Source organism: Nocardiopsis sp. NPDC055824 (assembly GCF_053616335.1).
This window is the reverse complement of sequence record NZ_JBSHDN010000010.1, coordinates 32981-74495: the sequence shown is the minus strand read 5'-3', so window position 1 is coordinate 74495 and position 41515 is coordinate 32981. Positions and strand designations below refer to the sequence as shown.

Here is a 41515-nt window from a genome sequence, read left to right as displayed (position 1 = left end):
CCCCGCGCCCCGTGCGCTAGGCCGGGTCGCCGTAGACGATGCCCCGGCCGTTGGTGCCGATGTAGACCCGGCCGTAGACGTTCGGGTCACCGGTCACCACGGCCCCCGTCCAGCCCCACTGGTGCCGGTCGTCGTTGATCCGGACCCAGGTCGCGCCCGCGTCGTCGGAGCGGAAGATCCCCCGCACGCCGTCGATCCGCGAGCTGGTGTAGACCGCCGGGTAGTCGGACCCCGGCGCGGGGGCGCCGAAGCCGACCGCGTCGCCCTCGTCCACCGCCTCGACGCGCTCGAAGGACGTGCCCGCGTCGGTGGTGCGCCACATCCCGTAGTCGTCGCCGGCCCCTCCGGCGACCCACACGTCCCCGGTGTGGCCGGGCACCGCTCCGAAGCGGATGTTGCCCTCGGCGGGCAGGCCGTCGAAACGCGCCGTGAAGGCGGCCCCTCCGTCCGTGCTGGTGTAGAAGGTTCCCCCGGCCACCGCGTAGAACACGTCCGGGTCCACCCTGTCCGCCTCGACCCGGGCCCCGGCCGGGACCCCGGTGGAGGCCGTCCACGACGAACCGCTCGTGGTGGACACGTGCACCCCCGTCCCGTCCGGGCTCCAGACGATCGACGAGCCGTCGGCCCCGACCGCGACCGTGCCGCCGCCGGTCACCCCGGCGGGCTCCTGTCCCGCCCACCAGCTGTCGCCGCCGTCGGTGGACAGGCCGATGGCGGCGTCGTCCGCTCCGCCGCCGACCCTCGCGATGGTCGCGGGGGCGAGTTCGGCGAAGTCGAGAGCGGTCCCTGCGCCCCAGTGGGGCTCGTGGAACATCCGGTCCGGGACGGTGTCCAGGTCCTCGTGGGTGAAGCCGCCGAGATCGAGCATCGCCGAGTGGAGGGGCGCCCCCTCGGGCGGGCTGATCAGGTCGTTGACGGCGGTCTCCTCGATGCCGTGGGCCTTCACCTCGATGTCGAAGACGGTGTCGTCGTCCCAGTTGGTGAGGTTGTCGCTGCCGTAGACGGTGGCGCCGGTGCCGTACATGAACCGGTCGGAGTCGAACGGGTCGATGGCCATGGCCTGGGTCATCCAGCCGAGCTTGGGCTGGGTCTCCGGGGGCGTCCCGGCGCCTCCCCAGTCGAGCCAGGGCGCGGTGGAGATGTCCATGTCGTAGCGGGTCTCGCGCTCGGGGTAGGAGCTGTACTCCCATGCCTGGGTCCAGGTCTGGCCCCGGTCGGTGCTGCGGTAGATCTGGATGTCCGGCCACCAGGAGATCTGGGTGGCGACCATCAGCGTGTCCGGGTCCTGCCGGTCGACGGTGAGTCCGCCGTAGCCGAAGTAGTTGTCCGCGGAGTCGGAGGGCACGGGGCTGATGCGCGTCCACCCGCCGCCGGCGGTGTCGAACCGCCACACGTCGCCGGAGTCGCCGTCGTAGGGGCCGGGCGTGCTGGTGGTGGCGAGGTAGAGCTGCCCGCCCTCGTGGTCCACGACCGCGTGCGCGGGCAGGAACCCGGTGGGCGCCCCGGGGACGGGTTCCCAGCTCTGTCCGCCGTCCCGGCTCCGGTAGAGGGGGTCGTCGAGGTCCCCGACGCCCGCGTAGACGTCCTGGGTGGGCTCGCCGGGCGTGCCGCTGGACGGGTCGAAGACGACCCAGGTGACCCCGGTGACGTCGCTCGCCATCCCGGTGCCGTCGGAGGGGTCCTGAACGTAGTCGCCGGGGTTGGGGAACTCCTCCACCTCGGCCCAGGTCACACCGAAGTCGGTGCTGCGCCACAGCCCGTGGCCGCCCCGGGCCCCGAAGTACACGATGCTGTTGTCGTTGGGGTCCACGGCGAGGCGTTCGCCCAGGCCGCGACCGGGCATGTTGCCGCCGAGCTTGAACGGCAGCTCGGTGGCCTCCCAGGTCTCGCCCCGGTCGTCGGAGCGCAGGATGGCCCCGTTGTTCGGGTCCCAGTCGTTGGTGTAGGTGCCCGCGGCCGCGTAGACGCGGTCGGGGTCGACGGGGTCGGTGGCGATGCTCACCACGCCCGTCCAGCCCCAGTCGTCCCAGCCCACCCAGTCGAGCAGGGGGTCCCAGCGCTCGGTGGCGGTGTCCCAGCGGTAGGCGCCGCCGATGTCGGTGCGGGCGTAGGCCAGGCCGGGTTCGGTCTCGCTGAAGACGATGCCGGGGACGAACCCCCCGCCGGCGATCTGCGCGTTGTCCCACGTGTACGCGTCCTGTGCGGGGGACGGCCCGGAGGGGGCGGCGTCGGCGGTGGTCACGGCGGCCGCGGCGGCCGTCGCGGCGAACACCGTCGCGGCGGCGGCGGCCAGGAACCGCCGCGAGCGGGTGGAGAGTTCGGGGGGTTCGGACGGTTCGGGGGGTCCGGACGGGTGCGGAGGCATGTGCGGGCTCCTCGGTGGGGGGAAACGTCCGCCGCCGGGAAATCCGGGGCCCGGGGGCAGGCGCGAATTCACCATGAGTCTGATGAGGCGACCAAGTAGCGGCAAGGGGTGTTGTGGCATTAATTTCGAAGCGCTTCGACTACGGCGCGGAACCGCCTCCCCGCGCCCGGCCCCGCCGGTCCTGGGGACACGTGGACGGAGTGCCCGCGGGCCCCGCGCCGGGACGGCGGGCGCCTCCGGCGCCGGCCCCTCCCCCTCAGGGGCGCGGCCCGGAGCGGCCCGGGGAGGCGCCCGCGGGGCCGTGGCCGACCCCCGTCCGGAAGACGACCCCGACGGCCCGTTCCGGTCCGACCCGGACCGTGCGCCGGGTCCCGTCGGGGAGGCCGACCACGACGGTGCGCGGCTCCACCGAGCGCAGCTCGGCGCGGGCCGCGCCGCCCTCCCAGTCGAGGCTGTCGACGATGATCCCGCCGCGCGCCCGCAGGCCCTCGACCCGTCCGCCCGGCCAGTCCGGGGCCAGTGCGGGAAGGAGGTCCAGGCGGCCCTCGCAGGAGCGGACGAGCATCGCGGCGACGACCGCCGGGAACCCGCCGCCGATGTCCACGTTGAACAGCGCTCCCCTGTTGTGGGTGGGGACCAGGGTGGGCCGCCAGTAGCGGGTGGCGAGCAGGCCGAGGGTTTCGTGCGCCTCCCCGGCCAGCCCCAGGTTGGCCGCCGCCAGCCCCAGCTGGACGAGGCCGAACGCCATCTCGTCGGCCTCCTGGCCGCGCCACCATCCGAGGCGGGCGCGGACCGCGCGGACCGCCGCCGCCCGCAGGCGGGGCGAGGCGAGAGCCGGGTCGGTCTCGTACCAGAGCGGATAGAGGTGGGAGGCGTGGCGGTGGGCGTGGTTCTCGGTCTGCTCGACCGCCCCGGGGACCGCGGGTCCGGCCCACTCGGCGAGTTCACCGCCGCGGGCGACCCGGTAGCCGGGCAGGCGGGCCCCGAGCTCCAGCCAGCGGCGGGCGCCGCGGTTCCTGCGGCCTCCGGGCGCGGACCCGTCGAGGACGCGGTGGGCGCGTACGAGGTTGCGGACCAGGTCGCGGGCGGCGGCGACGTCCATGGTGGCGTTGACGGCGGCCTGGCCGTCACCGTCGCCGGGGGTGTTCTCCGGGGAGTAGGAGGGGACGAGGCCGTCGGCGGTGACGAAGTCCTCGTAGAACTCCCCGGCCGCGGTGAGGAAGGGCAGGGCCCGGTCCCGCAGGAAGGCGCGGTCGCGGGTGTGGGAGTAGTGGTCCCAGTAGAGGCGGGACATCCACGCGGCTCCCGCCGTCCAGCAGGTGAGGCACCACTCGGGGCCGAAGTGGTTGTGCCGCCCGGAGGTGGAGGCGTGCGCGGGGAGCACCGCCCCCCGGCAGCCGTGGAGGCGGCGGGCGTTCTCGGCGAGGTCGTCGGCCATGCCGTCGAGGAGGTCGAACACGCCGGTCATCAGCTCGGGCGTGCCGGTGGCGTGGAGGGCGGCGACGGCGGAGGGGAGGTTGCCGTCGAAGGTGTACCCCGAACGCCACGGCGGGTCGTAGGTGCCGCTCCACACCCCCTGGAGGGTGGGCGGGAGGTCGCCGCAGCTGGAGATGACGGCGTACCGTCCGGCGTCGACCAGGCGGGCGATCAGGTCGGGGGTGGGGCCCGCCTCCAGGAGGTCCTCGCCGAGGGGCGCTCCGCCGGCCCCGCCGACGGCGGCGCCGTCGCGGTTCCCGGCGCGCCCGGGGGCGGGGCGTCCTCCGGAGCCGCCGAGGCGGAGCCGGAACCGGTCCATCAGCTCACCGTGCACGTCCCGGTTGCGGGCGAGGATCCCCTCGAAGTCCACGGCGGGGGGAGCGCCGGGAGCACCGGAGGCCGGAGTGCCGCGGGGGACGCCGGGCCCGGCGGTCCCCGGGACGGCCGGCACGGGCGGGACGCCGACGGCCCCGTGGTCGGACGGGGGCCCCGGGCGGGACGGGGGCCCCGGTGCCGGTGGCGGCCCGGGGGCGGGCACGTGCACGCGGGCGAGCAGCCTGACGCGGGTGGCGCCCCGGAGTTCCAGGCCGTCCTCCACGACGCGGACGCTCCCGCCCTCGGCGACGACGTCGCAGGTCACCGTGTACCCCGGCAGGGTTCCGGGCGGGCGTTCGGGGAAGCCGACGCGCAGCGCCATCAGCCCGGGGGCCGTCTCGGACTCCACCGCCAGACGGACCGGCGGGCTCTCCTCCAGGAGGGTGAGACGCAACAGCCCGTCCAGTCCGCCCCCGCCGGTCCCGCCCTCGGAAACGGCCGCGGCGGGCACGTACCCGGGGTCCGCCGCACCGCCCCCGGCGCGGTCGCCCGCCCCCGGGCCGTCACCGGGTCCCGCGCCCGTGAGCGCCCCGGCGGAGGTGATCTCCACGGCCACCGCGTGGTCGGGGCGGGAGGCGAGGACCCGGTGCACGACACCGCCCGGCAGGTCCTCGGTGACCAGGCCCGTGTCCAGGTCGCACCGGCGCTCCACCGGGCCCGACCGCGGCCTGAGCGGGACGAACGACAGCACGGCCGCCCCCACCAGCGGGTCGATCCACCGGGTCTGCGCGTACCCGGGGTCCTCCTCGGCCGCCGTCCGGACGATGAGCGCGGCGGCCTCCCGTGAGCGCCCGCGGAGCAGGAGCCGCCGGACCTCGGGCAGGACCCGGGAGGTCCGCGGGGCGGGCAGGGACTCCGTGACGGGCAGGAACAGCCGTTCGTGGCTGAGGGTGACGCGGGTGCGGCCGGCCGTGGAGTGCACGAGCGCGCCCAGGCGCCCGCTGCCGGTGACCAGCGCGTCCTCCCAGTCCGCGACCGGGTGGCGGGTGCGGACCTGACGTGTCGCGAACATGCGGGCTCCTCGCGTGGGGGTGTCGCCGGGGGACGCGGTATCGCCATACTTTGTTGGCCCACGCGCCGAACCGGCCCGCGCCCACCCTAGGAGGAGCCCCCATGCCCACCCCGCCGTCGCCTCCCCCGGACCGCCCCGACCCGGCGGGAAGCCCGCACGGGGCCCCGCCGCCGGCACCGCCCTCCACCCCGCCCGCAACGCCTCCCGCCGCGCAGCCCCCCGCCCCGGCGGCCGCGGTCCCTCCCTCCTCCCGGCCCGCGGCCGCGCCGCCCACGACCCCGCCCGTCACACCCCCCGTGGCGCCCCCGGCCCGGCCCGCGGCCTCTCCCGGCGCGCCCTCCGCCCCGGTCTTCCGTGCCGCCCCGTCGTCCCCGCTGTGGTTCGGCGGCGACTACAACCCGGAGCAGTGGCCCGAGAAGGTCCGGGAGGAGGACGTCGACCTGATGCTCCGCGCCGGGGTCAACCTGGTGACGGTGGGCGTCTTCTCCTGGGGCCTCCTCGAACCCCGCGAGGGCGAGTACCGGTTCGAGTGGCTGGACCGGACCATGGACAGGCTCGGCGAGGCCGGGATCGGCGTCGCGCTGGCCACGCCGACCGCGTCCCCCCCGCCGTGGTTCACCCTCGCGTACCCCGACGCGATGCCGGTGACCGCCGACGGCACCCGGCTCACGCACGGCAGCCGCGACACCTACGACGTGTGCGCCCCGGCCTACAGGGAGGCTTCGGCACGGATCGCGCGCGCCCTGGCGGAGAGGTACGCGGGCCATCCTGCGCTGCGGATGTGGCACGTCCACAACGAGTACGGGTCGTGGTCGCACTCGGACCACACCGCGCGGGCGTTCCGCGACTGGCTGCGCAGGCACCACCACGACCTGGGAAGGCTCAACGAGGCGTGGACGACGGCGTTCTGGAGCCAGCACTACTCGGAGTGGGAGCAGATCCTGCCGCCGCGCGCCACGCAGTACCTGCCGAACCCGGCGCACGTGCTGGACTTCCGGCGGTTCCTGTCCGACGAGATGCTCGACCACTTCCTCGACCAGCGCGACGTGCTGCGCGAGGTGCGCCCGGACGTGCCGGTGACCACGAACCTGGCGTTCGGGGACTGGGTGCCGGTGGACCCGTGGCGCTGGGCGGAGCACCTGGACCTGGTGGCGGTGGACGACTACCCCAGCCTGACGGGGCAGGGCGGCGCGGAGCAGACCGCGTTCGCGGCCGACCTGGCGCGCTCGTGGGCGGCCCGGGTCCCGGGAGGGGGCAGGCCGTGGCTGCTGATGGAGCAGGCGGCGGGTGTGACCTACACGGGCGAGCTGACCCGCCCGAAGAGCCCCGGCGAGACGGTGCGGCACAGCCTGGCGCACGTGGCGCGGGGGTCGCGGGGGGCGATGTTCTTCCAGTGGCGGGCCTCCCGGGGCGGCGCGGAGCAGTGGCACTCGGGGATGGTGCCGCACGCCGGCCCGGACTCGCGGATCTTCCGCGAGGTGTGCGAGCTGGGAAGCCTGTTGCCCCGTGTGGCTGAGGCGAGCGAGGCGGAGGTGGTCGCGGACGCCGCCGTCACCTGGGACCCGGAGTCCTGGTGGGCGCTGGGAAGCCCGTCGCTGCCCTCCCGGAGCGTGGACTACCTGGAGTCGGTGCGCCAGGTGCACCGGGTGCTGTGGCGGTCGGGCCGCACGGTGGACTTCGTGCGCCCCGACCGGGAGCTGCCCCGGGTCCCGCTGCTGGTGGTCCCCGCCCTGTACCTGCTGTCGGACGCGGCCGCGGAGCGGTTGGCGCGCTACACCGAGGGTGGCGGGACCCTCGTGGTGACCTACCTGAGCGGGCTCGCCGACCCCTCCGGGACGGTGCGGACCGGCGGGTACCCGGGGGCGCTGCGGGACCTGCTGGGGGTGCGGGTGGAGGAGATGTACCCGATGTTCGCCGGGGAGACGGTCGGCATGGACCTGGGGATGGTCCGCGAGGAGGTGACGACGTGGAGCGAGCACGTCCACCTGGCCGGGGCGGAGGCCGTGGCCAGGTACGCGGGCGGGCCCCTGGACGGGTTCCCGGCCGTGACGCGGCGGCGCTACGGGGCCGGTGAGGCCTGGTACGTGTCGGCCCGGCTCTCGGACCGCGGGTTGGGCCGGGTGGTCTCCGAGGCGGCGGGCACGGGCCCGTTCCCCGAGGACGGGTTGGACGTGGTGCGCCGGGTCGGCCCGGACGGGGCGTGGGTGTTCGTGACCAACCACGACGACCGGCCCCGGCGCATCGACCCGGCCCGGCTGGGGTTGGGGCCGGACGCCGTGGACCTGCTGTCGGGTGCGTCGGCGAAGGGGTTGAACCTGCCGGGGGGCGGGGTCGCCGTCCTGCGCGGGCATCCGGTCACCGGCTGACCGGTGCGGGGCGGGACCGCGCCCCGGCGCCGCCCCCGCCCCGCACCGGCCCACGGCGGGAACGGGTCCGGAACCCGGCCGGGCGGGGCGGGTCCCCGCCACCGGACCGCACAGGGCCCCCGACACCGGACCGCCGCACCGTTGACATTTAGTTGTCTGTCTAGACAAACTGATCGGAGGCCCCTACCCCCAGGAGACACGTCATGAGCGACTACCGGCCCGTGCCCGCGGACAGGTTCACCTTCGGCCTGTGGACGGTGGGCTGGCGCGGCGTCAACACGTTCGGCGACGCGGTGCGGCCCCCCCTCGACGGCGCCGACGCGGTACGCGCGCTCGCCGGCCTCGGCGCCCACGGGATCACGTTCCACGACGACGACCTCGTCCCGCCCGGGAGCTCGGACTCCGACCGCGAGGCGATCCTCAAGCGGTTCCGGGCCGCGCTGGAGGAGACCGGGCTCGCGGTGCCGATGGTGACCACGAACCTGTTCACGCACCCGGTCTTCCGGGACGGCGGGTTCACCTCCAACAGCCGGGACGTGCGCCGGTACGCGATCCGCAAGGTGATCCGCAACATCGACCTGGCGGTGTCCCTCGGCGCCGAGACCTACGTGTGCTGGGGCGGCATGGACGGCGCGGAGTCGGAGGCGGGCAAGAACGACCACGCGGCCCTGGACCGGCTGCGCGAGGCGTTCGACATCCTGTGCGGATACGTCATCGACCAGGGCTACGACCTGCGGTTCGCGATCGAGCCCAAGCCGAACGAGCCGCGCGGCGACGTGCTGCTGCCGACGGTCGGGCACGCGCTGGCGTTCATCAACGAGCTGGCGCACCCGGAGATGGTGGGCGTGAACCCGGAGGTCGGACACGAGCAGATGGCCGGGCTGAACTTCACGCACGGCGTGGCCCAGGCGCTGTGGGCCGGGAAGCTGTTCCACATCGACCTCAACGGGCAGCGCGGGGTGAAGTACGACCAGGACCTGAGGTTCGGCGCGGGGGACGTGAAGGAGGCGTTCTTCCTCGTGGACCTGCTGGAGAGCGCCGGGTACGAGGGCCCCCGGCACTTCGACTTCAAGCCGCCCCGGACCGAGGACATGAGCGGGGTGTGGGAGTCCGCCTCGGCGTGCATGCGCAACTACCTGATCCTCAAGGAGAAGGCCGCGGCGTTCCGCGCGGACCCGGAGGTCGTGGCCGCACTGGAGGCCTCGCGCGTGCCGGAGCTGTCGGTGCCGACGCTGGGCCGGGAGGAGAGCCTGGCCGACGTCCTGGCGGAGGAGATCGACCTGGCGGAGGTCGGGGAGCGCGGTTACCACTTCGAGCGCCTGGACCAGCTCGCCCTGGAGCACCTCCTCGGCGTCCGCTGACGCGGCCCCGGGCCGGGCACCGCGGAGCGCGGAGGGCTCCTGCCGCGGACGGGCCGACGGGTGTTCGCGGTGGAACCGGGCCGACCGGGGCAGCCGTCCGGCAGAGGGGCGGCGTGACCTCGGGCGAGTACGGGAAGCGACCGCGCCCTGACGCTCCGGGAGGGGACTTTGGTCACCGGCACAGGCGGTGACCTGCGGGTAGCCTGGTCGAGCAGAACACGACCGCCCCCTGCCAACAGCCCTGGCAGGGGGCGGAACTGTGTGCGGGACTACTGACCGCTGAGTGCGAGACGCAGTGCGTCCCATTCGCGGACCGGCACCGACAGGTGGCCGGACCCGCGGTTCTGCGTGTCGCGCAGGAGCACGCGCGAGGCGGCGGAAACGGTCCGGGCCTCCACGCAGTGGCCGCCGTTGCCGTTGCCGTAGCTGGACTTCTTCCAGGTCTCGCCCATCGCGTGAACGCGTGCCTCCACGCAGTTCCCGCCGTCGCCGTTGCTGTAACTGGACTTCTGCCAGCTCTGGCCCATCATGCGCTATCGCCTCGAATCTGTTCCATCAGAGACCGTGATGCGGGAACCGGCAGGGCGGCGCTCCTCAGCTCCGCGAAGGTCCGGTCGTAGCTGGCCACGATCTCCGGTTCCTTGAGGGACATGCCCGCTTTGTGGCCTTCGACGTAGGCGAAAGTGCCACGGTCAGGGGCAGAACTAAGCATAAACGCGCCCCCCAGACCGGCGTGGCCCTCTGTGCACATCGGGACGACCTGGAGGGTGATCCGGGGCCGGTGCGACGCCTTGATCAGATGGGTGATCTGGGCCGGCATCACGCCGGGGTCCGAGAAGCGGCGGAGCAGCAGCGTCTCGTCCAACAGCACCGTCACCCTGGGGGGATGGGGTCTCTTGAGGATCTCCTGCCGTTTCAGCCGCGCCGCGACGATCTGCTCGATGGCGTCCGGGGAGGCGTGCGGCGAGCCGATCTGGATGACGGCCCGGGCGTACTCCGCCACCTGGAACAGGCCGGGAACCAGCCCCAGCGCGTACTCCCGGATCTCCACCGCGACCTGCTCCGCCTCGGCGACATCGCGGAAGTAGGTGTTCATCCCGGACGGCGAGAAGGCCGTGTCCCAGGAATTGACGAGAACGTCGTGTGCGATAAGCGCCCTGTCGATGCGTACCACTTGCTCACGCCGTGTCCCTTTGATACCACGTTCCAACTCGCTGACCGTACTCTGGGCGATCACGGCAGCCCGAGCCAGTTCGTGTTGCGTCATACCTGCTTGCAGGCGGTATTTGCGCACCAGTAGACCGAACCGCTCGCGTGCGGAATCCACTTCTCCACACCTCATCGCTCATATCGCTGGATTATCGTTTGTCATCGCACGGCATACGAAAGGCAACGTCTTTCCTAATGAATGTAGACCAGGAAATGCCACAAGTGGAAGAGTCGTCGCCGGGAGGGGCCCGGACCGGCCACGATGCGGCGGCACGGGGTGCTCCCGGCCACCCGTCCACCGGTCGGGAGGTGCGCATCCGAGCCGGAAGGACCGGACACGCGGGGCCGCTTCGTCCACCGAGGAACAGGGTGGGGCGGCCCCCCGGCACGAGTTGGCCCGGAGGCCGGGGACGCAGACGGCCGCCGGGACCAGGGCCCACCTGATGACAGAGACCACGAGGTGAGACGTATGCAGCCTGCCGCCGCACCCCCGGCGCCTCCAGGCCCGGACCCCGAACCCGTTCCGTACCCGCACCGCCTCCGCTTCGAGGAGCGCCACCGGAGCGGCATCGCCCTCGGCCCCGAACCCGACTACCGGACCCTGGACTCCTGGGTGCGCGGAACCGTCCTCGGCCCCGCCTCGGACAGGGTCGCACGCGTCACGGCCGCCCTCGTCTCGAACGCCCACCGCCACTCCCTCAGCGGCGAACCGGGCGGAAGCGTACGCATCGTGATCGACCAGAACCCGTTCCTGCTCACCGTGCGCGTGACGGACGACGGCCCCCGGCCCGGCGCGGAAGTGCCGTATCCGCGCCTGGGAGAGCCCGGCCGGGCCCCGCTCGCCGGCCTGCGCCTGGTCGACGAGCTGACCGTGTACTGGGACTGGGAGTGGGAGTGGCGGGGCACCACGATGGGCCCGCTCACGATCCGCGCCGTGGTCGAGACCCCCTGAGCCGGGTGCGGCGGTCGAGCCCCCACGGCCCCGCCGCCGCATCCCCGCGCACCGACGCACCCGCAGACGCGGGAACCGCACCCGCACCGCCCACCGACCGAGGAGACCGCTCCGTGCCCGCCCCTTCGTCCCTGCCCGACCTCATGGACACCGCCGAGGACCTCCTCACGCCCGGCGAGGTCGCCCGCCTGTTCCGCGTGGACCCCAAGACCGTCGCCCGCTGGGAGAAGGACGGCCGCCTGTCCTCGGTCAAGACCCTGGGCGGACACCGCCGCTACCCCAGGTCGCAGATCACCCACGTCCTGCACGCGGGGACGGGCAGCGGCGAGGTCGTCCGCGCCCTGGAGCAGGTCCACGCCCTCGCACTGGAGGTCGGGGCGGTGGGCGACGCCGGACACATCGCGGCCCTCATCGAAACCCTGCGCACCGGCCACCGCTGACCGCGCCGGGCGGGAACACGTACCACCGGGCCCCGCTGCCGCATCGCCCGGGCCGTGGCCGGGGCCCACAGCCGGAAAAGGTCCCCATCCCCCACACTGTTAACAAAAGTGGCCAATACCGACACCAAGCATTGCCGGGGCAGGGACGGGAGAACCATTCCTTCTTTTCCGAACTCCCTGAACTGCGAGAATCCGAAGGGGCATGATTTTTTTCGCCTCTTCCACGAAAAGCAGCCTCCCCCTCGCCTTTCTCCTCTATCCTGTGACCGAACAGGCATCCCCATCCGCACAATGCCCCGACCGCGTTTGATCGGCACCCGGCGCCGGGGACGGCGAGCCCGACCCCTTTCACCCGAAAGGATTGTCGGCCCGCACCGTTCGGCGCCGTTCTGCCCCGGGCGGGAGCGCGGTGTTCAGGGCCGGGGCGCGGTGCTCTGCCTCGTGGTCAGCCTCGGCACCTGGAGGGTCACCCCCGGGTGCGCGGGCCCCTCGATCTTGTCCATGAGCAGGCCGACGGCACGGGCGCCGACCTCCTCGGCGGGGAGGTCCACCGAGGTCAGCGGCGGGACTCCGGGCGGCACCGGCCCGATGGCGACGACGGACAGCCCCGGGACGGTGCGCCCGTGCTCCGCGAACGCCTCGAGCAGCGGGCCCACCGAGGGTTCGTTGTGCACGATGAGGCCGGTGACCCCGGGGTGCTCCCCGACCAGCGTGCCGACGACCTCGCGGACGGTGTCGGGGGAGCAGGGGTGCGAGGTGGCGACGACCCCGCGCTCGGCCGCCGCCTCCTCGAACCCGGCGACGGTGCGCTCGGCGAACCCCGTGCGCCGCTCGTACACCGACGGGGGCTGGCCGACGAACGCCACCTCGGTGTGTCCCAGGTCCGCCAGATGGTGCACGCATGCCGCACCGGCGGCCGCGAAGTCCAGGTCCACGCAGGTCAGACCCTCGGTGTCCTCGGGGACCCCGATCAGGACGGACGGCAGGTCCAGGGAGCGCAGGACGGGCACGCGCGCGTCGTCGGCCTCCACGTCCATGACGATCACGCCGTCCACCATCGCGCTGCCGGCGACCCGGCGCAGCCCGTCGGGCCCCTCCCCCTGGGTGAGGAGGAGGACGTCGTGGTCGAAGGCGCGGGCCGCGGTGACCACGGAGACCGCGAAACGCATCGCGACGGGGACGTGGACGTCCTCGCGCAACGGGATGACCAGGGCGATCACGTTGCTCCGGCGGCTGGCGAGCGAACGGGCGCCGGCGTGGGGCTGGTAGCCGAGCGCGTCGATGCTCTCCCGCACCCGGCGCGTGGTGGCCTCGGAGATCGAACGCTTGCCGCTGAGGACGTAGGAGACCGTGCTGGGCGACACTCCGGCGTGCCGGGCCACATCGGAGATCCGCAAGTGCCGTCCCGTCCATTGTCGAACCGGTTCGAAGAGATGTTACGCACCGCGCCGAACCGGCGCAATGCCACGCCATCATGGCACGGAGCCGGTGTTTCCGGGGTGGACCGGGGCGAATCCGGCGCCCGGCGCGGAGGAGGCCGGCCGCGGAACGGCGTGCCGATCGGGGCCGCGGGTCGGGAGCCGGACGCGCATGCGGTGCCGGGGTGGAGGCCGGTGCGGTCCCCTGTGGCCGGAATCAGCCAGAACCGGGTACGGAGCACACACCCGTCGTTAGGGTCGGGATGTCCTGCCCCTCGGAGGCCCCATGTCCAGCACCCCCCTGCTCACCGTCCTCCTCTCCGCGCTGACCGTCCTCCTGTTCGCGGTCCTCGGCCTCGTGGTCCTGGTCCTCGCCTTCGCGGTGCCGTCCGGCCGCAAGGGGCTGGTGGCCGCGAGCGGCTCGCTCATCACCGTCGGAGCGCTCCTGGGCGGGCTCGTCCGGGCCGGCGGCCACTACGTCTTCACCGACCCCGGGTACGGCGCCGTCCCCCCGCTCCTGTTCACCCTGGTCTCCCTCGTGCCCGGCCTCGTGTCCGCGGCGGGGCTGCTCCTCCTGGTGGTCGCGGCGACCAGGCGCGTCCCGGACCCGCACGGTCCCCCCGGAACGCCGCATCCCCCTGTCCCTCCGACACACCGGGCGTCCTGAGGAGGCCGACGTGTACATCCTGAGCATCCTCGTCACCGGCGTTGTCGTCGCGGGACCGGTCGCGGCGGTCGGGGTCGTCGCCCTCGTGCGCGCCCGCAGGGCGCCCCGCTCCCCCGGCACGGTGCGGACCGCCGGCGCCCTGTTCCTCGCCGCCGCCCTCCTCCAGGCCGTCGGCGCCCTCCTCCCCCCGGTACTCATCGCCTCGGGGCTGCCTCCCGACCGGTACCTCCTGCTCAGCGGCATCGCGCCGATGGCCCTCGACGTCCTCGACGCCCTGCTGGTCTGCGGGGCCGTCGTCCTGCTGGTCGTCGCCCTGATGCGGGCGGGGCCCGGTCCGGCGCGGGGACCCGGGTACCCGGGGGCGCCGGCCCCGGGGCCGGGACGGCGACCGCGTCCGGGTCCCCGGGGGCGGCCGAGCCCCGGCCACGCGGCTCCGGGCCGTGCGGCCTCCGCCGGGTACGGCCCGCAGCCGGTGTACGGCGCTCCGGGCCCAGGCGTCCCGGGCCCCGACCGCGGTGTGCCGTACGGCGACCGCGGCACGGACACCGGCGGGAGCGGTGGCGACGGCGGCGGTTCGGGCTGGGGCGGCGGTGACGGCGGCGGACACAGCGGCGGCGGTGGCGGAGGAGGCGGCGGGGACGGAGGAGGAGGCGGCGGGGACGGAGGAGGAGGCGGCGGGGACGGAGGAGGAGGCGGCATGTGACCGCCCCGAGCGGGTGCGGGGCCGGGGCAACGGGTGACGTCCCCCGGCCGGGCTCCGCCCCGGCCGACCCCGGACACCCGCGCCGACGGACCGGCGCACCCCCTCCTCCGGCCGCCGGGTCCGCTGCCGGGGGCGGGCGTGACCGCTACCGGGCCGGATCCTCTCCGGCACGCCGCTCGTAGCGCGAGCGGGCCAGGCTGTGGGCGGTGACCAGCAGGTCCCGCACGGCCGGCTCCGTTCGCGGACCCGGTTCGACCACGGACAGCCACCCCAGTGCCCCGTAGACGGGGTGGGGGACCAGGGCGTCGGTCTCGCTCGGGTCGGCCCCGTCCGCGGCCGCGTCACGCGGCTGGCGTCCCGTCCGCTCGACGAAGGCGTCCTTGCCGGCGGAGATGTTCAGGCGGAAGGCGCCGGGGCGGTCCAGGCGCGACGACGTGTCCTCCGGGTAGTCCTTCGTCACGATCGTCGCGAACGGCTGGGTCGTCCGCGGGACCTCGCCGTCGGGAGCGTAGTAGAAGAACGTGTCGCCCCAGCTGAGCTCGGGCGAACCGTCCCCGGGCCCGGGCCGGAGGGTCAGAACCCCGTCGAGGCCGCCGACGAATCCCATGATCTCTTCTGTGGTCATGCCTTCTAGTATTTACTTCATGTGCTTGTGGAGACTTGGCCCCAAGGAAGCCCAGGCAGTCCGGTGAGAAGTCGCAAGTCGGCTGTTCTGCGAACCGTGGACGTCGCACGCCGTGCCGGGTACTCGGTCCAACAGGTGCGCAACCTCGAACGGGACGGTGTGCTGCCGCCGATGCCGCGCACCGGGTCCGGCTACCGGGTCTACGACGCGTCGCACGTGGGTTCCGCGCTCGCCTACCGGGCTCTCGCGCACGGCACGGGGCCCGTGGAGGCCAAAAGGATCATGCGGGCGGTGCACGCGGGCCCCGGCTCGGAACCGCTCGCACTGCTCGACGCGGCGCACGCGCGGCTCCACACCGAGCGCCGGGACCTCGCTCTGGCCAGGACGGCCGCCGGCCTGATCTCCGCCGAACCGATCGGTGACGTGCGCCCCTCGGACGCCATGGGCATCTCCGAGCTCGCCGCCGCACTCGGCGTGCGCCCCTCGACACTGCGGCACTGGGAGGCCGAAGGCCTCGTCGCGCCGCCCCGCTCCTCACCGCGCGGTCCGCGGCGGTACCTCCCCGACGACGTCCGTGACGCGCGGATCGTCCATCAGCTGCGCCTGTCCGGCTACCGTGTCGCCACGCTGCGGGCGATGATGCCCGAACTGCGGCACGCCCGCCGGTGGGAGGAGGTGGCGACCGCGCTGGACGCCCGGGACGCGAGCATCGACGCCCGGTCGAGGTCCCTCCTCGACGGCGCCGCCGCCCTCGCCGCGCTCGTCGTCCGGGTGGGGGAGCGGCCTCCCGGGGCGGACGGGGACCGGCGCGGGTGAAGCGGGCCCCGTGCGCCGCCGGCCACGGGGGTGGGGGTCCCCCGCCCCCTCCCCTCCCCCCGCCCCCCGTTCCTCAGTCCTCCAGCCGGATCGTGCCCGCGCCGCCGTCGATCGTGATGGTCCCTCCGTCACGGACCAGCTCGGTGACGCCGGGCACGCAGATCACGCAGGGGATGCCGTACTCCCGGGCCACGGTCGGTCCGTGCGCCACCGTCGAACCGGTCTCCACCACCACCCCGCCCGCGGTCATGAACAGCGGTGTCCATCCCGGGTCGGTGGTGGGCGCGACCAGGATCTCCCCCGGCCCCAGCGACGCCCCGACCGGGTCGTGGACCACCCGGGCCACACCCGTCGCGGTGCCGGCGGACGCGGCCACCCCGAACAGCACACCGTCTCCCGCGTCCCCCGTGGAGAGGGCGGGGAGGGTCGTCTCCACGTCCGTCCCGTCGGACAGCAGCACGGGGGGCACCCTGCGGCGCCGCCGCTCCCGCGTGTACACCGCCCGGCGCTCGGCGACGAGCTGTCGCCGGTCCGCCCCGTCCAGCGCCGCCCGGGCCTCCTCCAGATCGAGGAACATGATGTCGTCGGGAGCGTCCAGCCTCCCCTCGGCCACCAGGGCCTCCCCGACCAGGAGGAGCTGGCGCCGCATCTCCCCGATCGCGAACAGCCACGCGAACTTGGGGTACTCGCGGAGTCCGGACAGTGCGCGCGCCCGGTCGAAGAAGAACGCGGCCAACCGGGCCCGCACCGGTCTGGACTCCATCGCGCGGCACACCAGCTCGTCCCGCATGCGTTCGGCCTCCGCCGCCGCGCGGGCGAAGCGCCGGTCCGGCGCCTGGTCGGGGTCGTCCACCCGCAGGTAGTTGGCGATCACCCCGAACAGCGGCGCGGGGTCCTCCGCCCAGCGGGGCACGCCGACGTCGATCTCGGCCGCGCCCCGGTGGCCGTAGCGTTCCAGGAAGCCGCCGAGCCCGAACTCGGGCAGCTCCCCGGCGCGGTACAGCTCGGCCAGCCGCCCGGGGGGCGTCTCCCCGAGCAGGGCGCGGTGGGGGCCGGCCTCCTCCGCGAGGCGCCACAGCGCCAGGTCCATCTCCGTGGTGACGTTGTGCGGCATGCCCCCGAGGACGGTGGCGACCTCCCCCGGGGCCGCCACGCCCCGGAGCAGGAGCTCGGGTGCCTTGGCGGAGAGGATGCCGGTGTACAGGGCCCCCAGCATGGGGGTCATACCGCCCGTCATCACCGGGACCTGAACCCCCTCCGCGAAGGCCAGGCGCTCGCCGGCCGTGACGACGCCCCTGGAGGACTCGGCGATCTGCCGTCGGATCTCGGGCCCGGCCCGCAGGACCCGGCGCCTGGCGTCGTCGGGGAAGGCGAGGGCGGTCGCCGCCCCCGCGACGAAGTCGCGTGTGAGCGGCGCGACCCCGGCGACGATCCGGGCCACGGCGCGCGGGTCGACGCGCCCGCCGCGCCGGGGCGCGAACCGGGGGTCGGCGAGGAGCGCGCGCACGGACGCGGCGGTCCGGGGGCCGTAGACGTTCATCAGCCCCGGCAGGAGACCCCGGATCACCCGGTTGCGCAGGAACGGCGTGAGGTCGAGGTAGAACCTCCCGCCCACCTCGGCGACCGACCGCTCCCACGCGCCGCCCCTCGACGCCCCCACCGCGCGGAACCACGCGAGGCCGGCCACCCGGAGCCCGGAGAACCCCATGGGGGTGAAGGGCCGCAGCATGCCCTGCATGTTGCCGGACTCGAGGTAGGCGCGCGGCCCGTCGGAGGGCGGGGGGAGGGGGAACAGGGTGGTGATCGGGCGGGACTGGAGGATCCAGGCGGTCCCGTCGTGGTCGACGGCCCACTCGACGTCCTGCGGAGCGCCGAAGTGGGCCTGGAGCCGTGTGCCCGCGGCCCGGAGCCCGTCCACCTCCCCGGGGGAGAGGCAGCCGTCCGGGGGCCCGTCGGTGCTCCCGTCGGGGCGGACGACGTAGTGGTCGGGCTCGGCCCTGCCGTCCACGACGGCCGTGCCGAGCCCCGGCACGGCGTCGAGGACCGTCTCCCCGCGGGTGCCGGTGACCGGGTTGGCGGTGAACAGCACCCCGGCCGCCCGGGGGCGCACCATGCGCTGGACGATGACGGCCATGCGCACGGAGGCGTCGTCGATGCCGAGGTCGCGCCGGTAGGCGACGGCGCGGTCCGTCCACAGGGAGTCCCGGCACCGCCTGACGGCGTCGAGCACGTCCTCGACGCCCTCGACGTCGAGGTAGGTGTCCTGCTGTCCGGCGAAGGAGGCTTCCGGCAGGTCCTCGGCGGTGGCGCTCGACCGGACGGCCACGGGCCCGCCGCCGAGTGCCGTGTAAGCGGCGGCCACCTCGTCCTCGGGCACCGCCCCGGAGGCGTGCGCCGCGGCGGTCACGCAGAAGCCGGGTGGAACCCTCTCACCCGCCCTGATCACCTCGCCGAGCCCGGCGGCCTTGCCGCCGACCGGCCCGGCCGGGTCCGCGTCGATCCGATCCAGTGGAATCACCGGCACGGCCGTCACCTCCGTCTTCCCGTCCTCCTCCATCCTTCCCCGCGGGAGGGGGGTGCACCGGGTTTTCCACAGGACGGGTTCGGGTCGTCGCCCCCTCCCCCGTCGCCGGGCGGGCCGGGACGGGAGGGGAGGGCCCCGCCCCCGGCTCCCCGGGGAGGGGGCGGCTCCGCCGCGCACGGCGAGGGGAGGGCGGCGGCCCGGAAGGCACGGCACCGCGGAATCCATGGAAGCCGCGGGAGCCGCGGACGGACCGGGGCCGCCCGTACCGGAGGGGATACGGGCGGCCCGGCCTCACCGCACGTCCTCCAGCTCCTGGAGGAGGCGGCGCCTGGAACGGGCCCCGACCATCGTCATCACGGGCGCGCCGTCGCGGAAGACGAGCATCGTGGGCGTCCCCATCACCCGGTAGGCGCGCGTGGTCCCGGGGTTGGCGCCGACGTCCAGCCTGACCACCCTGATCCGGCCGGCCGTCTCGGCGGCGACCGCGTCCAGCACGGGCACCATCTGCCTGCACGGCGGGCAGTGGTCGGAGGTGAACTCCACCAGGACCGGCCGGTCCGCCCCCAGCACCTCGTCGTCGAAGGTCGCGTCCGTGACCTCGTCCAGCCCGGTCGTACCGTTCATCCGTGTCCCCTCGTCTGGCACAGCGGCTCGGGCGCGGCGGACCTGTCCGCCTCGGCCCGGGCCAGCTGTGCGCCCACCTGGGCGCGTACCGCCCCCAGCCGTCCGATCAGCGCGTCGAGCTCGGCCAGTTTGTCGCGGTAGACGTCGAGCGAGGCGGGGCAGGAATCCCCTGTCGGGTTGCCCTCCCGCAGGCACTCCACGAACGGCCGGGTCTCCTCCAGTCCGAAGCCGAAGTCCTGGAGCGTGCGGATCTGCTCGACCAGCCGCAGGTCCTCGTCGTCGTAGACGCGGTAGCCGTTGACCGCGCGGCGGGTGGGGAGCAGCCCCCGGGACTCGTAGTACCGCAGGGTCCTCGTGCTGACCCCCGCGCGTTCCGCGAACTCTCCGATGCGCATGGACGCCACGCTAGACCTTGACGTCCGCGTCAGGGCAAGGGAGTTCGGGGCCGGTCCGCCCTGCCGCGGCCGGGGCGGGGACGGGAGGAGGACCGGGGACAGGACCGGGGCGGGCGCCGGGACGGGAGGAGGGCCGGGGCGGGACCCCGGGTTCAGGCGGGGCGGTGGTACACCAGCGAGTACCGCCAGAACAGCAGCCTGCGCAGCCGGGCCCCGGGCAGGTGCCTGTCGACCGCCTCGGCGATCTGGCCCATGTCCATGTCGGGCTCGCGGACGGGCATCTCGGCCGTGGGCCCCACCTTGTGCAGGTCGGGCGTGCCGGTGAGGACGCGCGCCAGTCCCAGGCCGACGCCGATCGCCCACTGCGGGCCGAGCGCGGCCAGGCCCACGGCCGCGTCGGTCCCGCCGCGCTCCCGGTAGTGGCCGAGGACGGCCAGGGTCCCGCCGGGGGCGAGGGCGGACGCCATCCGTTCGAGGGACGGCCCGAACGGCATGTGGTGGATGCTGGAGACCGCGCTGACGAACCCGTACCCCGCCGGGTCCAGTTCGGCCTCCTCCAGGGAGGCCACCCTGTAGTCGACCGGCAGCCGGGGCGGTGTCAGCGTCCGTGCGAGGTCGATCATCCGGCTCGCCGGGTCGATGGCGTCCACGGCGAACCCCCGGGTCGCGAGGACCCGGGCGAACCTGCCGCCGCCGCAACCGACGTCGAGGGCCCGGGGCCGCGCGCGGAGCGCGTCGCGCGAGGGCCCCGGGGCGCCCCGGCGGCCGGCGGGCGGGCCGTGCCCGGGCACCTGGCGCAGGAGGTGATCGTGGTAGTGGCTGTTGTGGTCCCACGAGAAGTCGACGGGACCCAGGGGGAGAAACCGGCTCATGCGGCCGGAGACTACCCGGCCTGCCGCTTGGCCTCCAGTGCCTCCATGGCAGCGACGGCGGTGGCCACGGTCTGGTGGACCGGGACCTGGCGGTGCAGGCCGACCAGGCGGACGACCTTGGTGACGCGTTCGTTGAGGGCGGCCAGTGCCAGCGATCCGCCCATCTCGCGAACGGTCCGGTAGGCGTTGATGATGACGTTCAGGCCGCTCGAGTCCATGAAGTCCAGACCGGACAGGTCCAGGATCAGCCACGGACCGTGGTCCTTGACGGCGGACTGGACGTGTTCCTGGAGGTCGGCGGCGGTCGCGATGTCGAGTTCTCCCTCGATCGCGACGATGACGCTGCGGCTCTCTACCCGCGTGCTCAGCCCAAGCCTGTGCACGTTCACTCCTCCCGGCCCCACATTGAGATGGTGAGGGGTCCCTCGCTTAACCATACGCAGACAGGCGAGTCGCGCCCACCCGGCCCGGCGCCACTCCCACAGAACCGGACCACCGGGGGCAGGACGCTTGCGCGTCCGCGAGTCTGGTAGGTCGTTGGACACACACGGTATAAGCGAACCGCCCGTTCGGGAATGGCATAGGGCAAGAAATTTTCGCCTCGTGGGCACGAACCTCCCTCCGGCCAGGTGGTATCACCCGTTTACGCTGGGTCATTTCACGACATGGAGCCCCTGCGGCCGCACCCGCGTCGAGCACCGGCGCCGAGACCCCCGATCCGGTCACCGTGTGTTCACCCCTTCGGGGAAGCGTCACCCTGGGTGAAGGCCTCCAGCAGGGTGAGCGCCGCGAGGGTCGCCGTCGTCTCCCCCGAGCGCACCCCCTCCTCCGTCCCCGGGATGAGGGAACTCACCCCCGGGTCCCTCAGGAACGAGTCCATCAGCCTGTCCCGCACCTGGTCCCACATCCAGCTGACGCCCTGGTCCCGGCGGCGCTCCCCGAGGGCGCCGTCGGCCTCCAGCGTCCGGCGGTGCCGCAGGACCGCCTCCCACACCTCGTCCAACCCGTCCCCGGTGAGGCCGCTGCACGTCAGCACCGGCGGGCGCCACCCCGGGTGCACCGGCTGGAGCAGGCGCAGCGCGCGCGACAGCTCGCGGGCCGCCTTGCGGGCGTCGTCGGCGTGGGGTCCGTCGGCCTTGTTGACCGCGGCCACGTCGACCAGTTCGAGCACGCCCTTCTTGATGCCCTGGAGCTGGTCGCCCGTGCGGGCCAGGGTGAGGAAGAGGAAGCAGTCCACCATGGCGGCCACGGCCACCTCGGACTGGCCGACGCCCACCGTCTCGACGAGGACCACGTCGAACCCGGCCGCCTCCATCAGCAGCATGGTCTCCCGGGTCGCCCGGGCGACGCCGCCCAGCGTCCCCGCCGTGGGCGAGGGCCGGATGAACGCGTTCGGGTCGACCGCCAGGCGGGCCATCCGGGTCTTGTCCCCCAGGATGCTCCCGCCCGACCGCGTGGACGACGGGTCGACGGCGAGGACGGCCACGCGGTGCCCGGCGCCGGTCAGCCGGGTGCCCAGCGTGTCGACGAAGGTGGACTTGCCCACGCCCGGCACCCCGGTGATCCCCACGCGGTGGGCCTTCCCGGTGTGCGGGAGCAGCCGGACGAGGAGTTCCTGGGCGGACCGGGCGTGGTCCGGACGGCGTGACTCCACCAGGGTGATCGCCCGTGCCAGCGTCGGCCGGTGCCCGGACAGGACCCCCTCGGCGAGGGCGGCCACGTCGACCGGCCGCCTCCCGCCTCCGCGCGCCCCCGGTGCGGATCCCTCGTCGCCCACGCCTTCTCCCCTTCCGGCCCCTCGGCCCCCGTCGCCGTGCCGCCCGCGCTGCCGACGGCCCGCTACAGCTCCTCCCCGTGGCCCCCCAGCCGCTCCTCCAACTGGTCGAGCAGGTCGACGGCGGCCTCCGCGATGACCGTCCCCGGGGGGAAGATCGCCGCCGCGCCCGCCTCGCGCAGGGCCGAGAAGTCCTGCGGGGGGACGACCCCGCCGACCACGACCATGATGTCCTCCCGCTCCAGGGCGGCCAGCTCCTCGCGCAGGGCCGGCACCAGGGTCAGGTGCCCCGCCGCCAGCGAGGACACGCCGACCACGTGCACGTCGGCCTCCGCGGCCTGGGCGGCGACCTCGGCCGGGGTCTGGAACAGCGGACCGACGTCCACGTCGAAGCCCAGGTCGGCGAACGCGGTCGCGATGACCTTCTGGCCGCGGTCGTGGCCGTCCTGCCCCATCTTGGCGACCAGGATCCGGGGGCGGCGGCCCTCCGCCTCCGTGAACTCGTCCACCCTCCGGCTCACGCGCTCCATGAGCCCGGCCGCGTCCGCGCTGCCGGCGGCCTCGTTCCTGTACACACCCTGAATCGTACGGATCTGCCCCGAGTGGCGGTCGAAGACCTTCTCCATGGCGTCGGAGATCTCGCCGACGGTGGCCTTGGCGCGTGCCGCGTCCACGGCCGCGGCCAGGAGGTTGTTCGTCAGGGACTCGTCCGCCCTGGACTCGCGTCCCGCCGCCTCCGTGAGGGCGGCCAGGGCGCGGCGCACCCCGTCCTCGTCCCGCTCCTCGCGCAGGCGGCGCAGCTTGTCCAGCTGCTGGGCGCGCACGCTGGAGTTGTCGACCTTGAGGACGTCGATCTCGTCGGCCGTGTCGGGGCGGTACTTGTTGACGCCGATCACGGGCTGGCGGCCCGAGTCGATGCGCGCCTGGGTGCGTGCGGCGGCCTCCTCGATGCGCATCTTGGGCAGACCGGCGTCGATCGCGGCGGCCATGCCGCCCGCGCCCTCCACCTCGCGGATGTGCGCCCACGCCTTCGCCGCCAGCTCCTGGGTGAGGCGTTCGACGTAGTAGCTGCCGCCCCACGGGTCCACGACCCGCGTGGTGCCGGACTCCTGCTGGAGCAGCAGCTGGGTGTTGCGGGCGATCCGCGCGGAGAAGTCCGTGGGCAGGGCCAGGGCCTCGTCCAGGGCGTTGGTGTGCAGCGACTGGGTGTGCCCCTGGGTGGCGGCCATCGCCTCCACGCACGTGCGGGCCACGTTGTTGAACACGTCCTGGGCGGTGAGCGACCAGCCCGAGGTCTGGGAGTGGGTGCGCAGGCTCAGCGACTTGTCCCCGGTCGCGCCGAGGTCCCTGACCAGGCGCGCCCACAGCAGGCGCGCGGCGCGGAGCTTGGCGACCTCCATGAAGAAGTTCATGCCGATCGCCCAGAAGAACGAGAGGCGCGGGGCGAAGGCGTCCACGTCCAGCCCGGACCTCCGGCCGGCGCGGATGTACTCGACGCCGTCCGCGAGGGTGTACGCCAGTTCCAGGTCGGCCGTGGCCCCGGCCTCCTGCATGTGGTAGCCGGAGATGGAGATGGAGTTGAAGCGCGGCATCCGCTGCGACGTGAACGCGAAGATGTCGGAGATGATCCGCATCGAGGGCTGCGGCGGGTAGATGTAGGTGTTGCGGACCATGAACTCCTTGAGGATGTCGTTCTGGATGGTCCCGGACAGCTTCTCCGGGGGGACGCCCTGCTCCTCCGCGGCGACGATGTACAGCGCCAGGACGGGCAGCACCGCCCCGTTCATCGTCATGGACACGCTCATCCGGTCCAACGGGATGCCGTCGAACAGCTGGCGCATGTCGTAGATGGAGTCGATGGCCACGCCCGCCATGCCGACGTCGCCCGCCACCCGGGGGTGGTCGGAGTCGTAGCCGCGGTGGGTGGCCAGGTCGAAGGCGACGGAGAGCCCCTTCTGCCCGGCGGCGAGGTTGCGCCGGTAGAAGGCGTTGGACTCCTGGGCGGTGGAGAAGCCGGCGTACTGGCGGATGGTCCAGGGCTGGTTGACGTACATGGTCGGATACGGGCCGCGCAGGTACGGCGGGATGCCGGGGAGGCCGTCCACGAACTCCAGGCCCGCGCGGTCCGCGGAGGTGTACAGGGGTTTGACGGCGATGCCCTCGGGGGTCTCCCACTCCAGGGCGTCCGCGGCCTTGCCGGTGGCGGACTCGACGGCCTCCCGCCAGGCGGCGGGAGCGGTGGGGACGGCGCCGGACGGTTCCGGGGCGACGGCGGAGAAGTCGGGGATCATGCGTGCGCCCCCTGGGCTTTCGCGGGTGGAACGGGCGGCTCGGTGGCCAGGACGTCGACCAGGTCCGTGAGCAGGGCGACCGCGTCGCAGCCCCGGTGGGCGAAGGCGTCCACCCCGGCCTCGCGGTAGGCGTCGCGCGGCGGTCCCGCGAGCAGCACCCTGCGGGCCCCGGCGCCCTTCAGCGCCCGCGCGACCGCCTCGGCCTGCTCGCCGTACACCCTGTCCGAGGAGCAGATCACCGCGACCCTGCACCCGGAGGCGGCGAACGCCCCGGCGGCGGCGTCGGCGTCGGCCAGCGGTCCGGGTTCATGCACCCCCACGCCGCCCGCGGCGAGGAGGTTCGCGGTGAACGACGCGCGGGCCGTGTGCGCCGCGACGGGCCCGAGCGTGGCCAGGAACGCCGTCGGACGCGTCCCCGTCCTCGCCTCCTGGGCATCGCCGCGGTCCCGCAGCGCCTCGAAGTCCGCGGCGTACCGGCGGACCGGGAACCAGGTCCCGGCCACCGCGGCCGGGTCGGGCTCGCGGACCAGGCGCTTCTCGGCCGGGTCGGGGTACTCGCTGACCCCTGTCAGCGGCGCCCTCCGGTGCGCGAGGTCGCGGCGGCGGCGCTCCCACACCTGGTCGACGCGCTCGCGCAGCGAGCCGTCCGCGACGGCCTCGGCCGCGCCGCCCGCCGCCTCGAGCTCCTGGAAGAACTCCCAGCCCGTCCGGTACAGGTCTCCGGTCAGGGCCTCCACGTAGAACGAGCCCCCGGCCGGGTCGATCACCCGCGCCAGGTGCGACTCCTCGATCAGGAGCGACTGGGTGTTGCGGGCGATGCGGCGGGCGAAGTCGTCCGGCAGGCCCACGGCCGAGTCGAACGGGGCGACGGTGACCGCGTCCGCGCCGCCGACCCCGGCCGCGAAACACGCCACGGTGGTGCGCAGCATGTTCACGTGCGCGTCGCGGCGGGTCATCATCGCCGCGGACGTGGCGGCGTGCAGGCTCATGGAGCGCCGGCCGGCGGGCACCCCGCTGGCGGCGAGCACCTGGTTCCACATGCCGCGGACCGCCCTCAGCTTGGCGATGACGCTGAACTGGTCGGCGTTCGCAGCCAGGCGGAAGCCGATCCGGGAGGCCGCCTCGGCGACGTCCAGCCCGGCCGCGTGCAGGGCCCGCAGGTAGGCGGTGCCCGCGGCGATCGCGAACCCCAGCTCCTGCGCGTCCGAGCCGCCCGCGTTGTGGACGAGGGTGCCGTCCGCGACGAACAGGCCCAGGCCGGGACGCTCCCGGGAGAGTTCGGCGGCGAGGCGGGCCGGGTCCATGACGTCGGGCCGCTCGCCCGCGCGCGCCGCCACGGTCAGGGGGTCGATACCGAGGTGGGAGACGATCCGGCCGTCGGGCACCCCCGCGTCCGCGTGCGCGCCGAGCAGCGCCGCCGCGGCGTCGGCGTGGTCGGCGCCGGGTTCCAGGACGACGGGCGCGAGGTCGAGGTGGACGTCGGCGAGGGCCTCCCCGAGCGCCGGGGGCGGCAGGCCCGCGCCGCCGACGGCGATCCACAGCGAGCCGACACCGTTCATGAGGTCGGCGTGCAGCCGGCGGCGGAGGACGGCCGGGTCGGCGTCGGTGTGGCGGGCGCGGATGTCCCAGCCGTCGGGCCCACTGCCGCCGGGCCGGTAGCCGCGGGTGAAGGGGGGCAGTCCCGGGAAGCCCGGGTCCGCGGCCGGGGGCTCCGAGGTGTAGAGGGGCTCGATGTCGAACCCGTCGTAGGTGTGCGTGGCCAGCGCCGACTCGGGTGCGTCGGCGAGCTTCTCCTCGGGGACACCGCTCTTGCGCAGCACCCCCGCGACGAGTTCCCGCCACCTTTGTGGGGTGGCGTCGGGAAACCCTTCGGCCAGGTTCGGGGCGCCGGTTCCGGCGGCCCCGCTCTCAGGGACGTCCATACACCGGATGGTAGAGAACCGCGTTCGGTCGCGGGGCCCCGGGGCCCGTGCCGGGCGTGTCCGCGCGGCGGCCGGGTGCTGTGCCCGCGCCCGCACAGCTGGCGGGCGAGGAAGCGCCCGGCCCCGCGGCGGAACGCACCCCTGTTCGCGGGGCCGACGGCGGCGCCCCCTCGGGGGCCGAATGCCCGGCGCGGGCTCCGCGGGCGGGCGGCCGGGAGGAGACCGCCGTCGGTAGCATGACGCGCGTCACACGGCGTCCCGCGCGGCCGCCCCCCGCGGTCCGCGGGACGGAACACGGAGGAGACCCAGTGAAGACCCGCGCCACCACCCTCACCGCCCTCGCGGCCGTCGCACTCGCCACGGGATGCTCCGCCGCCGACACCGGCGGCGCCGGGAACGCCCCCGACGGGGAACAGGTCTCCGGTAGCCGGCTCGACGAGATCCTGGAGAGCGGCACGCTGCGCGTGTGCACCACCGGCGACTACCGGCCCTTCACCTACCTCGACCCCGCGACGGACGATTTCACCGGGATCGACGTCGACATGGCACGCGATCTCGCCGACGACATGGGCGTGGAGGTCGAGTGGGTCCGGACCAGCTGGGACGACCTGATGGGCGACTTCCTCAGCTCCTGCGACATCGCCGCGGGCGGCATCTCGATCAGCACAGAACGCGCCCGGCAGGTGTACTTCTCCGCGGCGCTCATGGAGGACGGCAAGACGCCCATCACCCTGTGCGAGAACGTCGACGACTACCGGACGATCGAGCAGATCAACCAGCCGGGCGTCCGCTCGATCATGCCCAGCGGGGGGACCAACGAGGTCTTCGCCGAGGAGCACTACCCCGAGGGGGAGCTCATCCGCCACGACAACAACACCGTCTTCGAGGAGATCATCGCGGGCAACGCCGACGTCATGACCACCGACGCGTCCGAGACGCTCTGGGCGGCCAACGAGCACGAGGAACTGTGCGCGGTCCACCCGGACGAGCCCTTCGACTACTTCGAGAAGGCCTTCATGCTGCCCCTCGGCGACGAGGTCCTGAAGCACTACGTCGACCAGTGGCTGAACATCGCCCTCAACGACGGCACCTGGGACGGGATCGTCGAACCGTGGTTCGGCGAGGACGTGGAGCTCTGACCCCGGCGGCCGGGGCAGCGCGCCCGCGCCCGGCCCCAGGGGCGCCGGAACGCCGGGTCCCACGCCCTCGGCCGCCCCTCCGGAGGCCCGGTCGTCCCGCCCCGGACCCTGTGCGGGAGCCCGGTAGCCTACCCCCGTGCCCTTCACCCTCAGCCACGTCGCGGCCGTGCTGCCCCTGGCCCGCACCCGGCTCCCCCCGGCCGCGCTGGTGGTCGGTTCGGTCGTGCCCGACCTGCCCTACTACCTGCCGCTGCCCCTTGCCGCGACGACCACGCACGCGCCCGCCGGGCTGTGGCTGGACGTCCTGCTCGGCGGCGCCGTGCTGGCGGTGTACACGTATGCCCTCCGGCCCCCTCTGCACGCCCTGGCGGGCCGGGGACCCGCGCCGGGGCCCGGCGGGACCGGAGCCGGGCGGCCGGTACACGCGGCGGCCCTCGCCGCGGCCGCCCTCGCCGTGGGCACGGCCACCCACATGGCCTGGGACTCCTTCACCCAGACCGGGGGCGCCCTCGTCCGGGCCTGGCCGGTGCTGAGCGCACAGGTCGTGGGTCCGCACCTGCTCTACAACGTGCTCATGTACGCGAGTTCCGCCCTGGGCCTGGCGGTCCTGGCGTGGTGGGCGTGGCGGAGGCGCGGTCGGGTCGGGAAGGGGGACGCCTCCCCCGGAGCGTGCGGCCCCGGCACGGAACGCACACGTGGCCTTCCCGCACCGCGGGTGCGCACTGCCGCGCTCGCCGCCGTCGCCGTGTGCGCGGTGGCGTGCGCCGCACTGAACGGCCTGTCCGAGCGGGCGGCGGTGAGCGGCTACGACCTGGTGCGCTGTCTGCTCGTCGGCGCGGTCACGGGCACCGCGCTCGGTCTCACCGCGTGGACGGCCGCGTGGTGGGGGCGGTTCGTCCCGGCGACACGGGCGGGAGGCCCCTGACACGGGAACCGCCCCTCGTGCGGAAGCCCGTTCGGGGGAGCCGCCGTGCCGGGGTCAGCCGCAGTTGGTGCCGGTGCGGACGCCCCAGCTCCCGGTCGCCTCCGCCGCACCGCCGTCGAACCAGACCGCGACGGGCAGCGAGTCCCGGTTGCCCGCCACGGCGGCGCCTCCGACGGCCGCCCCCGCGAGCAGGAACAGGGCCGCGGCGACGGCGAGCACGGACCACGCCCCGGAACGCCGTCCCCGGGAGGTCCTGCGGGAAACCGTGACCTCGCGCTCCTGCGGCATGTGCACACCGTGCCAGCCCGCGTGGAGCGTGGTGGCCACGGCGTCACCCGCCCCCTGCGGCCGGGTGACCGGGGTTCCGCCCAGGTTCGCCGCCGCCATCACCCCGGTCACGAGGGCCAGGGCTCCGGGCCTGCGCCCGGCGTCCTTGGACAGGGCCTGCCGGGCCAGGTCCGCGAGCGGCCCGGAGAAGCCCTCCATGTCGGGTTCCCCGCTCAGCACCCGGTGCGCGACGGCCGCCGGGTCGCCGCCGCCGAACGGGGGACGGCCGGTCGCCGCGTAGGCCACCAGGGCGCCCCAGGCGAAGATGTCGTCCGCGGTGCTGATCGGCTCGCCCCGGTAGTGGGCCGGGCTGATCCAGCCCGCCGACCCCAGCAGCGAACCGGTGCGGGTGAGCGCCGTCTGGTCCAGTGCCCGGGCGATGCCGAAGTCCAGGACCCTCGGGCCCTCGGGGGACAGGATGATGTTGGCGGGCTTGAGGTCGCGGTGCACCACCCCGGAGGCGTGGATCTGCGCGAGCGCCTCGGCGATGCCGACGGCCAGGGCGACCTGGGCAGCAGCGGGGCGAGTGCGAGCAGGAGCCAGAAGTCCGGCAGGCTGTCCCGCAAGAAGGGCAAGAGCGCATAAACGCCCGTCGGGCCTGAACGGCGCGGGCCCGGCGGGGAAACGCCCCGCCCAGGCCCGCGTACGCTCGCTTCCGGGTGAACAGGCCATGCACTAGGCTCACCCACGCACCACCGGGGCTCACAGGGCGCGTCCTCGCCCCGTCCCGCCCCCTCTCCCTGCTCCCGTCGGACGGGCCGGTGGTGTTCCGCCGTGCCCCCTCCCCAGGTCCCCATGACGCCGGGGCGGAGACCGGAGGTCACGGGCTCCACCAGGAGGGACGCCATGAGTAGGACCAGCCGCCGCGAACCACCGCCGCCGTTCCCGGGCATGCGCGACCTGACGACGCTGTACTGCGGCAGGAGCGCACTCCTCTACCGCGCCGAACGCGAGTCCGACCGTGCCCCGGTGGTGGTCAAGCTGCTGGGGCGGGGTCCCGGCACGGCCGGGCCCGACGAGGCCGGGCTCTGGGACCGGCTCACCCCCGTGCCCGGTGTCCAGCCGCTCCTGTCCTCGGGAGTCACCGGGGCGGGCCGTGCGTTCGCCGTGACGGAGTACCGCGGTGAGGGCGACTACGCCCGCGCCCTGGCCGAGGACGGGCCGCTCGCGGTGGACGAGGTCCTCACCGTCGGCCGGACCGTGGCGCGGGCTCTGGAGGGCATGCACGAGCTCGGCCTGCTCCACCACGCGGTGACCCCGGCCAACATCCTCCGCGGGGCGTCCGGGCCGACCCTGACGGACTTCGGCTCGACCCTGCCCCTGGACCACCCGTTCCCGCCCGTGTACTACACGCGGGCGACCCTGGACCACGCCCCTCCCGAGGAGGTCGCCGGTTCCCGCCCCACCCCCGCGTCGGACGTGTACCGGCTGGCCTCGACCCTCTGGACCCTCCTGGCCGGGCACGCCCCGTTCGCCGGTCCGGGGCAGGAGGAGGCCGGCCCGCGGGAGTACCGCTCCCGGCTGCTGTCGGGCACGCCGCCTGAGATGGACCGCGAGGACGTCCCGGACCGGCTGCGCGCCGCCCTCCTCCGGGCGCTGGCGACCGATCCCGGGCAGCGGACGCCGACAGCCGCCGACTTCGGAGAGGCTCTGGAGCCGGGGCCGACCGAGCAGGGCATCCCCGACGCGGACCTGGACCGGGCCGCCGCCGCTGCGGGGTCCGCGGACGACGGGCCCGAGGCGTCGGCGGTCGAGTCCGTCCCCCTCGCGGCGGCAGCGCTTCCCGCAGAGGCGGGCACCGGGGCGAGCGCGGACCCGGCCTCGGACGACGCCGGGGCGGAAGAGGTCGAACCGGAGACCGCGACCGGGACGACCGAACCGGAGTCCGGTGCGGAAGGGACGGCGAACGGGTCGGAGGTCTTCACCGAGGAGACCGTCGAACCCGACGAGGACACCGGCCACGGCCCGGACGACGACGGGTACACCGACGGCGCCTGGTACGACGACGATGACGAGGACGGCGCCTGGTACGAGGTCGACGACGTCCTGGGCGAACACGGGGACGGCGAGGCCCCGGACGGCGCCGGGGAACCGTCGTCGGCGGACAGCGGACCCGAGGCGGACGCACCCCTCGCGGCGGACAGCCCCTCCGGGACGCACGGGGCGGCCCCGGCCCCGGCGGCCGGATCGGGGGAGACCGGCGAGCCGGTTGCGGCGGCCGACCCGGGCGGCGGGCTCCCGGACGGTTCCGGGACGCACGAGGCGGCCCCGACCGTCCCCCCGGAACCGGTCGCGTCCTCCACGACCGGGCCCCCGTCCCAAACCTCCTCGCCACCGGTTCCCGACCGCGACGAGCCGTCCTCGGACGCGGGGACCGGGGGCCCGGCGTCCGTCCCCCTCGACTCGTCCGCCCTTTCCGCTCCCACCCCGGTCCTCGGCCCCGGACGCGTCGGGGAGGCCAGCGGGGACCCGCACCCGGGCAGCCGTCCGCCGTCGGCGGAGAGGACCGCCCCCTCTCCCTTCTCCTTCGAGGCCATCACACGCGGGGCGGAGCCGCTGACCAACCGGTCCGCGCCCCCGGAGCGGACGTGGAGCGCCCCGAGCGCTCCCCGGACCGCCGACGCCGGCTCCGCCTGGACCGACGAGCGGCACGCGCCCGCGAACGCCGCGGCGTGGGCCCCGCCCTCTCAGCCGGAGCGCCACCGCACGGCGGTGCTCCTCCCCGTCCTGATCGGCCTCGTCCTGGTCACGGTCGTGGCCGTCGGCGCGCTCCTGATCACCGGCCGGGACTCCGGCGCCCCCTCCGCGGAGACGCCTGCTCCGGCCGGGGGCGGAGGGGCCGCTCCGGAGGTTCCCGGGGGCGCCGCGGGAGGGGACGGGCCCGCGGAGGAGGCGGACCCGTCGGCCATCGCCCCGACGGGGGTGGGGGTCGCCGACGACCTCGTGGGCGTCTCGCTGTCCTGGACGGACAACACCGGCGGCTCCGCCCCGCACTTCGTGGTCGGCGGTCCTGTCGGGGCCCGCACCACGTCGATGGCGAACGTCCCGGCCGGGGCCTCCACCGTCGATGTCAGCGGCCTCAACCCCGAGGTCGAGTACTGCTTCCGGGTCGTCGCCGTCCGGTCCACGGACGTCATGGCCCCCTCGGAGGAGGTCTGCACCGACCGGGGCGCGGCGGGCGGCTGACCCCTCCCCGGGCCCTTCGGGGTGGGGACCGACGGCCCGCGCACGAGCCGTCCGCGCGGGCGCTTCTCACGTTCGGCCTGCGGGGCGGGGGTCTGCTGTCTTCGGCGACGCTTCTTCTCCAGGCGGGATCGGGCGGCGTCGGGGGCACTACGCTGCGGCCACCGCCTCGGTGACACGGGGCACGGCGGAGGCCTCGCGGTCGACGTGCTCCCACGCGGCCTCCCGCTCCGCCGGTCCGGCTCGCCGGGCGCGCCTCGCGTACCCGGCACCCAACGCGTCCGCCGTCTCCGCGAGCACGTAGTGCAGGACACCGTCCGGCACGGCCGCGTGGAGCTTGTGGGGACGTGCGGTCCGAGGAAGGTGACCACGTGGACCTCCGGGTGAGGGTGAGGAGGGATGCCGAGGGGCACCGACATCTCGGCGGTACGCCGACGCGGCTGGGCCGAAGGGGGCCCGACGCTGATGCGTCTTCTCCTCGCACCGCCAGAAGGACAACGGAAGACGAATACTTTGGTGCATTGATTCACCTTCATGCACTATTGACCGCACCCCTTCGCGTGAAGGACGGCGCGGCCCTCTCTGCCCCATGCCATCGAAGCAAAGCTGGGATTTCCGACACGCCATAGCGAACACGACTCGCGCACATCGCTGCCAGTGGCCGAGCGGAACACTTTCGCAACAACGGCTGCCACTGCGCGTGCGCGACCCATGACAACACGCCATGCCTCCATGCTCCACCCAAGTTCGCCCCCCGGCGCCACCCAATACCAGAACACAGAGACCAGGAAGGTGATTCGATCCCACCCAGCCCCTTGGAGTTATAAAAAAGTTACATTCGCCTTCTGTCCTTCTCTGCGGCGGGGGCCTAATCTGGTCCCCGACAACCACAGGCACAACATTTATTTGACCAAGAATGCGAGGACCCACGTGGGGGGCGGATGGTTTCTCGGGGCACTTCCCATCGCTTTACAGCTCATCGTCTGGTCGCATACCGTTTTTGGAGGAACCGCACTCACTCTCAGGTTCGCCATTACCTCGATGATCGACACGGCGACCACTCTCACCGACCGCGCCCTGCAAGACGTTCTGAAACCAAAGGATGCCGATAGGTTCTGGCCCGGAACAAAAACAAAAATAAAAGATATCGGCATCGTCCCCAAGAGCAAGCTGCATAAACTCGATATCGAGAAGGCCGAACTGGAGAACGGCCTCAAACCACTTCGGGGAGAGGCTGCAGAAATTAAGCTCCACGCCGATAATGCCAAGATTGAAGAATCACTCATCGAAACCACTTCCAAAAGATACACCAAAGCCCTCGGCGACATAGACAAGATCTCAAAGGGCTTGGGGTGGGAACCCATTGGCGGGAATAAGGAAACCACGACTCCACCCGCAACAAGGGCCCCCCGAAATCCGAATACAACGAGAGTGACTCGGGGAAATAGAAGATACCCCCTCCAAAGAGGAGGAAGAAGGCCCTGATCTCCCCCAAGGCACGAGAAGGGCACCCACACTTCTACAAGAAAAGACCTCATGGACTTCGGTGCGGAAATAATTATCCCTGCTGTCGCGATTTCAACCCTGGCAATTCAGGGCGCCATCCACTTCTTCGCCATGCGATTCGGAATCTATCTGCCAAGTCGAGATCGTCTTGAGAAGGAACCTGATTCCGACGAAGTTCTCCAGGCCCTCCTGCGTTGCAGGTCCCTCCTCCGAGAGAGGGAAGCAACCACTCGGCCCGAGCGCTCACACAATCCTGAAGGAGAATCTGAATCCATTCGACACGGACCATCGGAGGCCGAGAGGTCCAAGAAGTCGAAAACAGTTGAATCCAAGGCTGCAATAGCTGATTTCGCGACCATGACGCCCCCCGCGAAGAGGGAATACAGAGAAACCGCAGTCTGGCCATTTCTCATTCTCGCCATCACCGTTTCCGCCGCCCTCGGATTGTAGTAAGGATGCAACCCATGGTTTTGATCCTGGTCACCACCCTCCTGACCGTGGCGATTTCCCTACTCATTTGGGCTATTTCAGTCCAAGTGATAAACGCCCGCAGGAGGGCAGAGGTCAAGGAAAGAGATAATCTCCTCACGGCCAAGATGAGCCCCCTGAGGGCGGCCACGCTCCGGACTGACATAGCGGAACTCAAGAATGAGCCTCACGTACTGGCCTCCACCAACAAGAAAAACATCGCCGACCAGTTCCTCTCAAGCCAAAAAGGGAAATTGCATGCAAATGAAATCAAGCGAACACAAAGCACTTTGGATCCCGAGATCCAACGCTACGAGAAAGCCGGGATCATCTCCACAAATTTCATCATAAACACGAGCTTGGACTCCACGGAGGAGCAGCGAGCGGCCGCCAGTAGGTGGATCGCCGAAAAAACACGTCTGAGCAATTCCGGAGAAAGCACCCTCCCGGCCGACAATGAACTCAGGAAACTTGCCGAGGCCGGAATCGTCATCAAGCAGCACAGCGAGGGGCCGAACGCAGACCTGGTCGGCGCAAATAAACCAATCCTCGCGATATTCATCGCCACAGTAAACGATATGAACACCTTCGTCTCAGCCATGCTGAAAAAAGCACTGACAGATCGACCAAAACAATTGGAAGATATCGCCGAGAAGCACGGCATCACGCTTCCTTTCCAGCTGGCCCCGAACCAAAATACCCCCGAAGCGACCAAGAAGGAGGGCAAAATTACGGCCCTTGCGGTCGATCCTCAGCAAGCACTCCCGTCATCCGTTCCCTCTTATCTGGCTCCCGCCATAGGGGTCTCCGAGGCCGTGCAATCCCGATCGGCTCAGGAATCGGAGAGGCCCGCCCGGGGTCGACCGGCTTCCCCTGCCAAGACCAGGCCGACCAACGGCCAGACCTGAAGTCCCAGACAGGAACGGACCACCATGGTTCTCATTCTCTGCTTCCTCGCCGGTGCGTTCGTCTTCACCACCTCGTTCCGCAGAGTCGTGGAGTACAGACTGGACGCCCCTTATATCGTGGCCCGCCTCTCAGAGGATCGCGAGCGCACTCGCGTCGCGTTGGTCGGTCTCCGTCGGATGGACGCCCTGCTGGACGAGTGGAACGCTCCTGGGACGGGCCGGAACGACGCCACCGCGGCTCCAGAACGGCCGACGGCCGAGGAAAGGGTGAATCGGATCGAGGCGGAACTCTCCGACAGCCTCGCGGAGGCGGAACGGGCCGCCGACACCGTCCTGGCCACTCTGCCCCTTCGGGAACGTGTGAGGCCGTTCGTGCTGGTGGCGGACGTCTTGTTCCTCGTCATCGGGGCGGTACTGATGGTCGTCAGCCCGATCCTCGGTATCTCCACGATCCTCTGACCGGCCAGGCTGCGACCGGGCCCCGCCTCGCGGTGCTCGATCAGGGCCGGGTCGGGGGCAGAGGCCGCAGCCGGAGCCCCTGGTCCAGAATCTGCCCCAACAGGACCTCACACCCCGCAGCCCTCTCGCCCGGAGCGGCGGAGGAAGTCGGCACCGGACCGTCAGAGCAGCACCGCGACGGCCCCGCCCACGGCCACCCCCGCAAGGAGCACGGCGGCTCCCGCGCACGCGACATCCAGCCGCAGCGCCGAGGCCCGCGCCCGGTCCGAGCGCTCCCGACGGCCGGTGAACGCGGCACTCACCATCTCGACCCGCCGCGCCTCCTCTGCGTCCAGGTGCGCGAGGTCGCGGTCCAGGGCCGCGACGACCGCCACAGGGTCGGGGAGGTCGCCGTCCGCTGCCGTCCGTGCGCCGCCCGGGACGGGCGCTCCCGGACGGGCACCACCGCGTACGCCGCCCCAGGCAGCTTCCACCAGGGAGTACCGGCGCTCCAGCACTCCCCGCCGGAGTGCGAGAACCTCCTCCTGCTCCTCCGTGCCGAGCAGAGCCGCCGAGCGGTCGAACCGGTGGCCCAGCAACCGTCGGACCGACTCCCCGCCGACCCACGCGCACACCGCCACCACGGCGACAGCGACCATCAGGACGACCCCGTCACCCGCTTCCAGCGAGCCCATGACCGTTCCCTTCCTCTCGTCGCACCGCTTCCCGCCGGGCGTCGGCCCCACGGTCCCCTGCCGCGCCGGTGCGGCGCTGCAGGCCCTTGCGCCCCCGCACCGCCTCGGCCATGCTCCTCGGGCTGTCGGTGAGCAAGTTCCGACCGGACACCGCTCCCCGGGTGCGCTCGCGGATCCACGTCTCGTCGACGCGTCCGGCACGGTCCAGGCCCTCCCGGAGAGCCGTGGCCCGTTCCTCCGTGAACGCCGGGGCACGCAGGGGGCCGCTGATCCCGTCCTCGTGCCCGTTGACCCGGTACCACTCCAGTTCCTGGAGGTGACGCCCCACGACCGCGGCCTCCGCCCGCGCCGCGGCGGGAGAGCGGGAGGCGTCCACCACCGGGCCCGCGGCGGTGTCGCGGAGCAGACCGGTCTCCCGGAGGGCGCGGAGGAGTTCTCCCTCCCGGTCCAAGGCGGTGTTGAAGGACTGCGCCGCGCGCCGGGCCCTCTCCTCCGCCGCCGACTGCCGCGCCCGGAGGTCGTCCGCGGTCCGGTGCAGCGTCCCCGCCCTCCGAGCGCTCTCGACCTCGACACGAAGCCGGGGCAGCAGGGTCTCGGCCTCGCGCAGCCTCCGGTTGGCGGCGGCCCGGATACGCTCCGCCTCCGCCTCGACGTGCGCGACTCTTGCCTGTCCGCCCCGACGTGCCTTCTCCAGGCTCCTGCGGAACACGACGGCAGCGGTCGTGAGGACGGACCCGAGGACCGTCCCCGCCGCGATCAGCCACTCCACGGGCCGCTCCCCCCGGAATCCACACCTGCCGTCCCGGCCTCCCGGCTCTCCGCGAGGGGGGAGAGCGCGCTCCGGAGCCGTTGCTCGGCGGAGTCGGGTTCACGCCGACGGTCATCCTCGGCCTCGGCCGTACCGCCCCCCGGTGGCTCCGTGTCCGCGCCCGACAACGCCGCTGCGGTGTCGGACAATAAGTCGCGCCAGGCCCAGAGGTGCCCTTCGAACGCACCGAACTCCGCCGCACGTTCCAGCGAACGCCCGGCATCGGCCGTCAGCGCCTCCTCGGCAGTCCCTCCCGGCGAGTGCACGCCGCGATCCGGGTGCCGTCCGTTCAGGAACAGGCGCGCGGCGGCCAGGAGCGCGGCCGCGACGGCGAGTACCGCGGCGGCGGTCACACGCCCGCCCCCCGGCCCGCCGTCTTCGGGGGAGCGAGGCGCTGCCCACCCCGGAACGGCCTCGCCGCTCCGCGGCGCACGCTCCGCAGGGCCCCGCGCACACCCCCGGGCCGGTCGAGCAGCACGAGCCGCCCGACGGCCCGCTCGGCATCGCCCAGTTTCTCGTAGTGCGCCTGGACCCTCTTCTCACGGGTGGCGGCCTCGTTCTCGGAACGGCTGACCCCCTGCGCGGCCGCGTCGAGCTCCTTGCTCACGGGGATGTCCGCGGAGCGGTAGGCGTCCAGAGCCGCCTGGAGGGCCGTCGCCTCGACCACACGGGGGTCCTGGGAAACCGCTAGGTCGTAGCGCTTGGCCTCCGCGAGCTGTTGATCCGCCTCGCCCCTCCCCTCCCAGCGGGCGCCGAGCGCTACCGAGGCGATGAGCAGGCCGGTCGCGCCGATGAAGGCGCTGCCGATCGTCAAAGCCGCTTGCAAGGGGTCCACCAGCACGCCTCCCGGTCCCGCCCCGCCGGTCCGTCGGGACAGGACCTGTCTACCGGCGCGGCCGGACGGGCCCGGCCTGTGCGGACGTCCGGGCGGTGACGCCGGGGTGAACTCTCCCCCGGACAGGAGGGAGGGGGCTCGCCGCAGGTGTGGGCGGGTCCCCCCGTTCCGTCACCGTGTTCGGGCGGCGGTCACCACTCGTCCTCGAACCAGCCCTCGGGGGACGGGTCGGCGGGGAGGGGGCGCGGGTCCTGGTGGCGGCGCGAGGTGCACTCTCGGAACGGCCCGTTGTCCCCGAGGATGATGCTCATCTGGAAGTCGAGGTGGTCCCGGTACCAGACCGCCATCCCGGTGCCGGCCTCCCACCGCAGGACCTCCCACGCGTGCCACAGCGCCTGGAAGCGCGACACCGCCTCGGCGTGCCGCCACCACTCCTTGCACCAGCGGAACTGTCCGCCCTCGGGGCGGACGTAGACCGGCAGGAAGCGCAGCCGCACGAACTCCTCGACGTTCTTGAACACGGGTTCCGGCGCGGGCTCGCCGTCGTCCTCCGCTCCGTCGTCCACCCCGGCGACGGCCGAGGTGACGTTCGGGGCCTCGCTGGTGAGGCCCCCGCCGACAGGCGCGGCATCCCGGGACTCCTCCTCCAGGAGGTCCGCTGCGTGGTCGTGGGGTTCGGTGCTCATCGTCGGGGCCCTCTTCGCGTTCGTGGTGGTGTCGGCGCCGTAGTGCCGTCGGGGTCAGGAGAGCGGGCGGGCCGCTCCGCCGGTCACCTGGCCGTGGTGGTCCGGGTGTGCGTGGTGGTGACGGAGTGGCGCCTGCGCTGTCCCTCGTGCACGGCGGTCAGCCTCCCCGCCGCGCGTTTCTGCTGGGCCCGGTTCGTGGGAAGGCTCGGTGAGTCGCCGGCCGCGGCGCGGGCCGCCTCGCCCCGCCTGTAGAGGACGCCCTGCGCGCGGGTTCGCGCGACACGGTCGCGCTTGTCCCGGCTCTCGCGCCGCTCGGCCACCCGGGCCTCCGGGTGGCGGGCCCCGTGACTCCCGGCCCCGCGACCGCTGGCTCGGGCCTCGCCCTCCCCGTTCTGGGCCCCGAGGGCACGCGCCTCGTCGGGGCGCAGGACGGCACTCCCGTTCTCACGCTGGGCCCGTCCCAGCTGGGCGCTGGTCACGGGGAGGCGGGAGTCTCCGAGGACCAGGTGCGGCCCCAGTGGCTCCGCGGCGTCGTGCGCCCGCAGGCCCCCCTTGGCCGCGTTGCCCGCGGCGACGGTCTCGGCCCGGTCGGGAAGGCTGTTCGTCGGATACCCGCGCGCCTGGTCCAGGGTGTCGAGCAGAGCGTCCCCCTGGGGGAAGGTGTTCACCGCGCCCGCGGACTCGCGTGCCCGCGCCACCTCCAGGTTCTTCCTGAGGTTCTCGCCCACCCCGGGCAGGTTCTTGTTGGCGGCCAGGTTGGCGTACATGTCACCCATGGCGGACTCCGGCAGCGCGCCGTTCAGTACGGCGACGGACACCGACTCTGCGTCGTCCCGGAGCTTGTTCAGGTCGGCACGGTTGTCCTTGAACCAGGGGACGGCCTTCGCCCAGTACTGCTCCATCGACTCCAGCGGACGGCCGTCGGCCTGCGGTGACGCTCCCGCCATGACGGAGTTGGCGTCGGCTCGGGAGCCCTGCTCGTGCCGATCCACGGAGTCCGCGAGCTGGGGATGCTCCTGGGCCAGCTTCTCGCGGAACCTGTTCTCGACCTCCCTCGCCCCGGGCTCGTTGGAGTTGGCGGCGCTCAGCTGGTGCAGCGCCAGCTCACGGGGGTTCATCCGGTCCAGGTCCAGGGTCTCGTCGAGCCCGCGCCGCCACAGGTGCTCCGGGGGCGTGTCGGGATCGGGCCCCTGGTCCTGCATGCTGACGCGCGCGGCCTGCTCGATCCGCCCGGAGTGGTAGTCGGCGCGCAGCATCTCGTCCACGTCCTGGGGGCGCGTGTTCGCCTGGACCTCGCGGACCCTCTGGACGTCGACGCCCAGGACGTCCGCGACCAGGCGGGCGTCGGCCTGGCGGAGGAGGCCGAGGCCGCCCATCGCGACCTCGGGCAGGTACCCGACGTGCTCCTCCGCGAAGAACTGCTCACCCCTGCTCTGGCTGCTGCGCTTGCGCAGGAAGTGGAACACGCTGCCCCTGGCGAGCGCCCCCGCGTTGCTGATCCCGCCGGGGCCGACGGAGGAGCTGATCGCCGCGAGGAACAGGGCCTCGGCGATGTCCTTGTCCCCGCCTCCGCCGGACTCCGGGCCCGAGGGCGTGAGGAGTTCGGTGAGCCGCGCGCGGTTGCGGCGCAGCTCGTCGGCCTTCTTTCCGCTGATCTGGCCCTTGGGCCGCTGGGGGCTCATACGGTCCTCCTGTCGGGTGGGGTCACGGGGTCGCTGTGCCCTTCCGGCCGGCCGTGCGGCCGCTCTGGACGTGGTGGGGCGCGGGGGCGGTGGCCGGGCGGGCACGCCTGGCGCCCACGTTCCCGATCCTGCGGGAGCGCAGAGAGGGCCTGGTGTTCTGCGTCGGCCCGGAGGAGGAGGGGAGACGCCCCACGCGGGTGCTCTGGGCCGGTTTCATCCGGGAGGACCGCAGATCCGGGCTCGCGGGGTCCGCCGCCTTCATCTCCCTCTCGAACTGCTTCCGCTGGCCGGACGCCTTCGCGGCGTCCCAACGCAGGATCTCCTTCGCGTCCTTCTTCGGCACCTTCCGGTCCTTGGCCAGGCTCTGGAGGTCCTTCACACGGTCGGCGATCCCGTTGGTGTACGCGTCGTGGGCCGTTGTCGCGGCGTCGACGGCGCGGTCTCTGCGGTCCACGGCCGCTCGCACCTGCCCGTCCCGTTGCTGTTCGGCCGCGTGCGTCAGGACGGTGCTGTGCCGCGATGCGGCGAGGACCCGCACGACGCCGGCCTGCACCGCCGCCCGCACGTCCGCGTCCCCCCGGCTCATCGCCTCGGCGACGGCCTTCCTGCCCAGGATCCTCGCCCGTTCCACCTTCTGGGAGTTCCGATCCTTGGCCTTCTGCACGAGCGCCTCACCCTGGGCACTCGCGTCCCTGACAGCGACGGAACCCTTGCCGGCGGCGTCCGCGACCAGCTTGTCGCGCTGAGACTCCGCCCTGCGGATGTTCGCGGAGCCGGTTCGCCGGACCTGCGCCTTCAGACGTTCGGTGCGCTGCCGGGCGTTCGTGATCCGAGCGTTCCGCCTCTCCTGCGCCGCCGCCACGTCCTCCTTGGCCCGGGTCATCGCCTGATGCACCATGAGGGTCCCCGTCTGCTTCGCGGATCGCACCATGCCCTCGCCTCGGGCCCGTGCTCGGGCCACGTGCGCGTCGGCTCGGTGGACGACCTGCCTGAGACGTTCGTCCGCCCTGGCCTGGGCCTTCTTGGCCTGCCGGAGACGGGACCTGGTCCGCATCCGGGTGGGGATGAGCCCGTTGCGGATGCGCCAGCGGACGAAGCGGAAGGCGAGCCGTGCGAGCGGGCGGACGACGAGCATCATGGCCAGGCCTGTGACGGCCCGGAAGAGGGCCTGGGCAATCCGCACGAGGTAGTCCAGCACCCATGCGTTGAACCTGGTGATGGAGGAGAGCGCGGCCCCGGTCTCCGACGCCACGTCTCCGGCCCCGCCGGCGCTCTGGGGCGCGTCCGGGGCCGCGAAGGCCTTGTTCCGGTCGTGGGTCGTGGGCTGCTTGGCGGCGGGCTCGTTCCCCACCTGGGGAGGGGGCGGTTCAGCGGTGGCTGTCGGGGAGGCCATGGTCCCGCTCCTTGCCGGTCGGTGCTGCTGGGTCGAAGGTTCCGGTGCGCGCGGCGGAGGGCGTGTGCTCAGGCACCCGTTCCCCTCCCGCGCCGTCCCGCCGGACCCCGCCGTCGTGCCGCGGGCTGGACGGTGGTTTTGCCGGTGGCGGCCCCGGGCGCCCTCCCGGGCCGGTCGTGCAACGCGGGGCGGGGGTCCGGCACGGGACCGGTCACCGCGCGCGCTCCCGGCACGTCCACCGCACGGGGCACGAAGGGGTCCCCCGTTCTCTGGCCGGGATCCAGGTGCACACGGCTCTTCAGGGCGCTCATCCGAGCTTCGTACTTGCGCCAGGC

Annotated in this window: 37 protein-coding genes and 1 pseudogene; 15 read left to right on the top strand and 23 right to left on the bottom strand. The window is 73.4% G+C overall.

Annotated features, from left to right (window positions below; genetic code table 11):
- Nucleotides 1–16: 16 nt before the first annotated feature.
- Both ACWGL3_RS04850 and ACWGL3_RS04845 read right to left on the bottom strand, forming a co-directional pair.
- Nucleotides 17–2365: a WD40/YVTN/BNR-like repeat-containing protein gene (locus ACWGL3_RS04850; protein WP_276567184.1), complete on the bottom strand. Its 2349-nt coding sequence runs from the start codon at nucleotides 2363–2365 to the stop codon at nucleotides 17–19.
- A 256-nt stretch (nucleotides 2366–2621) separates the two neighbouring features.
- On the bottom strand, nucleotides 2622–5228 hold the full coding sequence (locus ACWGL3_RS04845; protein WP_267947725.1) for a glycosyl hydrolase family 95 catalytic domain-containing protein: 2607 nt from the start codon (nucleotides 5226–5228) through the stop codon (nucleotides 2622–2624).
- A 374-nt stretch (nucleotides 5229–5602) separates the two neighbouring features.
- Here ACWGL3_RS04845 and ACWGL3_RS04840 point away from each other — a divergent pair, with 374 nt between their 5' ends.
- On the top strand, nucleotides 5603–7594 hold the full coding sequence (locus ACWGL3_RS04840; protein ID WP_267950221.1) for a beta-galactosidase: 1992 nt from the start codon (nucleotides 5603–5605) through the stop codon (nucleotides 7592–7594).
- Nucleotides 7595–7797: 203 nt separating this feature from the next.
- Nucleotides 7798–8955, top strand: coding sequence for a xylose isomerase (xylA, locus tag ACWGL3_RS04835; RefSeq protein ID WP_267947724.1), 1158 nt, complete (start codon nucleotides 7798–7800; stop codon nucleotides 8953–8955).
- A gap of 269 nt (nucleotides 8956–9224) precedes the next feature.
- Here the strand turns inward: xylA and ACWGL3_RS04830 are convergent, their stop codons facing one another.
- A complete protein-coding gene (locus ACWGL3_RS04830; protein ID WP_344176671.1) occupies nucleotides 9225–9485 on the bottom strand; it encodes a DUF397 domain-containing protein in 261 nt (86 codons plus the stop codon).
- Nucleotides 9482–10282 carry a helix-turn-helix domain-containing protein gene (locus tag ACWGL3_RS04825; RefSeq protein ID WP_267947723.1) on the bottom strand — a complete coding sequence of 267 codons (801 nt, stop codon included), beginning with the start codon at nucleotides 10280–10282 and terminating at the stop codon, nucleotides 9482–9484. Before ACWGL3_RS04825 ends, ACWGL3_RS04830 begins: the two co-directional genes overlap by 4 nt.
- Before the next feature lie 351 nt (nucleotides 10283–10633).
- Between ACWGL3_RS04825 and ACWGL3_RS04820 the strand changes: the two genes are divergently transcribed.
- A complete protein-coding gene (locus ACWGL3_RS04820; protein WP_267947722.1) occupies nucleotides 10634–11116 on the top strand; it encodes an ATP-binding protein in 483 nt (160 codons plus the stop codon).
- Nucleotides 11117–11259: 143 nt separating this feature from the next.
- Nucleotides 11260–11421: pseudogene (locus ACWGL3_RS04815) on the top strand (BldC family transcriptional regulator); the annotation flags it as partial.
- A gap of 548 nt (nucleotides 11422–11969) precedes the next feature.
- Here the strand turns inward: ACWGL3_RS04815 and ACWGL3_RS04810 are convergent.
- Nucleotides 11970–12953: a LacI family DNA-binding transcriptional regulator gene (locus ACWGL3_RS04810; protein WP_267947721.1), complete on the bottom strand. Its 984-nt coding sequence runs from the start codon at nucleotides 12951–12953 to the stop codon at nucleotides 11970–11972.
- Between the two features lie 307 nt (nucleotides 12954–13260).
- Here ACWGL3_RS04810 and ACWGL3_RS04805 point away from each other — a divergent pair, with 307 nt between their 5' ends.
- On the top strand, nucleotides 13261–13641 hold the full coding sequence (locus ACWGL3_RS04805; RefSeq protein ID WP_267947720.1) for a hypothetical protein: 381 nt from the start codon (nucleotides 13261–13263) through the stop codon (nucleotides 13639–13641).
- Nucleotides 13642–13651: 10 nt separating this feature from the next.
- Nucleotides 13652–14344: a hypothetical protein gene (locus ACWGL3_RS04800; RefSeq protein WP_452460904.1), complete on the top strand. Its 693-nt coding sequence runs from the start codon at nucleotides 13652–13654 to the stop codon at nucleotides 14342–14344.
- Between the two features lie 145 nt (nucleotides 14345–14489).
- Here ACWGL3_RS04800 and ACWGL3_RS04795 read toward each other — a convergent pair whose 3' ends face one another.
- Nucleotides 14490–14969 carry a DUF6194 family protein gene (locus tag ACWGL3_RS04795; protein WP_267947718.1) on the bottom strand — a complete coding sequence of 160 codons (480 nt, stop codon included), beginning with the start codon at nucleotides 14967–14969 and terminating at the stop codon, nucleotides 14490–14492.
- A gap of 96 nt (nucleotides 14970–15065) precedes the next feature.
- Here ACWGL3_RS04795 and ACWGL3_RS04790 point away from each other — a divergent pair, with 96 nt between their 5' ends.
- Nucleotides 15066–15785 carry a MerR family transcriptional regulator gene (locus tag ACWGL3_RS04790; protein WP_452460903.1) on the top strand — a complete coding sequence of 240 codons (720 nt, stop codon included), beginning with the start codon at nucleotides 15066–15068 and terminating at the stop codon, nucleotides 15783–15785.
- A gap of 73 nt (nucleotides 15786–15858) precedes the next feature.
- On the opposite strand, the gene ACWGL3_RS04785 is transcribed toward ACWGL3_RS04790, so the two are convergent.
- From ACWGL3_RS04785 to ACWGL3_RS04750, 8 genes are all read right to left on the bottom strand, one after another.
- Nucleotides 15859–18309, bottom strand: a complete 2451-nt coding sequence (locus tag ACWGL3_RS04785; protein ID WP_267947716.1) for a PEP/pyruvate-binding domain-containing protein — start codon at nucleotides 18307–18309, stop codon at nucleotides 15859–15861.
- A gap of 291 nt (nucleotides 18310–18600) precedes the next feature.
- Nucleotides 18601–18933, bottom strand: a complete 333-nt coding sequence (locus ACWGL3_RS04780) for a thioredoxin family protein (RefSeq protein WP_276567183.1) — start codon at nucleotides 18931–18933, stop codon at nucleotides 18601–18603.
- Nucleotides 18930–19328 (bottom strand): MerR family transcriptional regulator, encoded by a 399-nt coding sequence (locus ACWGL3_RS04775; RefSeq protein ID WP_267947715.1) that lies wholly within the window; start codon nucleotides 19326–19328, stop codon nucleotides 18930–18932. Before ACWGL3_RS04775 ends, ACWGL3_RS04780 begins: the two co-directional genes overlap by 4 nt.
- A gap of 152 nt (nucleotides 19329–19480) precedes the next feature.
- Complete coding sequence (locus tag ACWGL3_RS04770; protein WP_267947714.1) at nucleotides 19481–20200, bottom strand: class I SAM-dependent methyltransferase; 720 nt, start codon at nucleotides 20198–20200, stop codon at nucleotides 19481–19483.
- An 11-nt stretch (nucleotides 20201–20211) separates the two neighbouring features.
- A complete protein-coding gene (locus ACWGL3_RS04765) occupies nucleotides 20212–20583 on the bottom strand; it encodes an STAS domain-containing protein (RefSeq protein ID WP_267947713.1) in 372 nt (123 codons plus the stop codon).
- A 350-nt stretch (nucleotides 20584–20933) separates the two neighbouring features.
- Entirely contained in the window at nucleotides 20934–21977 is a 1044-nt protein-coding gene (gene meaB / locus ACWGL3_RS04760; protein ID WP_267947712.1) for a methylmalonyl Co-A mutase-associated GTPase MeaB, read from the bottom strand.
- A 62-nt stretch (nucleotides 21978–22039) separates the two neighbouring features.
- Nucleotides 22040–24265: a methylmalonyl-CoA mutase gene (gene scpA, locus ACWGL3_RS04755; protein WP_267947711.1), complete on the bottom strand. Its 2226-nt coding sequence runs from the start codon at nucleotides 24263–24265 to the stop codon at nucleotides 22040–22042.
- Nucleotides 24262–26187, bottom strand: a complete 1926-nt coding sequence (locus ACWGL3_RS04750) for a methylmalonyl-CoA mutase subunit beta (protein ID WP_267947710.1) — start codon at nucleotides 26185–26187, stop codon at nucleotides 24262–24264. The genes scpA and ACWGL3_RS04750 overlap by 4 nt, the downstream gene beginning before the upstream one ends.
- A 308-nt stretch (nucleotides 26188–26495) precedes the next feature.
- Here ACWGL3_RS04750 and ACWGL3_RS04745 point away from each other — a divergent pair, with 308 nt between their 5' ends.
- A complete protein-coding gene (locus tag ACWGL3_RS04745) occupies nucleotides 26496–27326 on the top strand; it encodes a transporter substrate-binding domain-containing protein (RefSeq protein ID WP_267947709.1) in 831 nt (276 codons plus the stop codon).
- A 136-nt stretch (nucleotides 27327–27462) separates the two neighbouring features.
- Complete coding sequence (locus ACWGL3_RS04740; RefSeq protein ID WP_267947708.1) at nucleotides 27463–28251, top strand: DUF4184 family protein; 789 nt, start codon at nucleotides 27463–27465, stop codon at nucleotides 28249–28251.
- Between the two features lie 54 nt (nucleotides 28252–28305).
- Here the strand turns inward: ACWGL3_RS04740 and ACWGL3_RS04735 are convergent, their stop codons facing one another.
- Nucleotides 28306–29046: a protein kinase domain-containing protein gene (locus ACWGL3_RS04735; protein WP_452460906.1), complete on the bottom strand. Its 741-nt coding sequence runs from the start codon at nucleotides 29044–29046 to the stop codon at nucleotides 28306–28308.
- Between ACWGL3_RS04735 and ACWGL3_RS04730 the strand changes: the two genes are divergently transcribed.
- Together ACWGL3_RS04730 and ACWGL3_RS04725 are read left to right on the top strand one after the other, a co-directional pair.
- Nucleotides 29023–29163, top strand: a complete 141-nt coding sequence (locus ACWGL3_RS04730; protein ID WP_452460907.1) for a hypothetical protein — start codon at nucleotides 29023–29025, stop codon at nucleotides 29161–29163. The genes ACWGL3_RS04735 and ACWGL3_RS04730 overlap by 24 nt on opposite strands.
- Before the next feature lie 261 nt (nucleotides 29164–29424).
- Nucleotides 29425–31764, top strand: coding sequence for a protein kinase domain-containing protein (locus ACWGL3_RS04725; RefSeq protein WP_452460902.1), 2340 nt, complete (start codon nucleotides 29425–29427; stop codon nucleotides 31762–31764).
- A 147-nt stretch (nucleotides 31765–31911) separates the two neighbouring features.
- On the opposite strand, the gene ACWGL3_RS04720 is transcribed toward ACWGL3_RS04725, so the two are convergent.
- On the bottom strand, nucleotides 31912–32085 hold the full coding sequence (locus ACWGL3_RS04720; protein ID WP_267947705.1) for a hypothetical protein: 174 nt from the start codon (nucleotides 32083–32085) through the stop codon (nucleotides 31912–31914).
- 582 nt (nucleotides 32086–32667) lie between these two features.
- Between ACWGL3_RS04720 and ACWGL3_RS04715 the strand changes: the two genes are divergently transcribed.
- From ACWGL3_RS04715 to ACWGL3_RS04700, 4 genes are read left to right on the top strand one after another with little or no spacing between them, the layout of a single operon-like run.
- The gene (locus ACWGL3_RS04715; RefSeq protein WP_267947704.1) at nucleotides 32668–33246 is read left to right on the top strand and encodes a hypothetical protein; all 579 of its coding nucleotides are present in this window, start codon (nucleotides 32668–32670) and stop codon (nucleotides 33244–33246) included.
- 51 nt (nucleotides 33247–33297) lie between these two features.
- Complete coding sequence (locus tag ACWGL3_RS04710; RefSeq protein WP_267947703.1) at nucleotides 33298–33717, top strand: hypothetical protein; 420 nt, start codon at nucleotides 33298–33300, stop codon at nucleotides 33715–33717.
- A 14-nt stretch (nucleotides 33718–33731) separates the two neighbouring features.
- Nucleotides 33732–34643: a hypothetical protein gene (locus ACWGL3_RS04705; RefSeq protein ID WP_267947702.1), complete on the top strand. Its 912-nt coding sequence runs from the start codon at nucleotides 33732–33734 to the stop codon at nucleotides 34641–34643.
- A gap of 24 nt (nucleotides 34644–34667) precedes the next feature.
- Nucleotides 34668–35102, top strand: coding sequence for a hypothetical protein (locus tag ACWGL3_RS04700; protein WP_267947701.1), 435 nt, complete (start codon nucleotides 34668–34670; stop codon nucleotides 35100–35102).
- 161 nt (nucleotides 35103–35263) lie between these two features.
- Here the strand turns inward: ACWGL3_RS04700 and ACWGL3_RS04695 are convergent, their stop codons facing one another.
- From ACWGL3_RS04695 to ACWGL3_RS04665, 7 genes are all read right to left on the bottom strand, one after another.
- On the bottom strand, nucleotides 35264–35776 hold the full coding sequence (locus ACWGL3_RS04695; RefSeq protein WP_267947700.1) for a hypothetical protein: 513 nt from the start codon (nucleotides 35774–35776) through the stop codon (nucleotides 35264–35266).
- On the bottom strand, nucleotides 35754–36545 hold the full coding sequence (locus ACWGL3_RS04690; RefSeq protein ID WP_267947699.1) for a hypothetical protein: 792 nt from the start codon (nucleotides 36543–36545) through the stop codon (nucleotides 35754–35756). The genes ACWGL3_RS04695 and ACWGL3_RS04690 overlap by 23 nt, the downstream gene beginning before the upstream one ends.
- The gene (locus tag ACWGL3_RS04685) at nucleotides 36533–36937 is read right to left on the bottom strand and encodes a hypothetical protein (RefSeq protein ID WP_267947698.1); all 405 of its coding nucleotides are present in this window, start codon (nucleotides 36935–36937) and stop codon (nucleotides 36533–36535) included. Before ACWGL3_RS04685 ends, ACWGL3_RS04690 begins: the two co-directional genes overlap by 13 nt.
- On the bottom strand, nucleotides 36934–37419 hold the full coding sequence (locus ACWGL3_RS04680) for a hypothetical protein (protein ID WP_452460901.1): 486 nt from the start codon (nucleotides 37417–37419) through the stop codon (nucleotides 36934–36936). Before ACWGL3_RS04680 ends, ACWGL3_RS04685 begins: the two co-directional genes overlap by 4 nt.
- A gap of 191 nt (nucleotides 37420–37610) precedes the next feature.
- A complete protein-coding gene (locus tag ACWGL3_RS04675; protein WP_267947696.1) occupies nucleotides 37611–38105 on the bottom strand; it encodes a DUF4913 domain-containing protein in 495 nt (164 codons plus the stop codon).
- 83 nt (nucleotides 38106–38188) lie between these two features.
- On the bottom strand, nucleotides 38189–39787 hold the full coding sequence (locus ACWGL3_RS04670; RefSeq protein WP_452460900.1) for a hypothetical protein: 1599 nt from the start codon (nucleotides 39785–39787) through the stop codon (nucleotides 38189–38191).
- 22 nt (nucleotides 39788–39809) lie between these two features.
- Nucleotides 39810–41180, bottom strand: a complete 1371-nt coding sequence (locus ACWGL3_RS04665; RefSeq protein WP_452460899.1) for a hypothetical protein — start codon at nucleotides 41178–41180, stop codon at nucleotides 39810–39812.
- Between the last annotated feature and the right edge of the window lie 335 nt (nucleotides 41181–41515).

Bases quoted from the DNA above. Each gene is read 5' to 3' on its own strand.
- xylA (WP_267947724.1), top strand. From the start codon at position 7,798: ATGAGCGACTACCGGCCCGTGCCCGCGGACAGGTTCACCTTCGGCCTG.
- ACWGL3_RS04830 (WP_344176671.1), bottom strand. From the start codon at position 9,485: ATGATGGGCCAGAGCTGGCAGAAGTCCAGTTACAGCAACGGCGACGGC.
- ACWGL3_RS04670 (WP_452460900.1), bottom strand. From the start codon at position 39,787: ATGAGCCCCCAGCGGCCCAAGGGCCAGATCAGCGGAAAGAAGGCCGAC.
- ACWGL3_RS04820 (WP_267947722.1), top strand. From the start codon at position 10,634: ATGCAGCCTGCCGCCGCACCCCCGGCGCCTCCAGGCCCGGACCCCGAA.
- ACWGL3_RS04780 (WP_276567183.1), bottom strand. From the start codon at position 18,933: ATGAACGGTACGACCGGGCTGGACGAGGTCACGGACGCGACCTTCGAC.
- ACWGL3_RS04795 (WP_267947718.1), bottom strand. From the start codon at position 14,969: ATGACCACAGAAGAGATCATGGGATTCGTCGGCGGCCTCGACGGGGTT.
- scpA (WP_267947711.1), bottom strand. From the start codon at position 24,265: ATGATCCCCGACTTCTCCGCCGTCGCCCCGGAACCGTCCGGCGCCGTC.
- ACWGL3_RS04700 (WP_267947701.1), top strand. From the start codon at position 34,668: ATGGTTCTCATTCTCTGCTTCCTCGCCGGTGCGTTCGTCTTCACCACC.
- ACWGL3_RS04775 (WP_267947715.1), bottom strand. From the start codon at position 19,328: ATGCGCATCGGAGAGTTCGCGGAACGCGCGGGGGTCAGCACGAGGACC.
- ACWGL3_RS04665 (WP_452460899.1), bottom strand. From the start codon at position 41,180: ATGGCCTCCCCGACAGCCACCGCTGAACCGCCCCCTCCCCAGGTGGGG.
- ACWGL3_RS04805 (WP_267947720.1), top strand. From the start codon at position 13,261: ATGTCCAGCACCCCCCTGCTCACCGTCCTCCTCTCCGCGCTGACCGTC.
- ACWGL3_RS04750 (WP_267947710.1), bottom strand. From the start codon at position 26,187: ATGGACGTCCCTGAGAGCGGGGCCGCCGGAACCGGCGCCCCGAACCTG.
- ACWGL3_RS04725 (WP_452460902.1), top strand. From the start codon at position 29,425: ATGAGTAGGACCAGCCGCCGCGAACCACCGCCGCCGTTCCCGGGCATG.
- ACWGL3_RS04710 (WP_267947703.1), top strand. From the start codon at position 33,298: ATGGACTTCGGTGCGGAAATAATTATCCCTGCTGTCGCGATTTCAACC.
- ACWGL3_RS04695 (WP_267947700.1), bottom strand. From the start codon at position 35,776: ATGGGCTCGCTGGAAGCGGGTGACGGGGTCGTCCTGATGGTCGCTGTC.
- ACWGL3_RS04845 (WP_267947725.1), bottom strand. From the start codon at position 5,228: ATGTTCGCGACACGTCAGGTCCGCACCCGCCACCCGGTCGCGGACTGG.
- ACWGL3_RS04850 (WP_276567184.1), bottom strand. From the start codon at position 2,365: ATGCCTCCGCACCCGTCCGGACCCCCCGAACCGTCCGAACCCCCCGAA.
- ACWGL3_RS04675 (WP_267947696.1), bottom strand. From the start codon at position 38,105: ATGAGCACCGAACCCCACGACCACGCAGCGGACCTCCTGGAGGAGGAG.
- ACWGL3_RS04770 (WP_267947714.1), bottom strand. From the start codon at position 20,200: ATGAGCCGGTTTCTCCCCCTGGGTCCCGTCGACTTCTCGTGGGACCAC.
- ACWGL3_RS04705 (WP_267947702.1), top strand. From the start codon at position 33,732: ATGGTTTTGATCCTGGTCACCACCCTCCTGACCGTGGCGATTTCCCTA.